This window comes from Janthinobacterium sp. TB1-E2, assembly GCF_036885605.1.
GTDB lineage: Bacteria > Pseudomonadota > Gammaproteobacteria > Burkholderiales > Burkholderiaceae_D > Janthinobacterium > Janthinobacterium aestuarii.
In genome coordinates this window covers 4,695,239-4,750,362 of sequence record NZ_CP142523.1, presented here as the reverse complement: position 1 = coordinate 4,750,362, position 55,124 = coordinate 4,695,239, and the positions used below count along the sequence as shown (strand labels likewise).

Here is a 55,124-nt window from a genome sequence, read left to right as displayed (position 1 = left end):
GGACCAGGGCGTCAAATGGCATGGGCGACCTTTGTAAATTGAAGGGTGGAAATAAAAGTGTTGCAGTCATTTAAACGCATGCACTGGCGGCCTGCTTGCGTTGGCGCAAGATCGGCCTGCGATCAAGACAATTACTGCGCCAGATCAGGATTCATGGCGCTGTACGCGGCTGTGATGTGGAACTTCTTCTTTGCTGATTAATCTCAATTTGGCAAAAAATTGCCGATCAATAATAGTCTCCACCAAGGCGCCGCCCATCGTTCCCAGCGGTAGCGTCCTCCACGTGAAGGAATGCCCCGATGAAGCCAGCCACGATGTTGCCCCGTATTGCCTGCCTCGCCAGCGCCTTGCTGCTGGCCGCCTGTGCCACGCCAGACCAGCCGGCGCCCCAAAAACCTGCCGCGCCGACCCTGGCGCAAGTGATGAGCGAGGCCGATGCGGCTGCGCGCGCCGGCCAGTACGAACGCGCCATGACCCTGCTTCAGCGCGGCGGGGCCAGCTACCCGGCTGACAAGGCGCCGTGGCTGCAAATGGCGCAGATGAAGTTCGACCGCGGCCAGTACGGCGATGCCATCGGCCATGCGCTCGAAGCGCTGGAGCGCGACCCGGACGACAAGGTGGCCAACAGCATCGTCGCCGTCAGCGGCTTGCGCCTGTCCGGCAAGGCGCTGGCCGACCTGTCGCGGCAAAACAATCTGAATGGCTCGCTGCGTTCGGAAGCGCAGGACCTGGCCAAGCTGCTGCGCGCGAGCATCGGCGAAGACGTGCTGGTGCCGCCGGCCAAACGTCCGCTGGCGGCCGGCAAGCGCGCAGCCACATCCGGCTCCGGCTCGGCGGCGGCGAAGGGCGCGGCGGCGCCAGGCAGCACGGCCGACCCGTTCAGCGGCCTGAAATAAGCGAGCACCCCCACCATCCCCTTGCAAAGGAAGCGACATGCCCAAGTCCGATAGCGTGCAAAAACGCCTGCAGAAGATCCGCGCGCCGCGCGTGCAAATGACCTACGACGTCGAGATTGGCGACGCGATTGAAAACAAGGAGCTGCCCTTCGTGGTCGGCGTGCTCGGTGACTTTGGCGGCAATCCGGACAGCGAGAAAAAACGCCTGAAGGACCGCAAGTTCGTTTCCATCGACCGCGACAACTTCGATGAAGTGCTGGCCGGCGTGGAGCCGGTGGCCCGTTTCGCCGTGCCGAACCGCCTCAGCGACGCGGGCGGCACGTTCGCCGTCGACCTGCATTTCCGCTCGATGGATGACTTTCGCCCTGAATCGGTGGTGCGCCAGGTCGACCCCTTGCGCAAGCTGCTCGAAGCGCGCACCAAGCTGGCCGACCTGCGCAACAAGCTGGCTGGCAACGACAAGCTGGAAGATTTGCTGACGGAAGTGCTGAACAACACGGACAGCCTGGCCGCCCTGAAACCGCAGTTCCCAGCGCAGGAGGATTGAGATGAGTGCCCAGGCAGAAGCCCTTGCAGTATCGGCCGCCAATGCGCCGGCCGCCACCGACTTGCTGGACCAGATCGTCGAGCAAAGCCGCGTCGCCAAGTCCGGCGCCGAACATGCGCGCGCGCGTGACCTGATCTCCGAGCTGGTGGCGCAGGTGCTCGATGGCACGGTGCTGATGTCCAGCAGCCTGTCGGCGACGCTGGACGGGCGCGTGGCGGAGATCGACCGCCTGATCTCGGCCCAGCTCAGCGAAATCATGCACGCGGCGCCGTTCCAGCAGCTCGAGCAAAGCTGGACGGGATTGCGCTACCTGGTCGGCAATTCAGATACGGGCACGCGTTTGCAGATCCGCATGTTCAACGCCACCAAGCGCGAACTGGTGAAGGATTTCCAGGCCGCGCTGGAGTTCGACCAGAGCAGCATGTTCAAGAAGGTGTATGAAGAGGAATTCGGTACCTTCGGCGGTGCGCCATTCGCCGCGCTGCTGGGCGACTTCGCCATTTCGCGCCAGCCGGAAGATATCTATTTTGTCGAGCAGATGTCGCACGTCGCCGCCGCCGCGCATGCGCCGTTCATCGCCTCGGCCGCACCGGAGCTGTTTGGCCTGGAAAGCTACGGCGACCTGGGCAAGCCGCGCGACCTGGCCAAGGTGTTCGACACCATTGAGTACGCGAAATGGAAAGCCTTCCGCGAATCCGAGGATGCGCGTTACGTCGGCCTGACCTTGCCCCGCTTCCTGGGCCGGCTGCCGTTCAATCCCGTCGATGGCACCACGGTCGAAGGTTTTAATTTTGTCGAGGAAGTCGACGGCAGCGACCATCACAAATACCTGTGGTGTAACGCCGCGTATGCGTTCGGCTGCAAGCTGACGAGCGCCTTTGCCGACTACGGCTGGTGCGCCGCCATCCGCGGCGTGGAGGGCGGCGGCCTGGTGGACGACCTGCCGACCCACACCTTCAAGACGGACGAGGGCGACGTGGCCTTGAAATGCCCGGCCGAAGTGGCGATCACCGACCGCCGTGAAAAGGAATTGTCGGACCTGGGCTTCATCTCGCTGGTGCACTGCAAGAACACGGCATATGCGGCGTTTTTCGGCGCACAGTCGGCGCAGAAAAGCCGCAAGTACAACAGCGACGCGGCCAATGCGAACGCGGTGCTGTCGTCGCAGCTGCAGTACATCTTCGCCGTCTCGCGCATCGCCCACTACATGAAAGCCATGATGCGCGACAAGATCGGCAGCTTTGCCGCTGCCTCCAACGTGGAAGATTTTTTGAACCGCTGGCTGATGCAGTACGTGCTGCTCGACGATAACGCCAGCCAGGAACAGAAGGCGCAGTTCCCGCTGCGCGAGGCGTCCGTGCAGGTGCACGAAGTGCCGGGCCGGCCCGGCGTGTACCGCGCCGTGTCGTTCCTGCGGCCGCACTTCCAGCTCGATGAATTATCCGTTTCGCTCCGACTGGTCGCGGAGTTGCCGAAGTCGACCAATTCCTGATTCACCCATCTTTCAACCACAGGAGCACACCATGGCAATCGATGTATATCTGCAGATAGACGGCATCAAGGGCGAGTCCACCGATGACAAGCACAAGGATTGGATCGAGTGCAAGTCGGTCAGCTGGAGCGTCGAACAGCCGAAGTCCGCCACCGCGTCGACGGGCGGCGGCCACACGGCCGAACGCTGCGAGCACAAGGACATCGTCATCTCCAAGCTGGCCGACCTGGCCTCGCCGGTGCTGCTGCAGACCTGCTCGGCCGGCAAGACCATCCCCAAGGCGCGCTTCGAATTCATGCGCGCCGACGGCCAGGGCGAGCGCGTCAAGTACTTTGAAATCGAAATCGAGAATGTGCTGATCGGCGCCGTCACGCCGAACGTGGAAGAGGGGGACATCCTCGGTGAACACGTCGGCTTCAAGTTCTCGAAAGTGAAGTGGAAATACACGCAGCAGAAAGTGACGGGTGGCGCCGGCGGCAATACCTCGGGCGGCTGGGACCTGGCCGCGAACCGCGTGGCTTGATCCATGGTGCGCGGCGCGCGGCGGCCACCTTCGCCCGCGCGCCGCGCCGACATTTCAGGAGAGCGCATGGACAGTTATGTACCTGGCCTGTTCGACCGCCTGATGGGCGACGGCGGCGCGGCGGCGGGCGGCGTGGCGGTGCGCCTGTCGCTGGAACAATTGAAGGATGCGGTGGCGCGCGATCTGGAAGAGCTGCTCAACACGCGCGTGGCCCTGCCGCCCGGCGCGCTCGACGCCTATCCGGAATGCGCGGCCTCCATCGTCAACTATGGCCTGATCGATTTCGCCGGCATGTGCTTGTCCAGCAGCGATGACCGCGCCCGCATCTGCGCCGCGCTGAAGGCCGCCATCGAACGCCACGAACCGCGATTGCGCAATGTGCGCGCCCGCCTGGAACGCGAAGCGGGTGCCATCAACCGGGTCGGCTTCGTCATCAGCGGCACCCTGGCCGTGAAGGCTGGAGGCGAGACGGTCAATTTCGACGCCGTGCTGCAGCCATCGTCGCTGCGCTATTCGATCAACCGCAAGGGAGCCGCTGCATGAGCACTAATTTGAAAACCCTGATCGCCAAACTCAATGACACGGCGCGCACGGCCGCCACCCGCGCCGCCGCCATCTGCGTGGGACTGGGCCAGTATGAAGTCGATATCGAGCATCTGTTCCTGGCGCTGCTGGAACAGGAGCGCAGCGATTTCGTCACCATCGCGCGGCGCAGCGAAATCAGCCTGACGGCGCTGGAAGCGGACCTGCGCCGCGAGATCGGCGGCTTCAGGACGGGCAGCGCGCGCACGCCCGTGTTCTCTCCCCATCTGCCCTTGCTGTTCGAGCATGCCTGGCTGATCGCTTCGCTCGATACGGCGCAGCCAGGCCCCATCCGCAGCCGCCACCTGTTATTGGCGCTGCTGACGGAGCCGGAACTGTCGCAGCTCGCATACCGCGGCTCGAAGCTGTTCGCCCGTTTCAGCGTGGAGCAGCTGAAACACCATCCGGACAAACTGACGGCCGGCTCCGATGAGGAAAGCGCGGCAGTGCCGCGGCTTGCCGACACAGGTGACGATCCTGTTGCGGCCCTGGCCAGCAAAACCCCGGCGCTGGACCAGTTCACCACCGACCTGACACAGTTGGCGCGCGACGGCAAGCTCGATCCCGTGATCGGCCGCGAGGCGGAAATACGCCAGGCCGTCGATATCCTGCTGCGCCGGCGCCAGAACAATCCGATACTCACGGGCGAGGCGGGCGTGGGCAAGACGGCCGTGGTGGAAGGCCTGGCCTTGCGCATCGCTGCAGGCGACGTGCCCGAGGTGCTGCAGGGCGCGCACATCCACGCGCTCGACATGGGCTTGCTGCAGGCCGGCGCCAGCGTGAAGGGTGAATTCGAAAGCCGTTTGAAGAATGTCATCGACGAGGTGACGAAAAGCCCGCACCCGATCATCCTCTTCATCGACGAGGCGCACACGATGATCGGCGCCGGTGGCCAGGCGGGGCAGAACGACGCGGCCAATCTGCTGAAACCGGCGCTGGCGCGCGGCGCCTTGCGCACCATCGCCGCCACCACCTGGAGCGAGTACAAAAAATATTTTGAAAAGGATGCGGCGCTGGCGCGGCGCTTCCAGGTGGTGAAGGTGGAAGAACCGAGCGAGGACATCGCCTGCGCCATGCTACGCGCCATGGCACCGCTGATGGAGCGCCATTTCGGCATCCGCGTGCGCGACGCCGCCATCGTCGAGGCGGTGCGCCTGTCGCACCGCTACATCAGCGGGCGCCAGCTGCCCGACAAGGCCATCAGTGTGCTCGATACGGCCTGCGCCAAGGTGGCGCTGGGCCAGTGCGCCACGCCGGCGCAACTGGAGAACGCGCACCGGCGCCAGGAACGCATCGGCGCGGAAATCGCCGCCTTGAGCCGCGAGGCGGCCGATGGCGAAGTGCCCGATAAAGCCGGTGCCGCGCGCCTGACGCAGCTGCGGCGCGAGCATGAAGAAGGACAGACGCAGATCACGGCGCTGGGGCAGCGCTGGGAGAGTGAAAAGGCGATGGTGGCGCAGATCGGCGACTTGCGCGCGCAGCTGCGCGGCGAGCGGCCGGGCGAGGTCGCCGCGGCGCGCCTGCTGGCGCTGAAGGAAGAACTGGCGGCGCTGCAGGGAGAAGCGCCGCTGTCGCCGCTGGAAGTCGATGCGCAGGTGGTGGCCGGCATCGTCGCCGGCTGGACCGGCATCCCGCTGGGGAAAATGCTCAAGGACGAGATCCGCACGGTGCTGACCCTCGATGGGGCGCTGCGCGAACGGGTGCTGGGGCAGGACCACGTCATCGCGGCGGTGGCGCAGCGCGTGCGCACGGCGCGCGCCAGCCTGGACGACCCGAACAAGCCGCAAGCCGTGTTCCTGTTCACGGGGCCGTCCGGCACGGGCAAGACGGAAACGGCGCTGGCGCTGGCCGACCTGCTGTATGGCGGCGAGCGCAAGCTCATTACCATCAACATGAGCGAATACCAGGAAGCGCACAGCGTGGCCGGCCTGAAAGGCTCGCCGCCCGGCTATGTCGGCTATGGCGAAGGCGGCGTGCTGACGGAAGCCGTGCGGCGCCAGCCCTACAGCGTGGTGCTGCTCGATGAAGCGGAAAAAGCGCACCCCGACGTGCTGGAGCTGTTCTTTCAGGTCTTCGACAAGGGCGTGCTCGATGATGCGGAAGGGCGCGAAGTCGATTTTCGCAACACCATCATCATCGCCACCTCGAACCTGGGGTCGGGCGCCATGATGGCCGCCTGCCTGAACCGGGTCGCGCAGGACTTGCCCACGCCGGCCGCGCTGGAAGAACTGTTGCGCCCGCAACTGGTCGCGCATTTCAAGCCAGCCTTGCTGGGACGGTTGAAGGTGCTGCCGTTCTATCCCCTCAACGACGCGGTGCTGGCCGAGATCATCCACCTGAAGCTGGCGCGCATCGGGCAGCGCATCGCGCGCAACCATCAGGCGCAGTTCAGCCATGACGCGGGTCTGGTCGACGCCGTGCTGGCGCGCTGCACCGAGGTCGATTCGGGCGCGCGCAATGTCGACCAGATCCTCAATGGCAGCCTGCTGCCGGCGATCGCCGAAGCGGTGCTGGCGCGCATGGCCGAAGGCGAGCCGGTCGCGTCGATACGCATCAGCGCGAACAAGCAGGGGCAGTTCAAGTACACGATCCGATAATCCACTTTCCGGAGAGCGCCATGTTCAATCTGGAGCAGTTGCTGCACCCCGTCAGCGCCGTCAGCCCCTGCGGCGGCGACATCACCTTCAGCCAGGAGCTCGATGCCATCGCGCGCGCGCGCCAGCACGATGACCCGAGCCTGGACCAGGGCGAGTGGGTGACGGCGTTGAAGGAGGCGGACTGGCCTTTCGTGGCGACGCGCTGCGAACAGCTGATCGCCACGCACAGCAAGGATTTGCGCGTGGCCGTGTGGCTGGCCGAGGCGCACGCGAAAACGCGCCACTTCCGTGGCCTGGGCGATGGTTACGCGCTGCTGGCCGGCCTGTGCGAGCGTTACTGGGATGGCCTGTACCCGCCGGCGGAAGAGGGCGACCAGGAACAGCGCATCGGCAATGTCTTCTGGCTGCTGTCGCGCACGCCGCAACTAGTGCGAGAGATCCCGCTGACCGACGGCGCCGACGGCCTGTATGCACTGCAAGATTTCGATGTGGCGCGCCAGCGCGCGGCGGCCAGCCTGGCGCAGGGCGCGGCGGATCAGGGCTGGGGCGATACGCGCCACGACGAAGGGGCGACCCTGGCGCAGATGGAGGCGGCGCGGCAAAGGAACACACGCGCCTTTTCCGACGGCTTGCTGGCCGACGCGCAATACTGCATGCAGTCGCTGCTGGCGTTCGAACGCAGCGTCGATGCGCGTTTTGGTGTTGATGGCCCGAGTTTTCGCGCCGCGCGCGAAGCGCTGGAAAATGCCATTCACTTCATCGCGCCGCTGTCGCCTGGCGCGGACTTTGCCGGCACGACGCCCGCCGCCGGCCAGGGCGCCAGCGGGGGCGGGGGCGCCATCGTGCAGCGCCAGCAGGCGCTGGCCCAGCTGCGCCAGGTGGCCGATTTTTTCCGCCGCACGGAGCCGCACAGCCCCGTCGCCTACCTGGCCGAGAAGGCCGCCAGCTGGGGCGAGCTGCCGCTGCACCTGTGGCTGCGCGCCGTCGTGAAGGATTCAAGCACCATGGCGCAGCTCGACGAAATGCTGGGCACGAACAGCGCAAACGGGTGATGGCGTTTTCTCCTTCCATGCTACTCTTCGCGCATGTCCAGAATGCTCATCCTGCCTGCCGCGCTGTGCCTGTTCATCGCTGCCGGCGCGCGGGCCGAGGGGCCGACGCCGCTGGTGATCTATGGCGACGATGATTATCCGCCGTACTCCTACGTTGACAACGGCCAGATGAAAGGCATCTATACGGAGATCGTGCGCGAAGCCGTGCAATCGATGCCGCAGTATGCGGTGCAGCTGCGCCCCGTACCCTGGAAGCGGGGCGTGCTGATGCTGCAGACGGGCGAGGCGTTTGCTCTGTATCCGCCGTATTCATGGCGCAGCGAGCGGCCGTACGTGCGCTATTCCGTGCCGCTGCTGATGGAGCAGCTGGTGGTGCTGTGCAACCAGGAGGTGCTGGCCAAACGCACGCTGCGGCAGTGGCCCGCCGATTACAGCGGCTTGCACATCGGCGTGAACGCGGGTTTCTTGCTGGGCGATGCAAAGCAGACTGCAGCCGTGCAAGCGGCCAATATCGTGTTCGATACGGCCAAGGGCACGCGCACGAATCTGCTCAAGCTGATGCGTGGACGTATCGATTGCTATGTCAGCGACCGCCTGTCGGCGCAGTGGGAATTGCAGCGCATCCGGCGCGAGGAACCGCCGGGCACGCCGATGCAGGCGATTCAGGAAACGGCACAGCTGGCCAGCCAGCAGGGACACCTGGGCTTTACGGAGCGCCGGCCTGCCGCCTACCCGTATCGCGATGACTTTATCGAACAATTCAATGCCGCCATCGTGCGCATGCAAAACAATGGCGCGATCCGCCGCATCGTCGATCGCGCGCTGCAACCCTGACCTTGCCACCCTGATTTCACCCGATGGAGAAAAACATGAAAAAACTGCTGTTCCTGTGTGTGCTTGTGCTGGCCGGCTGCGTGGGCCGGCCCGAGAATATTGTGCCAGTTAGCAACTTCGACACGACCCGCTATCTGGGAAAGTGGTATGAGATCGCGCGCCTCGACCACTCGTTCGAACGGGGCTTGAGCCATGTGACGGCCGACTACAGCCTGCGCCAGGATGGCGGCCTGAAAGTGCTCAACCGCGGCTACAAGGATGCGGACGCTGTCTGGAAGGACGCGGAAGGCAAGGCGTATTTCGTCGACAAGAAAGACGTGGGCTACCTGAAAGTGTCGTTTTTCGGCCCCTTTTATGGTTCCTACATCGTCTTCGACCTCGACCAGCAAAATTACAGCTATTCCATGATCAGCGGCCCCGACAAATCCTACTTCTGGTTGCTGTCGCGCACGCCAACCATGGACCCTGCCTTGCAGCAGCGCCTGATCGAGAAAGCCGGTGGCCTGGGTTTCGATACGTCAAAATTGATCTACGTGAAGCAAAACTGACACTGCTTGCCTGCCGCCCGTTCGTGGCGGCATACCACCTTCTGGTTGTTGCTTTTCTGCATGTTATTTCTTGCAATGCCACTCTGATTCACTCACAATCTGCTCCAAAGTAGTGCGCTGCGGCGCGCTGCCATTCTGGTGGCGTGGATAACGTTGCGCCACCTCTCGTGATTGCCGCACGGCAGATGCCTGCTATATTGATACGTAGCAGTAAATCGGTTTCGTGGCGTCTGTGCATCGTTTTTTCAGATTGGAATCACGCAATGAAGAACCTCAAAATCGGCGTACGTCTTGGTGGCGGTTTTGCCGCCGTCCTCCTGCTGTTGACGACCTTGACCGTGGTGGGCATCGTGCAGATGCAAAGCGCCAGCAAGGAGACCGATGCGCTCGTCAACGTCAAGGTGCGCAACGAGCGCCTGATCGGTGAATGGACCAAGGTCATCGAGGTGAACGCGGCGCGCACGGCGGCCGCCTGGAAAGTCAGCGATCCTGAACACCAGAAGCAATTTGAAAAGGAAATGGCGGTCTCGTCCGCACGCGCCACGGAAATCCAGAACGATATCGGCAAGAGCCAGCTGAACGCCGAAGAGCAAGCGCTGTACCAGGAAGTGCTGAGCACGCGCAAGGCCTACACGGAAGTGCGCAAGAATGTGTTCAAGGCCAAGAATGCGGGCGATCTTGAACTGGGCAAGCGCCTGTACGAAGGCGACATGGGCGTCAAGCGCGACATCTACCTGGCGTCGCTGAAGAAGCTGGAACTGCTGGAAGCCAAGCTGCTCGATGAATCAGCCGCGCAAATCCGTTCGCGCTATGAAAGCGGCCGTCTGCTGCTGATCTCGCTGGGCGTGGTCGCCATCTTGCTCGGCATCGCGTGCGCGTACTGGATTACACGCTCGATCACGCGCCCCATCACGCGTGCCGTCGAGGTGGCGGAAGCCGTGTCCGCTGGTGACCTGACCAGTCATATCGTCGTGGAAAGCCGCGATGAAACGGGGCAATTGATGCACGCGCTGAAAAACATGAACGACAAGCTGGTGAGCATCGTCGGCCAGGTGCGCGCCGGCACCGAATCGATCAGCACGGCGTCGAGCGAAATTGCCGCCGGCAACCTGGACTTGTCGTCGCGCACGGAAGAGCAGGCCAGTTCGCTGGAAGAAACGGCGTCTTCCATGGAAGAGCTGACCTCCACCGTGAAACTCAACGCCGACAATGCGCGCAGCGCCAACCAGCTGGCCATCGACGCCTCGCAGATCGCCAGCAAGGGCGGGGTGGTGGTATCGGAAGTGGTCAGCACCATGGGCTCGATCAACGATTCCTCGCGCAAGATCGTCGATATCATCAGCGTCATCGACGCCATCGCCTTCCAGACGAATATCCTGGCCTTGAACGCGGCCGTGGAGGCGGCCCGGGCCGGCGAGCAGGGCCGTGGTTTTGCCGTCGTCGCTTCCGAGGTGCGCAACCTGGCGCAACGCTCGAGCGCGGCGGCCAAGGAAATCAAGGGCTTGATCGACGATTCCGTGCAAAAGGTCGAAGCAGGTTCGCAACTGGTGGACAAGGCGGGCCGCACCATGGACGAGATCGTGCAAAGCATCAGTCATGTGACGCAGATCATGAACCAGATCACCGACGCCAGCGATGAACAGCGCACCGGCATCGAACAAGTCAACCAGGCCATCGGCCAGATGGACCAGGTCACGCAGCAAAACGCCGCCCTCGTGGAAGAAGCAGCTGCGGCGGCCGAATCCATGCAGGAACAGGCGGCCAAGCTGGCCGACGTGGTGGGCCTGTTCAAGCTCGATGCAACGCAGCACTATGTGTCGGCCAGTGCTAGTCCGTCCGTGACGGCATCCGCACCAGCTGCCATGCGACCTGCGGCGCGACCTGTCACCAGGCCCACCATCCAGCCCGCAAGGCACCACGCGCCGGCGCCAGCCATGGCGGCACCCGCGCCGGGCAAGGCGGCGCAAGCAGACGCCGTGCGTGCACGCGCGCCGAAGGCACCGGTGGCATCCGGCGTCGACGAGTGGGAAGAGTTTTAAGCGCAAACTCCCCTTGGCATGGCGCTGGCGCTACAATCGCGGCTTGAAGACAGCCGCGAACGCGCTCCGCCATGACCACCCGCCGTACCTCCAGCCATCCGTCCAGTAATACCGTCGGCCATACCGCCAGCCGACCCGCTGCATCCTCCTGTCTGGTGGAACCCGCCAAACGTGCGCGCTGCCCGGCTTGCCTGCGCGCCGTGTCCAGCTGCATCTGCCGCTGGATCGCCCCCGTTTCCCACGCGGTGGAAGTGCTGATCCTGCAGCATCCGCTGGAAGTCCACAATGCCAAGGGCAGCGCCCGCTTGCTGCACCTGAGCCTGCCCAACAGCCGCATGCTGACGGGCGAACAGTTTGCCCCCGATGTTCTCGCCGGGCTGCTGGCCGGCAAGCACAATGTGCTGCTGTACCCGGATACGCCAGGCGACCGCTCGCTGGGCATCGCGCCGCCGCCAGTGCTCGACCCCGCCATCTTGCTCGATCCCAGCCAATTGCGGCTGGTGGTGCTGGACGCCACCTGGCGTAAGAGCCGCAAGATGCTATATATGAATCCCCCGTTGCAACAGCTGCCGCGCCTGCCACTGCGCGATACGCCCGCTTCCCATTACCTGATCCGCAAGGCGCACGCGCCAGATCAGTTATCGAGCCTGGAAGCGACGTGCTATGCCTTGATGCAGTTGGAGCAGGACGCGGCCCGCTTCGTTCCCCTGATCACGGCATTTGACGGTTTTGTCGCGCAGCAGTTGAGTTATGTCATGCCGCAGGGTGAAAAAGCTTGAAATAGCACCATGGCAGCCCTTGATATTGGCCGGACAGCGGCATAGTATACTGTACGTATATACAGTTGATGGGGCCGTTCATGAAAGCAATCATTCCAGAGCACGATGACAGTTTCGCCGGGCAAGCCATGCTGCCGCCGCAATCGCTGAAAGCTCACAAGGGCCGTGGGGCCGTCTCGAACCTGCAAGGGCGCTACGAGGTGCATGCGCGCGCCGGTTTCGACGATGGCTGGAGCGTGGGCGGCCTGGATGAGGCGGCCGGGGAAGAGGGGGCGCCGGGCTGGAAGACGCAGGTCAGCGATGAGCAGGCGCGCACCATCCTCACGCGCAACGCTTCGCCCGATTTGCCGTTCAATGTCTCGCTGAACCCGTACCGCGGTTGCGAACACGGCTGCATTTATTGCTTTGCCCGTCCCACGCACAGCTATCTGGGCCTGTCGCCGGGCCTGGACTTCGAAAGCCGCATCTACGCCAAGGTGAACGCTCCTGAACTCTTGCGGCGCGAACTGGCCAGGCCGTCGTATGTGCCTGAACCGATCGCCCTCGGCGTCAATACCGATGCGTATCAGCCGTGCGAACGCGAACGGCAGCTGACGCGGCGCGTGCTGGAAGTGCTGCAGGAGTGCGACCATCCCGTGGCGCTGATCACGAAATCGTCGCTGATCGAGCGCGATATCGACATTCTGGCACCCATGGCGGCCAGGCATCTGGCGGCCGTGGCCGTGACTGTCACCACGCTCGACCCGGCCATCGCGCGCACCCTGGAACCGCGCGCGGCTGCTCCGGCGCGGCGGCTGCGCACCATCCGCACGCTGACGGAGGCCGGTATTCCCGTGGGCGTGAGCATCGCGCCCATCATCCCGTTCGTGACGGAGCCGGAAATCGAACAGCTGCTCGAAGCCGTGCGCGACGCGGGCGCCATCCACGCCCATTACGTGGTGCTGCGTCTGCCGTGGGAAGTGAGCCCGCTGTTTCAGCAATGGCTGGAAGCACACTTCCCGGAACGGGCCCAGCGCGTGATGAACCGGGTGCGCGAAATGCGGGGCGGCAAGGATTACGACAGCGCGTTCGGCGCGCGCATGCGGGGCGAAGGCGTGTGGGCCGACCTCATCCGCCAGCGCTTTGAAAAGGCCGTGCACCGGCTGGGGCTGCATGGCAAGGGCGGCCGCTTCAAGCAGCTCGATTGCACGCAGTTCCGGCGCCCGCTGGTGGTGCCGCCGTTGGGCGCGAAAGTGAAAAATGGCAATGCGGGACAGCTGGATTTGTTTTAAGAAGTTAAGCCAAGTTAAGCCGTCGTTACCGCTGCTGGAGCGGAGGCGCTGCGGCGCTATCGTGTAGGGCTAACGTGTAGCATTATCCTGCAGCGTTATCCTGTGCAGGTGCGTGCATCTGCGCCAGATGTTGCTCGATGGCAAAGACATGCGGATCGCTCTTGCCCAGCTCGCGCAAGGCGCTGGCCAAGTGCAGCAGGTATTCGCTGTTCGGACCGCTGGGGCCGATTGATCGGGCGATCTGGCGCGCGATGTCCAGTTCCGGGGCGGCGCCCAGGAAGGCGGCGTTTTCCTCGTTGGCGATGTACACGAGGCCTTCGACCTTGCTGCCGTCCTCGAAGGTGATGTCGGTGGCCAGGCGCAGGTAGCCGTTCTTTTCGCGGTGGTCGAGGTGGGCGAAGACTTCGGGCGTGATCAGATAGGCCATGCCGTCGCACACGGCGCCCGCCTGCGGCACGATGGTGGCGACCCTGCCCGGCGCCATCGGCGTGCCGCGGTGGTCGTGCGAACCTTGCCAGAAGCGCCGCGTCCAGCCGGCGATGCTGGCGGGGCGGCGTTCGATGTAGGGGAAGTCGGCCTTGTAGATCAGCGACCCATAGCCGAACAGCCAGACCTGTGCATGGCCGTCGAATTTGTTCATGCGCTGGTTGATGGCGATGGTGGCGGCGTCGATGGCGGACAGGTCGTTCTGGGCAGGCTGGGTCATGGCGTAGGCGGCAAGGGGCGATGCGCCATTATAAAGCGGCGCCAGCCGGGCCGCCTGCGGGCAGGGCGTCGCGTGCCGCGCCGCTGCCCGCTCCCACGTTCCATTCGTGCGTCTCGACAAAGCGGAACAGGAAGGCCATGAAGCTTTCGGCCGCCGGCGACAGCGAACGGCCCGTCTTCGTGTAGACGAAAAAGCGCCGCGTCAGTTCCGGCTCGTGCAGGGCGCGCATGTGCAATTGATATAGTTTCACCATCGGTTCCGCGTACGGCAGGCAGACCGTGATGCCCAGGTTGGCGCTGACCATGGCCAATGCCGTCGTCATGAAGGTCACTTCGTTATAGGGATTGAGCGACAGCTCGCGAAACGCGCCGTGCATGTCGCGCAGCAGGCGTTCCGTGAACTGGCCCTGCAGCGAGATGAACGGGTAGTCGCCCACGTCGGCCCAGGTGACCCTTTCCTTTTGCTGCAGCGGGTGCTGCTCGGGGAAGACCAGCACGAAGGGCATTTCGAACAGCGCCTGCGCGGCGATTTCCGCCGTCGGGTCGCGCTCGGGGCCGATGCCGAAATCGACTTCGCCGCTGAACACGCGCGCCGAGACATTCTCCACGGGGCAGTCGACAAGGCGCAGCTGCACGTCCGGGTGCGCCTGGCGGTAGGCGGCGATCACTTCCGGCAGCAGGGTGCACGCCATCATCTGCGGCGCGGCGATGCGCACCATGCCCGTTTTCAGGGCCTTGCGCTGGGCGATGCCGGCCATGGCGCCGTCGAGGTCCTCGATCATCTTTTCAAACAGCGGATACAGTTCGCGGCCGATTTCCGACAGCTGCGTCTTGCGCGTGCTGCGCTCGACCACGCGTACGCCCAGCACGCTTTCCAGTTCCTTGATCAAGCCGCTCAAGGCCGATTGCGTGACGTGCAGGTATTCGGCGGCCAGGGTAAAGCTGCCGGTCTTGGCCAGCGCCACGAAGGCGCGCATTTGGCGCAGGCTGGGACTCATAAGATAATCCGATAAATCAATGGTTAAAAATTGTTTGTATGATAGCTGTAACTCGATTCTAATGGTGAAAAGCTGAAAAACAGGCCAGCCAACGCGCCCACGGCGCCATCCATTGGAGACAAGCACATGAAGATCAAGCAAATCCACCACGTCGCCTACCGCTGCATCGACGCGAAGAAAACCGTCGAGTGGTACGTCAAGCATTTGAACATGAATTTCGTCCTCGCCATCGCCGAAGACCTGGTGCCATCGACCAAGGCGCCGGACCCGTACATGCATGTCTTCCTCGATGCGGGCCATGGCAATGTGCTGGCCTTTTTTGAACTGCCGACGCAGCCGCCGATGGACCGCGACCGCAATACCCCGGCCTGGGTGCAGCATCTGGCGCTGGAAGTGGGCAGCATGGAGGAACTGCTGGCCGCCAAGGAGCGCCTGGTCGCCGGCGGCATCGAGGTGCTCGGTCCCGTCAACCACGCCATCTTCCAGTCGATCTATTTCTTCGACCCGAACGGCCACCGCCTGGAGCTGGCGGCTAACGTGGGCACGCCGGAGATGATGGCCAAACTGGACGCCGTCAAATGGGAAATGCTGGAAGAATGGTCGCAGACGCGCCGCGCGCCCAAGCACGCCGCCTGGATGCACGCGCCGGCAGACGCCTGAGCGCACCGGACCGACACTCTCTGACAAATACACCGAACAAGGAACACCATGAAATTCGCAACCCTGAAAAACGGCAGCCGCGACGGCGCCCTGATCCTCGTCAGCCGCGACCTGCGCCAGTACCAGCGCGTGGCCGCCATTGCGCCCACCTTGCAGGCCGCGCTCGACAACTGGGACGCGGTCGCGCCAAAGCTGGAGCAGGCCTACGCCGACCTGAACGCGGGCCAGGCGCCGGACGCGCAGCCGTTTGATGCGGCGCTGTGCCACTCGCCGCTGCCGCGCGCCTACCAGTGGGCCGACGGTTCCGCCTACATCAACCACGTGGAACTGGTGCGCAAGGCGCGCAACGCGGAAGTGCCGGCCTCGTTCTACACGGACCCGCTGATGTACCAGGGCGGCTCGGACAGTTTTATCGGCCCGCGCGACCCGATCTTCGCCCTGTCCGAAGAGTGGGGCATCGACCTGGAAGCGGAAGTGGCGGTGATTACGGGCGACGTCGCCATGGGCGCCAGCGTGGACGACGCGGCAAAAGCGATCCGCCTCGTCATGCTGGTCAACGACGTCTCCTTGCGCAACCTGATCCCGGGCGAACTGGCCAAGGGCTTCGGCTTCTTCCAGTCGAAGGCGGCCAGCGCGTTTTCCCCGGTCGCCGTCACGCCGGACGAACTGGGTGCCGACTGGGCGGACAGCAAGCTGCATTTGCCGCTGCTGGTGGACCTCAACGACAAACCGTTCGGCAAGCCAAATGCGGGCGAAGACATGACCTTCAATTTTGCCCAGTTGGTAGCCCATGCGGCGAAGACGCGCGAACTGGGTGCCGGCAGCATCGTCGGTTCCGGCACCGTGTCGAACAAGCAGGGCAACCTGTTTGGCTCGAGCATCGAGAACGGCGGCGTCGGTTACTGCTGCCTGGCCGAAGTGCGCATGTATGAAACCATCGAGCACGGCGCGCCGAAAACGGCCTACCTGAAGTTCGGCGACACGGTGCGCATCGAGATGCGCGACGCGGCGGGCGCGAGCATCTTCGGCAGCATCGAGCAGACCGTGGCCCTGTACGCCGGCCGCGCCTGAGGGGAGAGCGCCCCATGAAGCTGTACACCTATTTCCGCAGTTCGGCTGCCTACCGCGTGCGCATCGCCTTGAATCTCAAAGGCATCGCCTACGACAGCATTCCCGTGCACTTGCTGCAGGACGGCGGCCAGCAGTTGCTGCCAGCCTACCGCGCCGTCAACCCGTCGGCCCTGGTGCCGGCGCTCGACGACGATGGCGCCATCCTGACGCAGTCGCTGGCGATGCTCGAGTATCTCGACGAGACGCGCCCAGCCGTGCCGCTGCTGCCGGCGGACGCGCTGGGACGCGCCAGGGTGCGCGCGCTGGCGCTGGCCATCGCCTGTGATGCCCATCCGCTGACGAATCTGCGCGTGCTGAAATACCTGAAAAACACTCTGGGGCTGTCGGACGAGGCCAAACAGGAGTGGTACCGGCACTGGATGGCCGAGGGACTGGCGGCCGTGGAGGCGCTGCTGGCGCAGGGCGATCCGGCCGGCACGGGCCTGTTCTGCCATGGCGACAGTCCGACGATGGCTGATTGCTGCCTGGTGCCGCAGGTATTCAATGCGCAGCGCTTCGCCATCGACTTGGCGCCATACCCGCGCGTGGCGCGCATCCACGCGCATTGCGCCGGCTTGCCCGCGTTTGCGGCCGCCCATCCGTCGCAGCAGCCTGACGCCGAATAGGGCATCAGGTCAATAAGGGGAGCGGGTTCAGCTCCACTCAACCCTGTCCCGTCCGCCATGTTTGGCGCGGTACAGGGCCTGGTCGGCGCGGATCAGCAGATCGGTCAAGTGGTCCGCTTCCCGCCTGGCTGGTGCGGTCGGTTGCGGCGTATTGGATGTCACGCCGATGCTGATGGTCAGGCTGACCAGTTGGCCATCATCGCATTCCACGCGCAAGCTGGCCGCCGCCAGGCGCAGGCGCTCGGCCGCTTCCAGCGCCACCGGCAGCGGCGTCTCCGGCATCAGCAGCACGAATTCCTCGCCCCCGAAGCGCGCCGCCGTATCCATGCCCCGCGTGACGCTGCGCAGCACTTGCGCGACGGCAGCGATGGCGCGGTCGCCCGCGTCGTGGCCATGGCCATCATTGATGCGTTTGAAGTGGTCGATATCGATCATCAGCAGCGACAGCGTGTGGCCGAAGCGCTGGGCGCGCTCAAGCTCCTCTGTCAGCCGCAGGGTCATCATGCGGCGGTTCCCCAGGCCGGTCAGCGGGTCGGTCGTGGCTTGCTGCTCCAGCCGGGAGTTGGCCACCAGCAATTCCAGGGTGCGCTGCAAGACCCGTTCCTCGAGCATGTCGCGCTCCGCATGCAGGGCCGCCACGCTGGCGCGGCGGCTGCGCTGGGCCAATAGCAGGGCCGTGATCAGCGCCGCTTGCAGCGCGATCAGCGACAGTCCGGCGATGATCTGCCAGTGATATTGCGCCCATACGCCCTGGGGCCGGTTCAGGATGCGCGCCTCGCCGGGCAGGTTGCGCAAGCCGAAGCGCTGTACCGCGGCATCGTCGAAGATATACGCCTGCATGCCATCCGGGTCGGGTGTTCTGCCCAGCAGGATGCGCGCAATGGTGCGTCCCACTTTCTCTCCGCTGATGACATAGCCGCCCACCACGCCGGGCAGTATCAGCGACTCCACGCTGGTGAAAATGGGCACGGCGCTGCGCGCGGCCAGGTCGCGCGCCATGACGGGCGGCGTGGTGCGCTGCCCCAGTTCGTCGCGGTAGACGGGCAGCAAATAGATGGCGCTGCCCTCGCCCAGCGTGCCGGTGCGGCGCCACAACTCTTCCTGGCTCAGGTGATCCCAGAATTCGACCTTGAGTCTGTCCTGGTAGGGCGTAATGGCGGCGCGGATGGCGGCGATCCACGCCTGGCCGCGTGCGCTGCCGTCGCCGACGACGGCGATATGGCGCAGCCGTGGCGTCACTTGCAGCATGACGGCGATGGCCTTGCCAAAATCGTGGCGCACATCGAGATTGATGCCGTCGGCAGGTACCCAGTCCTGCCGTCCCTGATTCACATAGTAGCGGGGCACGCCGGGAAACAGCGCTGGATGCTGGCTCAGGAACTGGGCCGCCAGGTAGTTTTCCGTGATGATGGCGTCGAACCGCACCATCCTGTACTTGGTTTGCAGATAGGTTTCCAGCCCGGCTATGGCAGGTTGCTCGCCCACGCGCACGGAATCGAGCCGCTCCTCATAGATGCCGGGCGCGAGGCGCCAGTTCTCGTTGGCCAGTTCCGCGCTCATGCCCTTGTGGATCAGCGTTTGCCACTGCGAGGAGGCGTCGCTGCCCAGGGAATACAGTACCAGCACTTGCCTTGGCGCAAAACGCGGTGCGCTGATCTCCGCCAGGTCTTGCGCATGGACGGCGGCGTTGCAGCATAGCCATAGCAGAAAGCTCAGGCAGGGCAAGCGTATCGCGGCGCGCAATCGTGTGAGGTAGGGACAGGGCATGGACAGGGCAGTGTGTTGAGAACTTGCCCAGGCGCAATGAGCGTTAGTGGATGGAAGAATCCGGTAAGCACTATTTCTTGATGTGGCTCAAGTTCCAAGGAAACCAGTCTAGCATTGCCGGCCTCGATTGGCGCAGATGGAGTGCAATTTTTGATACGGTTGTTGCTATATTGGTATTGCTGTGAGATGTGGGGGGTGCGCATTCAACAATGCAGGCGTACCGGTGCGCTACAATTTGCGTTTGCCCAAATATTTCACGCGCCATGACTGCAACAACCGTTCCTGCCAGCATCACCGATGCCCTGTCCCTGGCGCACGCTTCCTGGCGTCCCATCCTGCTACGCGGCTTGGACGCCGTGATGGCGGCCGATCCCGCCTACCTGCCGGCGCTGGCTGCCGACGATTACCTGCCCACGCAGGGCCGGCTGTTCGCCGCCTTTGCCCTGCCGCTGGCGCAGGTGCGCTACGTGCTGGTGGGCGAGGGGCCGTATCCGCGCGCCGACAGTGCCACGGGCGTGTGCTTCATGGATGGCGCCGTCGGCAGTCTGTGGTCGGCCACGGGGCTGTCGAAGCCCGTCAACCGCGCCACGTCCCTGCGCAACTTCATGAAGATGCTGCTGGTGGCCGATGGCCAGCTGCAGGGCGGCGACACGTCCGGCGTAGCCATGGCGCCCGTGGCGGCTGCCGCGCAATTGCCGGGCAGCGGCGTGATCCAGACCTTGCCCGACCTGCAGCGCAAGATGACGGAGCAGGGCTTTTTGCTGCTCAACGCGGCGCTGGTGTTCCGTGCTCATGTGCCGCCTGTGCAGGATGCGCGCGGCTGGTTGCCTTTCCTGCAGGTGGTGCTCGAAGCGCTGGCGCGGCAGGGCGGGGCGGCCTTGCCGCAACTGGTGTTGTGGGGCAAGATTGCCGAGCTCATCAAACGCCTGCCGGTGGCGGCATCGTTGCCGCAGGTGACGGCGGAACATCCGTATAATCTGTCCTTTATCGGCAATCGTGACATGCAGGCCTTGTTTGGCCCGATGCAACTATTGCGTGCTTGAGATTGAATTGACGCCATCTGGCGGAAGTGCGGGGAATATGCAAATCAGTAACGTGGAAGAATTGAAGGCGTGGATCGCGGCAGGCGGCGTGCCCGACTATCTGTATTTCTGGGGCCACACGCCGGCGCAGCCGCAGGTGCCCGACAAAAGCTGCTTCAGCCAGTGGTTCCCGTCGCCCTTCAGTCTGGCCGGCGTCACGTATGCGACGGCCGAGCACTACATGATGGCGCAAAAGGCAGCCCTGTTTGGCGACACGGCCGTGCAGGCGCGCATCGTGGCGGCCGCGCGGCCGTCGGAAGTGAAGAAGCTGGGGCGCGAAGTGGCGAACTTTGACGCCAAGGTGTGGGAAGCGGCACGTGCCGGCATCGTCTTCGATGGTAACTTTGCCAAGTTCTCGCAAAAGGCCGCGCTGCGCAAGTTTCTGCTGGGCACGGGCGAGCGCGTGATCGTCGAAGCCAGTCCCGTCGACCGCATCTGGGGCGTGGGCCTGGCGTCGGACAATCCGCGCATCGATGATCCCGCCAGCTGGGACGGCTTGAACTTGCTCGGTTTCGAGTTGATGAAAGTGCGCAGCGCTTTACGTGCTTGAGCGGTACTGTTGTTTTCCTGATGCCGCCGCGCCCGGCGCGGCCGGCCATGCCCCTGCCAGCCCTGTGGTCATCGAGGGGCGCTCTGACAAACCCCGCCGAATTTGTTATACTTGACTAAATCATTCAACTACTCAGGGTTTGAGAAGTTGAAAAGCCGCAATATTTTAAACTAGTTGAACCGAGGATGTATGCGTCTGACTACAAAAGGCCGTTTTGCCGTGACTGCGATGATCGATCTTGCCCTGCGCCAGGGTAAAGGTCCGGTCACCTTGTCCGGTATCAGCCAGCGCCAGTCGATTTCCCTGTCCTACCTGGAACAGCTGTTCGGCAAGCTGCGCCGCCATGAGATCGTCGAATCGATCCGCGGTCCCGGCGGCGGCTACAGCCTGGCGCGCCGTGCGGACAAGGTGACGGTGGCCGACATCATCATCGCCGTCGACGAACCGCTGGACGCCACGCAGTGCGGCGGCAAGGAACATTGCCACGGCGCCGACGCGGCCACGGGTGCGCGCTGCATGACACATGAATTGTGGTCCACACTCAATGAAAAAATGGTCGATTATCTGGATTCTGTGTCCTTGCAGGACCTGGTCGACCAGCAGAGACAAAAGATTGCCGAACAAAGCGTGATGGTGATGCATCGTAACCACGCCGCCATCGGTTGAATATTACAAAATACTAAGTTGCTGATTGCAGGAGTTATTGATGAACGCCCCAGAAAAAAACGTAGGCCAAGTGCACTTTGAAACCGCACCGCATTTCCCGATCTACATGGATTACTCGGCCACTACGCCGATCGATCCACGCGTCGCCGACAAGATGATTCCCTACCTGCGCGAGCAGTTCGGCAATCCGGCATCGCGCAGCCACATGTATGGCTGGACGGCGGAAAAAGCCGTGGAAGAGGCACGCGGCCACGTGGCGGCCCTGGTGAACGCCGATCCGCGCGAAATCATCTGGACATCCGGTGCGACGGAAAGCAACAACCTGGCCATCAAGGGCGCGGCACAGTTCTACAAGACCAAGGGCAAGCACATTATCACCGTCAAGACCGAGCACAAATCGGTACTCGACACGGTGCGCGAACTGGAACGCATCGGCTTTGAAGCGACCTACCTGGAACCGCAGGACAACGGCCTGATCACCGTCGAGCAGCTGGCCGCGGCCGTGCGCCCGGACACCATCCTTGTGTCGGTCATGCTGGTAAACAACGAAATCGGCGTGATCCAGCCGATCGACGAGATCGGCGTGTTCTGCCGCTCGAAAGGCATCATCTTCCATTGCGACGCCGCGCAAGCGACGGGCAAGGTCGTCATCGACCTGCAAAAGACCAAGGTTGACCTGATGACCTTCACGGCGCACAAGACCTACGGCCCGAAAGGCGTGGGCGCCCTGTACGTGTGCCGCAAGCCGCGCGTGCGCCTGGAAGCGCAGATGCACGGTGGCGGCCATGAGCGCGGCCTGCGCTCGGGTACTCTGCCGACGCACCAGATCGTCGGCATGGGCGAAGCGTTCCGCATCGCCAAGGAAGAAATGGACAGCGAAATCGGCCGCATCAAGGCCTTGCGCGACCGCCTGGCCAAGGGCTTGCAGGAGATCGAAGAAGTCTACATCAACGGCGACATGGATCACCGCGTGCCGCACAACCTGAACGTGAGCTTCAACTACGTCGAAGGCGAGTCGCTGATCATGGCGATCAAGGATATCGCCGTGTCGTCCGGTTCGGCCTGCACCTCGGCCAGCCTGGAACCATCGTACGTGCTGCGCGCCCTGGGCCGCAGCGACGAACTGGCGCACAGCTCGATCCGCTTCACCATCGGCCGCTTCTCGACCGAGGAAGACATCGACTTCGCCGTGAACCTGTTGAAATCGAAAGTACACAAGCTGCGCGAACTGTCGCCGCTGTGGGACATGTTCAAGGACGGAATCGATATCAATTCGATTCAATGGGCAGCCCACTAACCAACACCGTGGCCCCTGTTGACGGGGCCGGCAAGAATATTAAAGGAGCATCAAAATGGCTTACTCGGACAAAGTACTCGATCACTACGAAAACCCGCGCAACGTGGGCGCTTTCGACAAGGGTGATGAAACCATCGGCACCGGCATGGTAGGCGCGCCTGCTTGCGGCGACGTGATGAAACTGCAGATCAAGGTCGGCGCCGATGGCCTGATCGAAGATGCGAAATTCAAGACCTACGGCTGCGGTTCGGCCATCGCGTCGAGCTCGCTGGTAACGGAATGGGTCAAGGGCAAGACCCTGGACCAGGCACTGGCCATCAAGAACACGCAGATCGCCGAAGAACTGGCCCTGCCGCCAGTGAAGATCCACTGCTCCATCCTGGCGGAAGACGCCATCAAGGCGGCCGTACTGGATTATCAAACCCGTCACCCGGCAGCAGCTTAAACGTTGGTAGCCCGCCCCAGCCGCAAGGCCGGGGCAGTTACGGAGAAATACATGATCACACTGACCGAAAAAGCGGCGAAACACATCAACCGTTATATCGAACGGCGCGGCAAGGGCATGGGTTTGCGCTTTGGCGTGCGGACCACGGGCTGCTCGGGCCTGGCTTACAAGCTCGAATATGTCGATGAAGCGGCGGCCGAAGACAGCGTCTTCGAATCGCACGGCGTGAAAGTCTTCGTCGACCCGAAAAGCTTGCCTTACATCGACGGCACGGAACTCGATTTCGCGCGCGAAGGCTTGAACGAAGGTTTCAAGTTCCACAATCCGAACGAAAAAGACGCCTGCGGCTGCGGCGAGTCCTTCAGGATTTAAACAGCTGGCAAGACCCCGGTCGGTGCGCTGTACCCATCGATTGCGGTACAGCGACCACTGACCATTATGCAAAACCACTTCGAATTATTCCAGTTGCCGGCGCAGTTCACGCTCGACATGAGCGCGCTCGACGCGGCCTACCGCGACGTGCAGGGCAAGGTCCACCCCGACCGCTTCATCAACGCCAGCAGCGCTGAAAAGCGCGTGGCGATGCAATGGGCCACGCGCGCCAATGAAGCCTACCAAACCCTGAAAAGCCCGCAAAAACGCGCGCAATACTTGTGCGAACTCAATGGCGTCGATTTGCAGACGGAATCGAACACGGCCATGCCCGTCAGTTTCCTGATGCAGCAGATGGAGTGGCGCGAAGAACTGGGCGATGCGCGCGCCGGCAAGGATGCCGACGCGCTCGACGCCCTGGACCGCCAGCTGCGCGGCGAACGCAAGGCTTTGCTGGCCCAGGTGGCGGCCCAGCTCGACGCGGCCGACTATGTGAATGCCGCGCAAAGCGTGCGCGCCCTGATGTTCCTCGATAAATTCGGCGAGGAAGTCCGTTTTGCCTATGAGGCGATTGAAGTCTGATCTCCGGATAGCTTGACCGGCGTGCCAAGCGCCAGTCTGGCGCGCGTCTTATAATGCGCGACAGGCATCAACCGCATCACGCAAAAAATTAATCGAGGCACGAATACAATGGCACTTCTGCAAATTTCCGAACCAGGCATGTCGACCGCGCCGCACCAGCACCGCCTGGCCGTCGGCATCGATCTGGGCACCACCAATTCCCTGGTCGCCACCGTCCGCAACAGCATTCCCGAGGTGCTCAACGACGAGGAAGGGCACTCCCTGCTGCCGTCCGTCGTGCGCTACCTGCCGAATGGCCACGCGAACATCGGCTACAAGGCCCTGTCCGCGCAAACGACCGACCCGAAGAACACCATCGTGTCCGTGAAACGCTTTATGGGCCGCGGCCTGGCCGACATCGCCTACGCGGAAAACCTGCCCTACGATTTCCAGGACACGCCTGGCATGGTGCAGCTGAAAACCGTGGCCGGTGTGAAAAGCCCCGTCGAAGTGTCGGCGCAAATCCTCGCCACCTTGCGCCAGCGTGCGGAAGATTCGCTGGGCGACGACCTGGTCGGCGCCGTGATCACCGTGCCCGCCTATTTTGACGACGCGCAGCGCCAGGCAACGAAAGATGCGGCGCAGCTGGCCGGCATCAACGTGCTGCGCCTGTTGAGCGAGCCGACGGCCGCCGCCATCGCGTACGGCCTCGATAATGCGTCCGAAGGCGTGTACGCCGTGTATGACCTCGGCGGCGGCACCTTCGACATCTCGATCCTGAAACTGAGCAAGGGCGTGTTTGAAGTGCTGTCCACGGGCGGCGATTCGGCCCTGGGCGGCGACGATTTCGACCGCCGCCTATTCTGCTGGATCAGCGAGCAGGCCAAGCTGGCACCGCTGTCGGACGAAGACACGGCCATCCTGATGGTAAAAGCGCGCGAGATCAAGGAATTGCTGTCGACCAAGCCGGAAACGACGATCGACGCCAAGCTGAACTCGGGCGAAGAAATCCACCTGCGCGTTACGGCTGCCGACTTTGCCGCCATGACGCAGCACCTGGTGGCCAAGACCATGAACGCCATCAAGAAAGCCTTGCGCGATGCGAACGTGGACGCGGACGACGTCGACGGCGTGGTGATGGTGGGCGGCGCTACGCGCATGCCGCACGTGCAGCGCGCCGTCAGTGAATTCTTCCACACGACGCCGCACGCGAACATCGATCCCGATAAAGTGGTGGCGCTGGGCGCCGCCATTCAGGCCAACTTGTTGGCTGGCAACCGCGCCGCCGGCGACGACTGGCTGCTGCTGGACGTGATCCCGCTCTCCCTGGGCATCGAAACCATGGGCGGCCTGGTGGAAAAAATCATCCCGCGCAATTCGACGATCCCGTGCGCCCGTGCGCAGGAATTCACGACATTCAAGGACGGCCAGACGGCCCTGGCCGTGCACGTGCTGCAGGGTGAGCGCGAACTGGTTAGCGACTGCCGCTCGCTGGCGCGTTTTGAATTGCGCGGCATTCCGCCGATGGTGGCGGGCGCCGCGCGCATCCGCATCACCTACCAGGTCGATGCGGACGGCTTGCTGTCCGTCTCGGCGCGCGAGCTGCGCTCGGGCGTGGAAGCATCGATCAGCGTCAAGCCGGCCTACGGCCTGGGCGACGACGACATCGCCCGCATGCTGCAGGACTCGTACACGTCGGCCGACGTCGACATGGTGGCGCGCGCGCTGCGCGAAGAGCAGGTGGAAGCGGAACGCATCCTGCTGGCCACGCAGTCGGCGCTCGATGAAGACGGCGGCTTGCTCGATGACGCCGAGCGCGTTACCGTCGACGGCTTGATGAACAAGGTGCGCGACGCCATCGTGCAATCGCAAAGCGGCGCCATCGACCATCAGGCCTTGAAGCTGGCGATCGAGCTGCTCGCCGACGGCACCGAGGATTTCGCCTCGCGCCGCATGGACCGCAGCGTGCGCACTGCCTTGACGGGTAAATCCCTGGACCAGGTCGTACAAGACTAATTGAACAGCGCGCCGCCGAAGCTGCGGCCGCGCTCCGAATGACAGACTGAAAGAAGAAACCATGCCACAAATCGTTATCCTGCCGCACGCCAAGCTTTGCCCGGACGGCGCCGTCATCGAAGCACCTGCCGGCAAGTCCATCTGCGACATCCTGCTGGAAAACGACATCGACATCGAGCACGCCTGCGAAAAATCGTGCGCCTGCACCACTTGCCACGTGCTGGTCCGCGAAGGCATCGAATCGCTGAACGAAGCGACGGAACTGGAAGAGGACATGCTGGACAAGGCCTGGGGCCTGGAAGCCGTGTCGCGCCTGTCGTGCCAGTCCATCGTGGCCGAGGCCGATCTCGTCGTTGAAATCCCGAAATACACGATCAACCAGGTCAGCGAAGGCAGCCACTAACATGAAATGGTCCGACATCACCGCGATCGCCGAAGCGCTGTTCGACACGCATCCGGACATCGATCCCCTGACCGTGCGTTTCACCGACCTGCATAACTGGGTGGTGGAACTGGACGGCTTCGACGATGACCACACGCGCGGCGGCGAAAAAGTGCTCGAAGCGATACAGATGGCGTGGATCGATGAAGCGCGCTAAGGGCGCGGCAGCCGCCGCCACCGCAGTCGCTGCGCCGAAAGACATCATCACGGCCGCCAGCAATATGCCCGAGATCAAGGATGGCCAGTCGGTCGCCTTGCTGCAGGAATTGCACATCCTGACGCGCGACGGCAAGATGAACCAGGACAGCCGCCGCAAGCTCAAGCAGGTGTACCACCTGACGCAGTTCATCGAGCCGCTGCTGCGCGAAGTGCAGCTCGACCATCCCGGCGTCTCGCTGGTGGACCACGGCGCTGGCAAGTCCTACCTGGGCTTCATCCTGTACGACCTGTTCTTCAAGAACGGCAACGACGGTTCGCACATCTACGGCATCGAGACGCGCGAAGAGCTGGTGCAGCGCTCGCAGGAGCTGGCCAAGAAATTCAAGTTCCCCGGCATGTCGTTCCTGCCGCTGTCCGTGGCCGAATCGACGGAGTCGAACTTGCTGCCGCAGCAGATCGACATCGTCACGGCATTGCACGCGTGCAACACGGCCACCGATGATGCGATTCACTTTGCCTTGAAAAAGAAGGCGAAATTCATGGTGCTGGTGCCATGCTGCCAGGCGGAAGTGGCTTCCGTGCTGAAGAAGAACAAGGGCAAGAGCCTGGGCAAGAGCGTCTTGACGGAACTGTGGCGCCATCCGCTGCACACGCGCGAGTTCGGCAGCCAGATCACCAACGTGCTGCGCTGTCTGCAGCTGGAAGCGCACGGTTACCAGGTCAGCGTGACGGAACTGGTGGGCTGGGAGCATTCGATGAAGAATGAACTGATCATCGCCAGCTACAAGAATCTGCCGCGCCAGCGCCCGACGGAACGCCTGCAGGAAGTGCTGCAGACTCTGGGCCTGGAAGAGATGGGCCACCGTTTCTTTGCCGAGGAATTGGCCAAGGCGACGGCCTGATTGTTGGATTACGCGTTCCGCTAATCCAACCTGCCATATCCGCCATCGCCGCGCCGGTCGGGTAGGTCGGATTAGCGCAGCGTAATCCGACAATCACCGGACAATCAGCAACAACGGCAACAAGAGGGGAGGAGCCGGTCGGTTACAATACCGGCTTTCTCCTCCCTTGCTTTTTGCGCCTCCCCATGACCACACCAATCGAAATGCCCACCGTCCGCCTGGCCAAGCGTCTGTCTGAAGACGTGCCCTGTTCGCGCCGCGAGGCCGAGCTGTATATCGAGGGCGGCTGGGTAACGGTCGATGGCGTGCTGGTGGAAGAATCGGGCGCGCGCGTGGCCGACAATCAAACGGTGGTGCTGCTGCCGAACGCGACCCTGGATGAAATGCCGCCCGTGACGATCCTGCTGCACAAGCCGGCCGGCATCAATGGCGGCGTGGGCAGCGAAGGCAAGCCGGCCCTGAGCTGTTTGCGTCCCGAAGAGATTTTCACGCCGGACAATGTGGCGCCCAGCTCCGTCACGCGCTTCCTCAAGCGCCACCTGATCGGTCTGACCATCACCAATCCGCTCGACACCATGGCGTCCGGCCTGCTGGTGTTCACGCAGGATTTCCGCGTCGCCCGCAAGCTGGTCGACGAAGCGAAAACGGTGGAGCAGGAATTCATCGTGGAAGTGTCGGGCGCCATCGCCGAGAATGGCCTGGCGCTGCTCAATCACGGCTTGCCCTTCAATGGCAAGCCTTTGCCGCCGATCAAGGTCAGCTGGCAGAATGAAACGCGCTTGCGTTTCGCCCTGAAAAACGTGCAGCCGGGCCAGATCGCCCATATGTGCAAGATGGTGGGGCTGGAAGTCGTCGGCATGAAGCGCTTGCGCATCGGCCGCATCCCGATGGGCGCCATGCCTGTGGGGCAATGGCGCTATCTGCAAGGCTACGAACGTTTCTAAAGCTGCGGCGCCACGATGGAATGGCTTTCCGCAAAGCTTTTCCATAGCCGTTCGGCGATATTCAAGGCGATGGTATCGGCCTTCTCCTGCAGGGCCGGGTTGCCCATGCTTTCCGTCGTGGCAAAGAACAGGGTCAGCCAGCGGCGGAACATGCAGGGCGTCAAATTTTCCATTTGTGCGTGCTGGGCCAGCGGCTTGCCGTGGTAGCGCATGGTGCCGCGCAGCAAGCCTGACCAGAAATCGACCAATGTTGCTAGGTGGGCATCCCAATCCTTGACCTCGGCGGCAAAGATGGGGCCCAGCATGGCGTCGTCGCGCGCGGCCGCATAAAAGGTGTGGACGAGGTGTTTGACTTCGTCTTCGCTGCAGACTTCCTCGCGGTAGGGAGCGAAGCGTGTGTGGGGGAGGGGGGCGGTATTATTCATGGCATGCCATGATCGCAGAGCCCCCGTGGCGCTTCAATGACCCAGGTCAAGCCGCATAAAAACTCAGGCGGCGACTTTTTTCGACTTCTTCGCGGGAGCCGGCAATTGCAAGATCTGCGTGCCCGCCAGCTTGTCGTGCAGGAATTGACCATTGCCCGTGAACAGGGCCGTGCTGGACCAGGCCAGGATGCCCACGCCGATGGCGCCCAGGGCCGTCCAGTGCTGCAGGTCGAAGGCATACGCCGCCACGAGCGCGGGCAGCAGCCACATCCATGACAGGACGTAGCGGTAGGCGGCCACGCGCAGCGGCACGTGGGCGTGGCCCGGCAGCACGACTTTCAGGCGCCACGTCTTCATGGCCAGGGTTTGTCCTTCGCGGCTCCACTGATGGATGAAATATGCGCCCATGACGAGGAAGGCCAGGCATTGGCGCATGTGTTCCGTCAATGGCGTATGCGCGCCTTGCACGGCCAGTTCAAACAGCAGGAACGGTAAAAAGAGCACGGCCAGGGCCAGCAGCGACTCGTACACCATGGAAATCAGGCGGCGCTTGATTGTGGGATGGGAGGTGATGCTGGCGGCAGGCGTGCTATTTGACATTGGTTGGCAGTGGGGCGGGCGTAGCAGGTGGCGTGACGGGCACGGCGGCGGGTGGCGTGGTGGCGGCAGGATCGCCTGCCGGCAGGGCCGTCGCTGCGGGAGCGGGCGGCTGGACAGGTGCGGCGGCAGGCGCTGCCGGCGTAGCAGGCGCCTTAAGTACGGGCGGCTTGGTCGTCGTCGAGTTGATCGCAGGCACCTTGCCTAGCGGTTTTTTCGGCACGAGTTCCGTCGCCAGCTTTTTCTTTTGATCTTCCGGCAATTGCTGGTATTGCTCCCATTGCGCGGTTTTTTGGCCCGGATCAATCTTCTTCGTGCGGGTATAGTTCTCGCGCACGAGGCGGCGCTGTTCCGGCGTCAGCTTGACCCATTCGCGCATGCGGTCATGTACGCGGATTTGCTCGTCGGCCGTCATCGAGGCAAAACGGCTGGCGATATCGAGCCATTTCTGCTTGCGCAGCGGTTCCAGCTTGTTCCACTCGCCCGCCAGCGGCTGCAGGGCTTCCTGTTGCGCGCGCGACAGCTTGTTCCATAATGGATTCTCGCCAGCCTTCGGCGTGCCGCCCTTGCCGCCCGTGCGGGGTGAGCCGGGCTTGACGGCCGGTGCGGGCGCCACGACGGGCGCGGCTGCTGCAGGAGGGGCGGCGGGCGCGGCATGTTGCTGCGCGCCTACCCAGGCGGCGCCCGCCAAGGCGCAAGCACCCAGGCCGATGCCGCCAGCCAGCCAGCCTTTGCGTACGCTCGTGCGTGCCATTTATTGCTCGCGTTTCGTCAGGTAGGCGTTGAAGCCATGGTCCATGTAGGCGGAGAGCGGCAATTCGTCCGACAGGACGGCGGCGTCGATTTCTGCCAGTTCGGCAATATGTTGTTCCTGCTCAAACTGATAGATGCCCACCAGGCCGCCAACGAGCAGCAGCAGGGGGATGACAACGCTCATGCGGCCCAGCCACGACAGCGGTTCGACGAACAGGCTGCTGGCGATGCCGGCGAAGACGTCCTTGCGCACGGCGACTGCGGCGGGCGCGTCCGCCTTCTTGCGCGACAGGGCCAGCTTGCGTGCCGCCGCCAGGCGATCGGTGGCCGATGCGGGCAGGTCGTCGAGTTTTTCGTTCAGTGCATGGCGCACTTTGTAAGCGAAATTGAGATCGTCGGTGTTCATAATTTAATTCCCTTGGCTTTCAGCGATTCGGCGAGCGTGTGGGTAGCTCTAGAGCAATGTGTTTTCACGCTACCTTCGGAGCAACCCATCGCTTCCGCTGTTTCAGCCACATCCATGTCCTGCCAGTAACGCATGAGGAAGGCTTCGCGTTGACGTGAGGGCAGTTTTTGTACCTCTGCATCAATCAAATCAAGCATTTGCGCGCGTTCGACCTGGTCGGCTGACGATTCGGCGGCACTCGAGCCCTGTTCCGATTCATAAGTATCAAGTATATCAAAATCTTCATGCTCGTCGCCCGAGGGCTTCATGCCGGAAAACAGGCTGACCCAGGTGTTGCGAACTTTTTCTCGGCGGAAATAATCAAGGATGGTGTTCTGCAAGATGCGCTGGAACAGCATCGGCAGCTCGGCGGCTGGCTTGTCGCCGTATTTCTCGGCCAGCTTGATCATGGCGTCCTGCACGATGTCGAGTGCCGATTCTTCCTTGCGGACCGCGTAGGCGGCCTGCTTGAAAGCGCGCCGCTCGACATTTTCTAGAAAGTCGGATAATTCTTTGTCTGTTGCCATGCGGTATTGGGGATCTTAGCGGCTGCGGGGTGCGGTGGGCGAAATGGGGGCGGGTATGCTTTTTGCAACCCCGTGCATGCTAGCAAAAAATGTGCGTTTCCGCAGGGTTTTTGCACGGCGTGCGGGCGAATTGGCCTTTCGGCTGACATTTTCCTTGACCATAATGGTGCAACGCGATAACGTATGGGACGCTTTGAACACCCCAAAGCCCTATGGTCAGGTCGCGACCGGCACACAAGGCCATCCGCGGCAAGACGCGCTTTCATTTGTAGGCAGTTTGTTCTAACCCGCGCCACAAGCGCGAGCGGTTCGTACAGGCGCCACAGAAACTCCGGCCAAACGAGTTGCGTTAAGCGTTGTTTTGTAAGGTATCTATGGGTGCCCAAAGAAATGTCGTGACCGCATGAAAAGGGAAGCAGGAGCACTGTCGCGCACGGCGAACTTCGTCAGGAAAGAACATCCGATCAATCTCCAATGGACCTTGAAAGGAATGTTTCATGAATACCGAAGCAGCAGCAGGACCCATTACCGGCGCAGAAATTGTCGTGCGCTGTCTGGCTGAAGAGGGCGTCGAGCACGTCTTTGGATACCCGGGCGGAGCCGTACTCTACATCTACGACGCCATCTTCCAGCAAAACAAATTCCAGCATATCCTGGTACGCCACGAGCAGGCCGCGATCCACGCCGCCGATGCCTATTCGCGCAGCTCGAACAAAGTCGGTGTCGCCATCGTCACGTCCGGTCCGGGCGTCACGAATGCCGTCACGGGCCTGTCCACCGCGTACATGGACTCGATTCCCATGGTCGTGATCTCCGGCCAGGTGCCGAGCCACGCCATCGGACAGGATGCGTTCCAGGAATGCGACACGGTCGGCATCACGCGCCCCGTCGTCAAGCACAACTTCCTCGTCAAGGACGTCAAGGACCTGGCAGCGACGATCAAGAAAGCCTTCTTCATCGCCCGTACCGGCCGTCCGGGACCCGTGCTGGTCGATATCCCCAAGGATATCAGCATGCACAAATGCCATTTCGACTATCCGAAGGAAGTCGAGATGCGTTCCTATCGTCCCGTCGACAAGGGCCACTCGGGCCAGATCCGCAAGGCCGTGCAGCTGTTGCTGCAAGCCGAACGTCCGATGATCTACACGGGCGGCGGCGTGATTCTCGCGCATGCGGCTCCTGAGCTGAACAAGCTGGTCGACCGCCTGGGTTTCCCGTGCACCAACACCTTGATGGGCTTGGGCGGCTACCGCGCCTCGAGCGAGCAGTATGTCGGCATGCCCGGCATGCACGGCACCTATGAAGCGAACATGGCGATGCAGAACTGCGACGTCCTGATCGCCATCGGCGCCCGTTTCGATGACCGCGTGATCGGCAACCCGAAACATTTCGCCTCGCATCCGCGCAAGATCATCCACGTGGACATCGATCCATCGTCGATTTCCAAGCGCGTCAAGGTCGATATCCCCATCGTCGGCAACGTCAAGGACGTGCTGATCGAGTTCCTCGCGCAACTGGACGCGGCCGAAGCCAAGCCGAACGTCAATGCCTTGAGCAACTGGTGGAAGCAGATCGCCGAATGGCGTGGCCGCGAATGCCTGAAATATCCGACCTCCGACCTGGTGATCAAGCCGCAATCGGTGGTGGAAAAGGTGTTCCAGATCACCAAGGGCGACGCCTTCATCACGTCCGACGTGGGCCAGCACCAGATGTGGGCGGCGCAATACTATGGCTTCGACAAGCCGCGCCGCTGGATCAATTCCGGTGGCCTGGGCACCATGGGTGTCGGCTTGCCGTACGCCATGGGCGTGCAGATGGCCAATCCGGACGCCACCGTTGCCTGCATCACGGGTGAAGGTTCGATCCAGATGTGCATCCAGGAGCTCGCCACGTGCAAGCAGTATCACCTGACGCCGAAGATCATCATGCTCAACAACCGCTTCCTCGGCATGGTGCGCCAGTGGCAGGAAATCGATTACGGTTCGCGCTATTCCGAGTCGTACATGGATTCGCTGCCCGATTTCGAAAAGCTGGCGGAAGCGTACGGCCACGTGGGCATGAAAATTGAAAAACCGGGCGACGTCGACGGCGCCCTGAAAGAGGCGTTTGGCATGAAAGACAGGCTGGTATTCATGAACTTCATTACCGACCAGTCCGAAAACGTGTGGCCAATGGTGAAAGCCGGCAAGGGCCTGTCCGAAATGATGCTCGGTTCGGAGGATCTCTAATCATGCGCCATATTATTTCTGTCTTGCTGGAAAACGAAGCGGGCGCCCTGTCGCGCGTGGTAGGCCTGTTCTCGGCACGCGGCTACAACATCGAAACATTGACGGTGGCGCCGACGGAAGACTCGACCCTGTCGCGCATGACCATCGTCACCAGCGGTTCGGACGACATCATCGAGCAGATCACCAAGCACTTGAACCGCCTCATCGAGGTGGTCAAGGTGGTGGACCTGACCGAAGGCCAGCATATTGAACGCGAGTTGATGCTGATCAAGGTTCGGGCCGTGGGCAAGGAGCGCGAGGAAATGAAGCGCACCGCCGATATCTTCCGTGGCCGCATCATCGATGTCACCGAAAAGACGTACACGATCGAACTGACCGGCAACAAGGTCAAGCTCGACGCGTTCATCGATTCGATCGACCGTGCCGCCATCCTGGAAACCGTCCGTACGGGCGGTTCCGGCATCGGCCGCGGCGAACGCATCCTCAAAGTATAAAAAGACTAGTAGTACTAAGCGGCCCTGGCGCCGCATTTAAAACAACAACGCATCATCAAATATATAGGAAATACCATGAAAGTTTTTTACGACAAAGACGCTGACCTCTCCTTGATCAAAGGCAAAAACGTTGCCATCATCGGCTACGGTTCGCAAGGCCATGCACACGCGCAAAACCTGAACGATTCGGGCGTCAACGTCACCGTCGGCCTGCGCAAGGGCGGCGCTTCGTGGACCAAGGTCGAGCAAGCGGGCCTGAAAGTAGCGGAAGTCAATGACGCCGTGAAAGCGGCCGACGTCATCATGATCTTGCTGCCAGATGAAAACATCGCCCAGGTCTACAACGAAAACATCGCTCCGTTCGCCAAGCAAGGCGCCGTGCTGGCCTTCGCCCACGGCTTCAACGTGCATTACGGCCAAGTCGTGCCACGCGCCGACCTGGACGTGATCATGGTCGCGCCGAAAGCGCCAGGCCACACCGTGCGCGCCACCTACACCCAGGGCGGCGGCGTACCGCATCTGATCGCCGTGTACCAGGACAAATCGGGCATCGCCCGCGATATCGCCCTGTCGTACGCATCGGCCAACGGCGGCGGCCGTGCCGGCATCATCGAAACGAACTTCCGTGAAGAAACCGAAACGGACTTGTTCGGCGAACAAGCCGTGCTGTGCGGCGGCGCCGTGGAACTGATCAAGGCCGGCTTCGAAACCCTGACGGAAGCGGGCTACGCTCCTGAAATGGCGTACTTCGAGTGCTTGCACGAATTGAAACTGATCGTCGACCTGATCTATGAAGGCGGCATCGCCAACATGAACTACTCGATCTCGAACAACGCCGAATACGGCGAATACGTGACCGGTCCTAAGGTCGTGACGTCGGCCACCAAGGATGCGATGCGTCAATGCCTGAAAGACATTCAAACGGGCGAATACGCGAAGAGCTTCATCCTGGAAAACAAGGCAGGCGCACCGACCCTGATCTCGCGCCGCCGTTTGACGTCCGAGCACCAGATCGAAGAAGTGGGTGCGAAACTGCGCGCCATGATGCCTTGGATCGCCAAGAACAAGATGGTTGACCAGTCGAAAAACTAAGTAATCCTCAGGAAATTATTGTGAAATTATGACGAACAGAACCGGATGCTATGCAAGGCGCCCGCTGCGACGCAGTGCGAGCACTGCTAGCAGCGGGCAACGCCGCAGAGCGCCGGTTATGGAAGTCAGAAATCACAATAATTTATTGGGGGTTACTTAGGCAGTTGTAGTGCATCACAAGAAGCCGGCGCAAGCCGGCTTTTTTTATGCGCATCGTTTGGCAGGCAACATCCGTTACAATCAGGCCCATTCAATCTTACCGTCAGCATCATGCTTGTTTTTTCTAAAGTTTTTGTCGGGAATCTTCATGTGGTCAAGCGCCCCGTCTCGCTTGCCATCAGTTGCTGGTTTCTGGTCATCGGTTCTCTGTCATCGCTGGTGTCGGCTTACCTCGGCCGCAACGATCCCGCCATGCAGGCGTGGATGGCGCACAGCGCGATTCCCGCCGAGGCGCAATACGCGATCTTGCTCGCTAGCCTGGGCATTACTCTGGTGGCCGCGCTGGCCATGCTGCAAAGGCAGCGTGGTGCGCGCACTGTGTATCTGGTGTGGGGCGTGATCGACATTGCGCTCAGCCTGGCGACCGTGCCGCTCAAGATGAATGTCCTGCCTGGCGCGCTGACGTTCGCCGTCATCTGCGCCTTCCTGTACAGTCCGAAATCGAATGCCTGGTTTTCGCCACGCAAGGCGGCCAATGATGCCTGCATGACGCCAGCTTGAGCGCGGTTGTTTTGGCGCGCACGTTTTTCGCCCGCCTCCTGTCTTTTTATATTCCTATATAATTCCGCCCTTCCTTTGCAGTTCCCTGTGGGCTGCATCTGTTTCGGTATCTGCCGACCGCAACGCGCATCACCGCTTTTGTAGCACGCCAGGCGCCAATTGATCAGCCGCTTGGCAACCTGAAGGACCCCTATGACCGACCGCACTACCGCAACAGTACCCATGCCGGGCACTGCCGAATCTTCCATTTCCGAACGGCTTCCCGTCTTGGCCTTGCTGGCCCTGGCCATGACGGCGTTTCTCGCCCTCCTGTCGGAAACCTTGCCCGCCGGCTTGCTGCCGCAGATTGCCCGCGACCTCGGTATTTCCGAAGTCATGACGGGCCAGCTGGTCACCGTCTACGCCATCGGTTCCATCCTGACGGCCATTCCCCTGACAGCGCTGACGAGCGGCTGGCGCCGGCGCAATGTCTTGCTGCTGGCCATCATCGGCTTTTTGATCTTCAATACGGCGACGGCGCTGTCGCCCAACTATATGGTCGCCCTGGTCTCGCGCTTCGTCACGGGCATGGCCGCCGGGCTGGCCTGGGGCTTGATGGCCGGCTACGCGCGCCGCATGGTGTCCGTCGAACAGCAGGGCAGGGCGATGGCCATTGCCATGATCGGCACGCCGCTGGCCCTGTCCCTGGGCGTGCCGCTGGGCACCCTGATGGGCGGCGTGCTGGGCTGGCGCAGCATCTTCGGCATCATGTCGGGGCTGGCTGTGGTGCTGGTCGCGTGGGTGCTGCTGGCCGTGCCCGATTATCCTGGGCAAAAGAATGGCGAGCGCCTGTCGATCCGCCAGGTATTCATGACGCCGGGCGTGCGGCCGATTCTGGCGGTGATCGTCGCCTGGATGCTGGCGCATAACATTCTGTATACCTACATCGCGCCGTTCCTGGCGCCGTCCGGCTTGCGTCCCCGCGTCGATCTGGTGCTGCTTGTGTATGGCGTGGGTTCCTTGGCCGGCATCTGGCTGGTCAGCCAGCTGATCGACCGCTGGCTGCGTCCGCTCGTGCTGGGCTGCATCGCCGCCTTGGCTCTCGTGATGGTGGCGCTGGGCCTGGCGATGGACTCCCCCATCGTCATCTATGTCAGCATGGCCATCTGGGGCGTCACCTTTGGCGGCGCCGGCACCTTGCTGCAGACGGCATCGGCGGACGCGGCCGGCGACGGCATGGATGTGGCGCAAGCCATGGTGGCGACCATCTGGAACGTGGCCATCGCGGGCGGCGGCCTGGCGGGCGGCTTGCTGCTCGACGGCTATGGTGCGGCTTCGTTCCCGTGGGCCATGCTGGCCTTGCTGATGGTGGCATTGACCATTGCCTGGCGCGCGCACCGTCACAGTTTCAAGCCGGGCCGGCGCAGCGGCGGCGCGGTGGTCGGCCACTGATAAGTCATTAATAACATTGTTTTTTTCAATGGCAGTGTATTGAAATGTGAGCAGATGTGACTGGCAAGCGCATTTTGTGACGATTTGTTAATTTGCGCCACGGGAATGAATGAGGCGTTAGAATCTACACAGTTTGACAAGTTTCTCAAGCGAAAGGGGTGCCAAAAGCGCCCCGTTCGCTGGCTGTCAGCCACATTAACTACCTAGGAGTACCCCCATGACCGTGATGAAATCCGTCCTTGTTGCCGCCGCAGCCACCGTTGCCCTGAGCGCGCAAGCGCAATCCCTGCCGACTTCCGGCACTCTGGTGGTCGTCCCCGCGTTTGGCGAAGTCAAGCATGTCAATGACCAGGTGGTCGCTACCCTGGCCGTCGAAGAACAGGACAAGGATAAAGCCGCGGCCGCGTCGCGTGTCAATCAGAAGATGAACAAGGGTATCGCCATCGTCAAGCAGGCCGACCCGTCGGCGGCACTGAAATCGTATGGCTACTACACCTATCCCGTGTATCCGGAAGAGCGCCCATTGCCGGCTGGCGCCGTCGCCAAGCCGCGTTTGCCAACGGCATGGCGTGTTGGCCAGTACCTGGAAGTGACGACGGCCAATCTGGCGTCGCTGCCAAAGACCGTGTCGGCGGCGCAAGGCGTGCTGACCCTGAATGGCTTGAATTTCGGTCTGAAGCCGGAAACCATCCGTTTGCTGGACGACCAGCGCATCGCCGCCACCTATAAAAACCTGAATGAGCGCGTGGCCGCCATCGCCAAGGCCATGGGCCGCAACGTTTCCGACGCCGTGCTCGATACGGTGGACTTCGAAGGTTCGGGCAATTACGTCACGGAAAACCGCTCTGCCGCCGCACCGATGATGATGCGCAGCGCCAAAATGAGCGAAGACAGTGCCGTCGCCGAACCGAGCTTCGAGCCGGGCGAAACGACGCTCGATATGCGCGTCGTCGGCAAGGTCAAGTTCAAGTAAGCGCGTTAGCGCGGAAACATTTTCGCGTTAGACTGTTTTAAAAATCATGGGGCTGTTGGCCCCATGGTCGTTTTTGCCCCCATATTTTCCAGGAGAACCCCATGACCGTCATGAAATCACTGCTGGCTGCCGCCGCCGCTACCGTTGCCCTGAGCGCACAAGCCCAGACCTTGCCCACCTCCGGCACTCTCGTCGTGGTGCCCGCCAACGGCGAAGTGGTGCATGCGAACGATCAGGTGACCGTTACCCTGGCCGTCGAAGAGCAGGACAAGGACAAGGCCGCCGCCGCCTCGCGCGTGAACCAGAAGATGAACCAGGGCGCGGCCATCGTCAAGAAAGCCGATCCGCAAGCCGTGCTGAAAACCCAGGGCTATTACACGTATGCCGTGTATCCTGAAACGGCGCCATTGCCGCCTGGTGTCGCCGCCAAACCCAGAGTGCCGACCGGCTGGCGAGTAGGCCAGTATCTGCAGGTAACGACGACCAACCTGGCCGCCTTGCCGAAAACCGTGTCGGCTGCGCAAGGCGTGCTGACCCTGAACCGCCTGAACTTCGGCCTGGCGCCCGCCACCATCCGCAAGCTCGACGACCAGCGCATTGCCGCCGCCTACAAGAACCTCAACGAGCGCGTGGCCGCCATCGCCGGCGCCATGGGCCGCAATGTCAGTGACGCCGTGGTCGATACCATCGATTTCGAAGGTTCGGGCAACTACGCGCAGCGCGCCAACGTGGCCGGCGCGCGCGCCATGAGTGCCGATGCCATGGGCTATGGCGGCAACCAGGTGGCCGAACCGAGCTTCGAGCCGGGCGAAACGACCCTGAACATGGGTCTGGTGGCCAAGGTCAAGTTCAAATAAGGCTTGAACAGGGATCAATATTGCCAGCTTGACGCCGCCGCGCTTTTCTTTGGCGGTGGCTCCTCTATAATGACAACACCGGCGGGTGCATGCCGTGACAGTCATGCGCCTGCCATCTGGCACCGATTCCCCCGCAGTACACAAGATATGGAACAACATGGCAAACTTCCCCCGTCGTAGAGGCAAGAACGGCACTCCCGCAGTATCCAAAGCGTCCCGCTTCAGCAAATTCGCGCGCCAGCCGGTGAGCGATGGCACTGGCAAGAAAACCTTGCGCCGCCGCGGCATCTATCTGTTGCCGAATGCCTTCACGACGGCAGCCCTGTTTTGCGGCTTTTACGCCATCGTCATGGCCATGAACCAGAAATTCGAGCACGCGGCCTGGGCCATCTTCATCGCCATGATCCTCGACGGCCTCGATGGCCGCATCGCCCGCCTGACAAATACGCAGAGCGAATTCGGCGCCCAGTACGACAGCCTGTCGGACATGGTGTCGTTTGGCGCCGCGCCGGCGCTGGTGATCTACGAATGGTCGCTGCGCGGCATGGGCAAACTGGGCTGGCTGGCCGCCTTCGTGTATTGCGCCGGTGCCGCCTTGCGCCTGGCCCGTTTCAACACGAATATCGCCGTGGTCGACAAACGCTTCTTCCAGGGCTTGCCCAGCCCGGCGGCGGCGGCCATGGTGGCCGGCTTCATCCTGCTGATGAACGACCTGGAATTTGCCGGCAACCAGCTGGCCTGGGTATCGTGGACGATCGCCCTGTTTTCCGGCCTGACCATGGTCACCAACGTGCCGTTCTACAGTTTCAAGGATGTGAATTTCCGCAAGTCCGTGCCTTTTATCGTGGTATTCCTGCTGGCATTGTTCTTCGCGCTCATTTCCATCGATCCGCCGAAGGTGCTGTTCCCGATTTTCGTCGTGTATGGCCTGTCCGGCTACGCCGTGTTTTTCTGGCGCATGGCGAAGGGCAAGCCCGTCAGCATCATCCAGACCGACCCCGAGCATTAATGCGGCGAGTCGGTAGCGTCGCCAGTCTTCAGCCAGCCAGGAGCAGCCATGACCACCAGCAACCGACTCATCATTTTTGACACCACCTTGCGCGACGGCGAGCAATCGCCGGGCGCCTCCATGACGCGCGAGGAAAAGCTGCGCATCGCCAAGCAGCTCGAGCGCATGAAGGTCGATGTGATCGAGGCGGGCTTCGCCGCCGCCTCGCAGGGCGACTTCGAGTCGATACGGGCGATTGCCGGCGCCGTGCGCGAGTCCACCATCTGCTCGCTGTCGCGTGCCAACGACCGCGACATCGCCCGCGCCGCCGAGGCGCTGGCGCCAGCCGAGCGCAAGCGCATCCACACCTTTATCGCCACGTCGCCCCTGCACATGCAGATGAAGCTGCGCATGACGCCAGAGCAAGTGCTGACGCAGGCGCAAAATGCCGTGCGCTTTGCGCGCCAGTTCACTGACGACATCGAATTCAGCCCCGAAGACGGCAGCCGCTCCGACGAAGATTTCCTTTGCCGTGTGCTCGAGGGCGTGATCGCCGAGGGCGCCACCACCATCAATTTTCCCGACACGGTCGGCTACGCTGTGCCCGAAATCTTCGGCGCGACCATCAAGCGCTTGCGCGAACGCATACCGAACTCCGACAAGGCCATCTGGTCCGTCCATTGCCATAACGACCTGGGCCTGGCTGTGGCCAACTCGCTGGCCGGCGTCATGATAGGCGGCGCGCGGCAGATCGAGTGCACGGTCAATGGTCTTGGCGAGCGGGCCGGCAATACGGCGCTGGAAGAAGTGGTGATGGCGCTGCGCACGCGCGCCGCCTATTACAACCTGACGGTGGGCATCGATACGACGCAGATCGTGGCGGCGTCCAAAATGGTGTCGCAGATCACGGGCTTTGCCGTGCAGCCGAACAAGGCCGTCGTCGGCGCGAACGCTTTTGCGCACGCGTCCGGCATCCACCAGGACGGCATCTTGAAAGCGCGCGAGACGTATGAAATCATGCGCGCCGAAGACGTGGGCTGGACGGCCAACAAGATCGTGCTCGGCAAACTGTCGGGGCGCAATGCCTTCAAGCAGCGGCTGCAGGAGCTGGGCATTTCTCTGGAATCGGAAGCGGAAGTCAACGCGGCCTTCCTGCGCTTCAAGGAACTGGCCGACAGGAAATCCGAGATTTTCGACGAAGACATCATGGCCCTCGTCAGCGAGGAGCAGCAGGCGCAGGAGAGTGAGCACTACCGTTTTGTTGCGCTGACGCAGCAGTCGACGACGGGCGCCGTGCCCCATGCGCGCGTGGAGTTTCTCGTCGGCGGTGAGCAGCGCAGCTGCGAAGGGCAGGGCGATGGCCCCGTCGACGCGACCGTCAACGCCATCGAAAGCGCGGCCGCCAGCGGCGCCGAGCTGGTCCTGTTCTCCGTCAATGCCATCAGCACGGGCACGCAGTCGCAGGGTGAAGTCACGATGCGCCTGTCGCGCGACGGGCGCATCGTCAACGGCGTGGGCGCCGATCCGGACATCATCGTCGCGTCGGCCAAGGCGTATTTGTCGGCCTTAAACAAACTGCATGCGAAAGACGAGCGCATCGACCCGCAACCGTGAGGGGGCGCTAACTACCAGAAAAACCGCCGCTCTTCCTTGGCTGGATCGGGCCCGTTCATCATCATGCGCACGATGCCGTCGTGGTCGAAGTGCACGTGCATCATGGAATCCCACACGCCCGATTCCTTGTAGCGGTAGGACCAGACGTGCAGTTTCGGCAGCGACAGATACGAGGTTTCCGTCGGGCGGCCCAAGGTGTGCAGCACGTCTTGCTGAGTCGACACGCCCACCTTGATGCGGGCAAAGCCTGGCGTGTCGAGCACTTGCTCGTAGGAAATCAACCTGTCGTCGGGGCCGAAACGGGCCATATACGTGTACTGGCCGTACGGTCCCGTCGCGTATTCGAGTTCGGGACCCGTGGGTAGCTGGTAGATATTCGTTGGCCGGCCCAGGCGCGCTTCCACGGCGGCGCGCGGCTCGCCCGGCTGGGGCGGCGGGACGTTCCAGCTGGCGCAGCCGGCCAGCGCGGCAAACAGCAGCGGTGTTGCTGATTTGAGCAGTTTTTTCATGTTTGACCTCCTGAAATGCAGGAAAACCCTATCATGCACCGAGAAAAGCGCGCACGGCAGGATACAGGCGGGCATTTTTCCGATATACTTGCGCGTCTGGTTGGAAGCATAGGCCAGTATTTTAATAATCGTAGTTCACGGTGGATAGGGTTCAGACTCTGTGCACCGCATGTGAAAGGTTTATCATGACAGTAGAAAACATCAACAAAGCCGCTATCATCGCGGACAACGCACGTGGTCAAAACGACACCGGCTCCCCTGAAGTGCAAGTTGCACTGCTGACAGCTCGCATCAACGAACTGAACGGCCACTTCAAAGCCCACTCGAAAGATCACCACTCCCGCCGCGGCCTGATCATGATGGTCAACCGTCGTAAGAGCCTGTTGTCCTACCTGAAGGCTAAAGACGCTACCCGTTATCGCGACCTGATCGCTAAACTTGGTCTGCGCAAGTAATTTTTGCCGTACAAGGTTTATACAGAAATGCCTGCGCCAGTTCGCTGACGCGGGCATTTTGTCATTTGAATTCCGGATTTATGTCGAGAAGTACAGTATTCTCTACCGATATCATGTTTTAAAAGTAAAGTAGTAAAGGCGGCAACGAAGTTTTCGCCGCCTGTGGTGAGGTGAACGACAGCCCCTGAAAATCTGTCGGCAATTAGAAAAGGGATACCCCATGTTTAACAAAGTTACGAAAACCTTCCAGTACGGTCAACATCAAGTGACCCTGGAAACCGGCGAAATCGCACGTCAGGCATCCGGCGCAGTGCTGGTGTCGATCGAAGATACCGTCGTTCTGGCAACGGTAGTGGCACGCAAAGATGCCAAACCAGGCCAGGATTTCTTCCCTTTGACGGTTGATTATGTCGAGAAAACCTATGCTGCCGGTAAAATCCCGGGCGGTTTTTTCAAGCGCGAAGGCCGTCCTTCCGAAAAAGAAACACTGACCTCCCGTCTGATCGACCGTCCTATCCGTCCGCTGTTCCCGGAAGGCTACCTGAATGAAGTGCAAGTCATCATTCACGTGTTGTCGGTCAACCCTGAAATCGATCCGGACATCGCCGCCATGATCGGCGCATCGGCTGCCCTGTGCGTATCGGGCGTGCCTTTCAACGGTCCTATCGGCGCCGCGCGCGTCGGTTACGCGAATGGCCAGTACATCCTGAACCCGACCGTCCAGCAACTGAAAACGTCGGAAATGGACCTGGTTGTCGCCGGTACCGAAACGGCCGTGCTGATGGTCGAATCGGAAGCGAAACAGCTGTCCGAAGAAATCATGCTGGGCGCCGTGGTCTTCGGCCACGACCAGATGAAAGTCGTCATCGACGCGATTCACGACCTGGTGCGTGACGGCGGCAAGCCGGAAGTCGAATGGGCGCCTGCGCCGAAAAACGAAGCACTGATCGCCCGCGTCGCGCATTTCGCCAACGCCAAGATCAATGACGCGTATCAAACCAAGGACAAGCAAGAGCGTACGGCCAAGCTGAAAGCGGCGACGTCGGAAGTGATCGCCGACCTGTCGGCTGAAGTGGCTGCCACCGGCGGCGCGGCTATCGACAGCGCTGAAGTGAACAACATCCTGTTCGACATCGAAGCGAAAATCGTGCGTACGCAAATCCTCGACGGCGAGCCACGCATCGACGGCCGCGACACGCGCACCGTGCGTCCGATCTCGATCCGCACCAGCGTGCTGCCACGCACCCACGGTTCGGCCCTGTTCACGCGCGGCGAAACGCAAGCGCTGGTCGTGGCAACTTTGGGCACCGCCCGCGACAGCCAGAAGATCGATGCGCTGATGGGCGAGTTCACCGATTCGTTCATGCTGCATTACAACATGCCTCCGTTCGCCACCGGCGAAACGGGCCGTGTCGGTACGCCTAAGCGCCGCGAAATCGGCCACGGCCGCCTGGCCAAGCGCGCGCTGATCGCCGCCCTGCCAGCAGCTGAAGAGTTCAGCTACTCGGTGCGTCTGGTATCGGAAATCACGGAATCGAACGGTTCCTCGTCGATGGCTTCCGTCTGCGGCGGCTGCCTGGCACTGATGGACGCCGGCGTGCCGATGAAAGAACACGTGGCCGGTATCGCCATGGGCCTGATCAAGGAAGGCGGCAAGTTTGCCGTGCTGTCCGACATCCTGGGCGACGAAGATCACCTGGGCGACATGGACTTCAAGGTAGCCGGTACCCGCAACGGTATCACGGCGCTGCAGATGGACATCAAGATCATGGGCATCACCAAGGAAATCATGCAAGTGGCACTGGCGCAAGCCAAGGAAGGCCGCGAGCACATCCTGGGCGAAATGCAAAAAGCCATGCCGCACGTCAAAACCGAACTGTCCGATTTCGCACCGCGTCTGATCACCATCAAGATCAACCCGGAAAAAATCCGTGACGTGATCGGCAAGGGCGGCGCCGTGATCCGTGCGCTGACCGAAGAGACGGGCACCCAGATCGACATCAGCGACGAAGGCGTGGTCACCATCGCTTCCGTTGACGCTGCTGCCGGCCAGGAAGCCAAGCGCCGCATCGAAGAACTGACCGCTTCCGTCGAAGTGGGCAAGACCTACGAAGGCACCGTGCTGAAACTGCTGGACTTCGGCGCCATCGTCCAAGTCATGCCAGGCAAGGACGGCTTGCTGCACATCTCGCAGATCGCCAACGAGCGCGTCAACGCCGTGGCCGACTACCTGAAAGAAGGCCAGCTGGTTCGCGTCAAGGTTCTGGAAACGGACGACCGCGGCCGTCTGAAACTGTCGATGAAAGCTGCTGAAGGCAACGAAGCGCCAGCCGCTTAATTTCCTTCAGATTCGCCTGACTGCGGCCCCGGCCGCATGATCAACACCGCCAGCGCGCAAGCCCTGGCGGTTTTTTTTGCGCTGCGTTTGCGCTGTATCGAAGGCGGGCGCCAATTTGCGCATTGGCCTTGATGCAGCGCGCATCGGCCGCTGCCGCTCTCTGTAGATTCGGGAGGGGATATTCCCCCTGACCGAGTCTTCCAAGGAGATGCAGCATGCGCACATTCCGCGGACTGGCCGCCGCCTTTCTGCTTGCCGTTTCGCCCGGTACCTGGGCACAGATGGATGACGCACCGACACCGGTGCCGCTGCCCATTCCCATCGCCGCTGCGTCCGCGGCCATGCCGGCGCAAGACCTCGACGCCTTGCGCGCTGTGCATGCGCGCGAAATCAATGACCTCAGTACCTTCAAGACGGTCGGCTTGCAACGCGAAGTCATCGATCCTTACCTCGAGAGTGGGCCAGGGCAGCAATTGCTGCGCGAACTGCATGCCGCCGATCCCGCCGCGCCGGCCGAGACGATTTACGCGCGCGCGGTCGAGCAGCTCGCTTCCGGCAGCGCCTTGCCCGACCTGCAAACCATGTCGGCCGCGCTGGTAAAAATCGTGCCACATGGCCAGAATGTGTCGCCGTACTCGCCGTATTTCACCACCAGCGCGCAATTGCAGCTGGCGTCCAGCCGCTGCGCCACCCTGGCCGACTGTTTCGGCTTGCCCTTGAAGAGCGAGGCGCCGCTGTATGATGTGTATCAGATCATGCCCAAGGGCACCGTCAACGTGTTTGTCAGCCAGGTGGCGCCGACGCAAGAGCTGGGCGGGCTGGTGCGGCGCAAGGGTGGGGCGCAGCAGTATTTATTGCCCAACCGCAGCATGTGGTCGGCCCCCGTGCTGATCGGCACGATCAAGAATTGAGGAGCGATGATGGATCAACAGCGTTTGCAGGCACGTGCCGCCGAGCTGGAACAATGGCTGGCCCGTCTGGCGCCCGCCGACGGGGAAGTGGCCGACCTGCGCAGCGCGCTCGAGCCGCTGCTGGCCCTGGCGGGCAGCGGGGGCTTGAGCGCACCCCTGCCATGGGGCGATATCCCCGGCGGGCGCTACTTTAACGAAGGCAGTTTGCGCTGCTACCCTGAGCTGGAGCAGGCGTTTGCCCGCTTCCGCATCGAGGCGACCGGTGGCGACTCGCCCGCCTTGCGCAAGCTGCGCGGCGAGACATGAACTATATGGTATCAATTGTTGTTTATGGGTAATTGACTGTCAGTATTGCTTGACGACAAAATCTTATTCCCCGACCATGGTGCATCCCTCCCGATTTTCTCTTTTTTTATTGGATGCACCATGTTGTCCTCCCTTAAGGCGCGGCTGATCGCCATCGCCGTTTCCATCGTCGTGCTGGCCATGCTGGCTGTCGCCATTGCCAATTTCTTCACGACGCGTTCCAGCACCCTGGCCGCGCTCGACACGCAGATGCTGCAGTTGTCGCACAGCCATGCGCAAGCCATCGCCGAATGGCTGCGTTCCAAGCAAGCCGTCGTGGGCTCGCTCAAGCAGGGCGCCACGGCGGCCGATCCGCTGCCGGCCCTGAAGGCGGCCGAACAGGCGGGCACCTTCGACATGGCGTACATCGGCTTTGCCGACAAGCACGCCGTCTTTTCGCAGGAGCGCAAGCGCGCCGCCGACTACGATCCCACGGCGCGCCCCTGGTACAAGCTGGCGTCCGAAGTGGGCGGCCCCATCATCACCGCGCCCTACATCGGCGCCAGCACGGGCAAGCTGGTGGTGACGTTTGCCGAGCCGCTGGGCGGCAAGGGCAGCGTGACGGGCGTGATGGCGGCCGACGTGATGATGGATGCGGTAGTGCAAAACGTCGCTTCGATCAAGCCGACGGCGTCCAGCTATGCCTTCCTCGTCGATGGCGGCGGCAAGATCATCGCCCATCCGGATAGCAAACTGACTCTGAAACCGCTGGCCGAGCTGGACCCGGGCCTGAGCGCGCAGGCGCTGGCCGATATCGAAAAGAGCGGCAATGGCGCAGCCATTCGCCTCGGTGACCGTAACGGTATCTTGCATGTAAGTAAAGTGCCGGGAAGCGACTGGCTGCTGGCTACCGTGCTCGACCGTGCAGAAGCGACGCAGGCACTGAGCTCCATGCTGCGCGCGTCGGCCCTGACGGCCTTGCTGGTGCTGGCCCTGGCCGCCACGGTATTGAGCGTACTGGTGGCGCGCGCCTTGCGCCGCCTGGGTCTGGTGCGCGATGCGATGGAAGCGATCGCCACGGGCGACGGCGACCTGACCAGCCGCCTCGACGCGGAAGGCGCGGACGAGCTGGCGCAGATCGCCAAGGCATTCAACTTGTTCGTCGAAAAGATCGCCACCGTGCTGGTGCAGATCCGCAGCATCAGCACCCTGGTGCGCAGCGAGTCGGCCGACATTGCCGCCGGCAATGCGGACCTGTCCTCGCGTACGGAAGCGCAGGCGGGCGCGCTGGAAGAGACGGCCAGCTCGATGGATGAGCTGACGTCGACCGTCAAGCAGAATGCGGAAAACGCGCATGCAGCCAACCAGTTGGCCGTGTCCGCCTCGGAAGTGGCGGCCAAGGGTGGCCGCGTGGTGCAGCAGGTGGTGGGCACCATGGCTGGCATCCAGGAAAGCTCGCGCAAGATCGTCGACATCATCGGCGTGATCGACGGTATCGCCTTCCAGACGAACATCCTGGCGCTGAACGCGGCCGTCGAGGCGGCGCGCGCGGGCGAGCAGGGCAGGGGCTTTGCCGTGGTGGCGTCCGAAGTGCGCAACCTGGCGCAACGCTCCGCCGGTGCGGCGAAGGAAATCAAGGAATTGATCGGCGATTCGGTGGAGAAGGTCGATGCCGGCGGCCGCCTCGTCGATGAGGCGGGTCAGACCATGGATCAGGTGGTGGCCTCGGTGCAGCAATTGACGACCATCATGAGCGAGATCACGGTGGCCAGCCGCGAACAGAGCGCCGGCATCGGCGAGATCAATACGGCCGTCACGCACATGGATACCATGACGCAGCAAAACGCGGCCCTCGTCGAGCAAGCGGCTGCCGCCGCGGAAAGCCTGCAGGAGCAGGCCGTGGACCTGGCGCAAGCCGTCGGCATGTTCCGCCTGGGCGATGCCGGTCCTGCCGCGGCACACGCGCCCGTGACGCGCCTCAAGGCGAAGCCAGCCGCTGCTGCACCGCGCGCGCCGGCCCGCGCGCTGGCGCCGGTCAAACCCGTCAAGGCGGCCAAGTCCGGCGCCGACGAGTGGGAAGAGTTTTAAGAAGACGCTTAGCGATCTGCACGTTCATCCGCGTTTTTGTCAGGCCAGCCTGCCAAAAATGCAGTTCGTCGCAATCGGCGTGTCTGCCGGGGGCGGTATGGCTATAGTGACACCATACCGCAAGCCCACTGCCAGACACCCGAGGAGAACAACATGAACGTCGCTAAAAACATGGAAGTCATTGCCGTTGCCGCCGCCATCGTGCTTGGCGCCAGCTGCTACGCCATCGCCCCGGCCGCTCCGGCCCTGCAAGTGGCCAGTTCCACGGCCACCCTGGCCGCGCCAGCGAACAAGGCTGCCATGCAAGTGGTGGTCGTCAAGGCCAAGCGCCTGAGCGCTGCCGAAAAAGCCCGTTTTGCATAATTGATTGTCAGCCATTTTCGGCGCTGCTACAGTGGTGCTGCGCGAGCAATGCAGGCGCCCCACGCGGGCGCCGCGACACATAAAAACAAGATACCGAGGATGCACTACATGAAAAAGATTCTGCAATTGGCGCTGCTGTTCCTGGCGACATTGGGCCTAGTGCGCGGCGTGGCTGCCGAGACCCGCTTGCTGGAAATGCGCAACGTCGACGCCCGCGTCGTGCGCGTCAAGCTCGATGGCGTGATGGAAGTGCGCATTCGCCAGGGCAACGTGGCTTCGCTGAGCATCACGGCCGACAAGCGCTACATCGCCGATGTCAGCACGGCGCAAAGCGGCGATACCCTGCACATCGAAACGGAGGTGCGCGGCTTCAAGCTCGGCCCCTCGTCGATCCGCGCCGACCTGGTCCTGCCGAACCTGCGCGAGCTGAGCTCGGAAGGATTTGGCAGCACCGACATCACGGGTTTCAAGGGCGAGGAGCTGACCCTGTCACTGGAAGGGGCGGGCAGCATCAAGCTGGTGGGCGACTACCGCAAGCTCAATGCCAGCCTGGGCGGCGTGGGCAGCATGCAGATATGGATAGGCAACAATGAGCGCGCGGAGCTGGACCTGCAGGGTGCGGGTTCCGTGATGCTGGGTGGACGCGGACGTATCCTGAAAGCGAGCCTGGGCGGCCTGGGCAGCCTGAATGCGCAGCAGTTTGAAGTCGATGCCGTCAATCTGGAATTGAGCGGCCTGGGCAATGCCACGGTGAATGCCCATACGAATGCCAAGCTGAACCTGAGCGGACTCGGCTCGGTGGTGGTGTACGGCAAGCCGGCCAACCGCGATGTCAGCGTCGAGGGCCTGGGCAAAGTCAGCTGGAAGTAAACGCATCCTGCCGCAGGCTTTATTGGCAGAACAAGAATAAGTAGTCAGACCACATCCCATTCCGATGAAAAAACTGATCATTACATTACTCATGCTGTTGGTGATACAGCTACCCGCGCGGGCTGGCTTCGTCGAAGGCGCCAGTGCCTACAACAACAAGAATTACGCGCTGGCCTACAAGGAAATCCTGCCACTGGCCAAGACCGGCAACGCCGATGCCCAGCATTTGCTGGGCTTGATGTATTACATGGGCCGCGGCTTGCCGCAGGATTACAAGCAAGCCATGTTCTGGCACCGCAAGGCGGCCGACCAGGGCAAGGCCGACGCCCAGTATGTGGTGGGCGCCATGTATTACACGGGCAACGCCGTGCTGCAGGACCACAAGCAGGCCGTCAGCTGGTTCCGCAAGGCGGCCGAGCAGAACCACGCCGAGGCGCAACAGGTACTGGGCCTGATGTACCGCTACCACATGGGCGGCGTGCAGCAGGACAACGTCATCGCCTACATGCTGTGGAACCTGGCGGCGGCGAACGGCAACGCGAATGCGGCCGACCAGCGCGCCGCCGTGGTGCGCAAGATGACGCATGAGCAAGTCGAGGAAGGACAGGCCCTGTCGGCGAAATGGAAGCCGGGTACGCCGCTGCCGCGCCAGTCGAAGACCGGCGGCGCATAGGGAAGGGGGCTTGCCTGCAAGGGTGAACGGCTTGGCGTACAATCGCCGTTTTCCCTTGAAAGAGTCCCGCCATGCGTGCAGTTGCCATCAGCCAGCCAGGCCCCGCCGACGTTTTGCAGATCGTCGAGTGTCCCGTTCCCGCCTTCAAAGCGGGCGAACTGCTGATCAAGGTGCACGCGGCCGGCATCAACCGTCCCGACGTGCTGCAACGCCTGGGCAAGTATGCGCCGCCAGCCGGTGCGTCCGATTTGCCTGGCCTGGAAGTGGCCGGTGAAGTCGTCGATGGCGATTTCAGCAATACCGCATTCAAGAAGGGCGACCTCGTCTGCGCGCTGGTGCAGGGCGGCGGCTATGCCGAATACTGCGCCGCACCCACCGGCCAGTGCCTGCCCTTGCCGAAGGGATTGACTGCGCTGGAAGGCGCGTCCCTGCCCGAGAACTTCTTTACCGTCTGGAGTAATGTCTTCGACCGCTGCGCGCTGGCCGACGGTGAAACGTTATTGGTGCAGGGCGGTACATCAGGCATTGGCGTGACGGCCATTCAATTGGCGGCCGCGCTGGGCCACCGCGTGTTCGCCACGGCCGGCAGCGACGAGAAGGCGCGCGCCTGCGAAGCGCTGGGCGCCGAACGGGGCATTAACTACCGGACGGAAGATTTCGCCGCCGTCGTCAAGGAGCTGACTGGTGGCAAGGGCGTCGACGTCATCCTCGATATGGTCGGCGGCGACTACCTGCCGCGCGAAATCGATTGCCTGGCCGACGATGGCCGTATCGGCCTGATCGCCGTGCAGGGCGGCACCAGGGCGGAACTGGACCTGGGCGCCTTGCTGCGCCGTCGCCTGACGGTGACGGGTTCCACTTTGCGTCCCCGTTCCGTCGCCTTCAAGGCGGCCATCGCGAATCACCTGCGCACGACCGTCTGGCCGCTGATCGAGGCGGGCAAGATCAAGCCCGTGATCTATAAAACTTTCCCGTTGGAAAAAGCCAACGAGGCGCATGCCTTGATGGAAGCGAGCACGCACGTGGGCAAGATCATGTTGCAAGTTGCTTGAAACGGGGCACTGCCTGTTTGACCGGCATCGGTGCCGGAGTTAGAATGACGGGTTATTAGAATTTAGGCTACTATGCGTCGCAAACTCGTCGTCGGAAATTGGAAAATGAACGGCAGTCGCACCTCGAACGCGGTGTTATTGTCTGAAATAGTTGCTGGCCTGGCTGCCTCTGGCGCCGCCAGCGCCGTCTGTGTGCCTGCGCCGTATCTGGCGCAGTGCCAGGCGCAATTGGCAGGCACGGCTCTCGGCTGGGGTGCGCAGGATGTGTCCGCGCATGCCAGCGGCGCCTACACGGGAGAAATCTCGACCGCCATGCTGCAGGATTTCGGATGCGGCTATGTGGTGATCGGGCATTCCGAGCGCCGCGCCTACCATGGCGAGAGCGATGCGCAGGTGGCGGCCAAGACGGTTGCGGCGCTGGCGGCGGGCATCACGCCTATCGTCTGCATCGGCGAAACCCTGGCGCAGCGCGAAGCGGGCCAGACCGATACGGTCGTGGCGCAGCAGCTGGGCGCCGTGCTGGCGGCGATTTCCGCCGACGACGTGGCGAAACTGGTGCTGGCCTATGAGCCGGTCTGGGCCATCGGCACGGGCAAGACGGCCACGCCGCAAATGGCGCAGGACGTGCATCAGGTGTTGCGCGGCCAGCTGGCGGCAAAGAATGCGGTAGCAGCGGCCGGCGTGCAGATCCTGTACGGCGGCAGCATGAAGCCGGAGAACGCAAAAGAATTGATGGCGATGCCGGATATCGATGGCGGTCTGATCGGTGGGGCAGCATTGAAGGCGGCGGATTTCCTGGCAATTATTCACGCCGCTGATTGAATTAATTTAAACTAAGAATGGAATTGCAATGAACATGATGTTCAATCTGGTAGTGGTAGTACAGGTTATTTCGGCATTGTCGATTATCGCGCTGGTGTTGTTGCAGCACGGTAAGGGCGCCGACATGGGCGCCGCCTTCGGTTCGGGCGCCTCGGGCAGCCTGTTCGGTGCGACGGGTTCGTCGAACTTCATGTCGAAATCGACGGGCGTCGCCGCCGCGATCTTCTTCGGCGCCACCCTGGCCCTGTCGCTGATGGCCAATCAGCGCGCCACGACGGTCGGCGGCGGCGTGATGGATAAAGTCGTCAAGCCAGTGCCGGTCACCGGCGCGGGCGCGATCCCGACGACGGTGCCTGCTGCAGCTCCGGCTGCCAGCGCTCCAGCGGCGGCGGCACCGGTTGCCAGCACCCCGGCAGGCGCGATTCCGAAGTAATTTAGTATTTACTGAGTAGTAACTCGATACCTCATCGAGAGTAATTCTCATTACGGGCAGATTATTGCTCAATGTTTCAGCAGCGCGGCAGGAAAAAATCGTGGCGCGCTGGAAGATGTAAAAATTTATCGTTTTTATCTGTGTTTTGATGCATTTGTGCATTAACTTTAGCGGCAAAGCAGAGTAGAATACGGGCCTTACCGCCGACGTGGTGAAATTGGTAGACACGCTATCTTGAGGGGGTAGTGGCGAAAGCTGTACGAGTTCGAGTCTCGTCGTCGGCACCAGAAATCAGAAGCCAGCAACGGCGCACGAGCCATGGCTCGTACAAAGTTGCTGGCTTTTTTTACGAGGATGTGTCGTTCGATCCTGGTCTTAGCTTTGATTGGGGTCGTGCGTTAGATACGCTGCAAATGATCGCAGCGTCCTCATTTAACCGATCGTTCAATATAAGCTCATCAATCGTGAACCTCGAAAATTACTTCCCCGTCCTGCTGTTCATTATTATCGGCCTTGGTGTCGGTATCGCTCCCCAGCTCCTGGGGCGCCTGTTAGGCCCTAACAAGCCTGACGCAGCAAAACTCTCCCCGTACGAATGTGGTTTTGAAGCATTCGAAGACGCGCGCATGAAATTTGATGTGCGCTACTATCTGGTCGCAATCCTGTTTATTTTGTTCGATCTGGAAACGGCATTCTTTTTCCCATGGGGCGTTGCAATGCGCGACCTGGGCTGGGCCGGTTTCGTCACGATGATGGTGTTCATCGCTGAATTCGTGGTCGGATTTTGGTACATTTGGAAGAAAGGTGCCCTTGACTGGGAATAAGCCATGGCTATTGAAGGCGTATTAAGCGAAGGTTTCATCACCACCTCGGCCGACAAGCTGATCAACTGGGCGCGCACCGGGTCTATGTTCCCGATGACGTTCGGTCTGGCCTGCTGTGCGGTCGAAATGATGCATGTGGGCGCAGCCCGCTACGATATGGACCGTTTCGGCGTCGTGTTTCGTCCGTCGCCGCGTCAGTCCGACGTCATGATCGTTGCAGGCACCCTGTGCAACAAGATGGCGCCGGCCCTGCGCAAGGTCTACGACCAGATGGCAGAGCCACGCTGGGTCATCTCGATGGGTTCCTGCGCCAATGGCGGCGGGTACTACCATTACTCCTATTCCGTGGTGCGCGGTTGCGACCGCATCGTGCCCGTCGACGTGTATGTGCCTGGCTGTCCTCCGACTGCTGAAGCCTTGCTGTACGGCATCATGCAGTTGCAGAACAAGATCAAGCGTACCAGCACGATCGCACGCTAACCGGGCCGCTTCAGATTATGACAACACATTTAGAAGTATTGCAAAACGCCCTCGGCACAGCCCTGGGCGATCGCGTTAGCACGACGGTTGCGCTGGGCGAAGTCACCCTGGTCGTCAAGGCCGAGGACTACCTGGCCGTGATGCAGACCTTGCGCGACGATCCGGCCCTGCATTTCGAGCAGCTGCTCGACCTGTGCGGCGTCGACTACTCGACCTATGGCGACGGTAGCTGGGATGGCCTGCGTTTCGCGGCCGTCTCGCACTTGCTGTCGGTCAAGCACAACTGGCGCGTGCGCGTGCGCGTGTTCGCGCCGGACGACGACATGCCGCTGCTGCCCTCCGTGGTCGGCATCTGGCGCGCCGTCAACTGGTACGAGCGCGAAGCGTTCGACCTGCTGGGCATCCTCTTCGAAGGCCACAACGACTTGCGCCGCCTGCTGACCGACTACGGTTTCATCGGCCATCCGTTCCGCAAGGATTTCCCCGTCTCCGGCTATGTCGAGATGCGTTACGATCCGGAACAAAAGCGCGTGATTTACCAGCCCGTGACGATCGAGCCGCGGGAAAACGTGCCGCGCGTGATCCGCGAAGAACATTACGGGATGAAATAATGGCTGAGATTAAGAACTACACCCTGAACTTTGGGCCACAGCATCCGGCCGCGCACGGTGTGCTGCGCCTGGTGCTGGAGATGGATGGCGAAGTCATCCAGCGCGCCGACCCGCATATCGGCCTGCTGCACCGCGCCACCGAAAAGCTGGCCGAACAGAAAACCTACCTGCAATCCGTGCCGTACATGGACCGTCTCGACTATGTGTCGATGATGTGCAATGAACACGCGTACGTGATGGCCATCGAAAAGATGCTGGGCCTGGAAGTGCCGCTGCGCGCGCAATACATCCGCGTCATGTTCGACGAGATGACGCGTATCCTGAATCACCTGATGTGGCTCGGTACCCACGCGCTGGACGTTGGCGCCATGGGCCCGTTCCTGTATTGCTTCCGCGACCGCGAAGACTTGTTCGACGCCTACGAGGCAGTGTCGGGCGCACGCATGCACGCGGCCTACTACCGTCCGGGCGGCGTGTACCGCGACCTGCCGGACGCGATGCCGCAGCACAAGGCCTCGATCATCCGCAACGCCAAGGCGATCGGCAAGCTGAACGAAAACCGCCAGGGCTCGCTGCTGGACTTCATCGAAGACTTCGCGCGCCGTTTCCCGAACTCGGTGGACGAGTACGAAACCCTGCTGACCGACAACCGTATCTGGAAACAGCGTACCGTCGGCATCGGCGTGGTCTCGCCGGAAGATGCGCTGGCCATGGGCTTCACGGGCGCCATGCTGCGCGGCTCGGGCGTGCAGTGGGACTTGCGCAAGAAACAGCCGTACGAAGTGTACGACCTGATGGATTTCG

61 protein-coding genes and 1 tRNA gene (2 of these 62 running past the window's edge) are annotated in these 55,124 nt (G+C 62.1%); 52 read left to right on the top strand and 10 right to left on the bottom strand.

What is annotated here, in order from left to right:
- Positions 1-22: the 5' portion of a type VI secretion system lipoprotein TssJ gene (tssJ, locus tag OPV09_RS21395; protein WP_338679321.1), read on the bottom strand. It extends 563 nt beyond the left edge of the window; only the first 22 of its 585 coding nucleotides appear in the window; the start codon lies at positions 20-22; its stop codon lies beyond the left edge, outside the window.
- Between the two features lie 277 nt (positions 23-299).
- On the opposite strand from tssJ, the gene OPV09_RS21390 reads away from it, so the two are divergent.
- From OPV09_RS21390 to OPV09_RS21335, 12 genes are all read left to right on the top strand, one after another.
- Positions 300-896: a tetratricopeptide repeat protein gene (locus tag OPV09_RS21390; protein WP_338679320.1), complete on the top strand. Its 597-nt coding sequence runs from the start codon at positions 300-302 to the stop codon at positions 894-896.
- A 37-nt stretch (positions 897-933) separates the two neighbouring features.
- Positions 934-1,443 carry a type VI secretion system contractile sheath small subunit gene (gene tssB / locus OPV09_RS21385; protein WP_034750131.1) on the top strand — a complete coding sequence of 170 codons (510 nt, stop codon included), beginning with the start codon at positions 934-936 and terminating at the stop codon, positions 1,441-1,443.
- 1 nt (position 1,444) lies between these two features.
- A complete protein-coding gene (gene tssC, locus OPV09_RS21380; protein ID WP_072452675.1) occupies positions 1,445-2,935 on the top strand; it encodes a type VI secretion system contractile sheath large subunit in 1,491 nt (496 codons plus the stop codon).
- Positions 2,936-2,966: 31 nt separating this feature from the next.
- A complete protein-coding gene (locus OPV09_RS21375) occupies positions 2,967-3,458 on the top strand; it encodes an Hcp family type VI secretion system effector (RefSeq protein ID WP_034750126.1) in 492 nt (163 codons plus the stop codon).
- 66 nt (positions 3,459-3,524) lie between these two features.
- Positions 3,525-4,001: a type VI secretion system baseplate subunit TssE gene (tssE, locus tag OPV09_RS21370; RefSeq protein ID WP_072452677.1), complete on the top strand. Its 477-nt coding sequence runs from the start codon at positions 3,525-3,527 to the stop codon at positions 3,999-4,001.
- Positions 3,998-6,637, top strand: coding sequence for a type VI secretion system ATPase TssH (gene tssH, locus OPV09_RS21365; protein ID WP_338679319.1), 2,640 nt, complete (start codon positions 3,998-4,000; stop codon positions 6,635-6,637). The genes tssE and tssH overlap by 4 nt, the downstream gene beginning before the upstream one ends.
- A 20-nt stretch (positions 6,638-6,657) precedes the next feature.
- Positions 6,658-7,689 carry a type VI secretion system protein TssA gene (tssA, locus tag OPV09_RS21360; RefSeq protein ID WP_338679318.1) on the top strand — a complete coding sequence of 344 codons (1,032 nt, stop codon included), beginning with the start codon at positions 6,658-6,660 and terminating at the stop codon, positions 7,687-7,689.
- Positions 7,690-7,722: 33 nt separating this feature from the next.
- Positions 7,723-8,523: a substrate-binding periplasmic protein gene (locus OPV09_RS21355; protein WP_083292605.1), complete on the top strand. Its 801-nt coding sequence runs from the start codon at positions 7,723-7,725 to the stop codon at positions 8,521-8,523.
- Positions 8,524-8,558: 35 nt separating this feature from the next.
- Positions 8,559-9,071, top strand: a complete 513-nt coding sequence (locus OPV09_RS21350) for a lipocalin family protein (protein WP_034750114.1) — start codon at positions 8,559-8,561, stop codon at positions 9,069-9,071.
- A 263-nt stretch (positions 9,072-9,334) separates the two neighbouring features.
- A complete protein-coding gene (locus OPV09_RS21345; protein WP_338679317.1) occupies positions 9,335-11,110 on the top strand; it encodes a methyl-accepting chemotaxis protein in 1,776 nt (591 codons plus the stop codon).
- A 71-nt stretch (positions 11,111-11,181) separates the two neighbouring features.
- Entirely contained in the window at positions 11,182-11,889 is a 708-nt protein-coding gene (locus OPV09_RS21340) for a tRNA-uridine aminocarboxypropyltransferase (RefSeq protein ID WP_338679316.1), read from the top strand.
- Positions 11,890-11,969: 80 nt separating this feature from the next.
- Positions 11,970-13,160: a PA0069 family radical SAM protein gene (locus OPV09_RS21335; protein WP_419177875.1), complete on the top strand. Its 1,191-nt coding sequence runs from the start codon at positions 11,970-11,972 to the stop codon at positions 13,158-13,160.
- 82 nt (positions 13,161-13,242) lie between these two features.
- Here the strand turns inward: OPV09_RS21335 and OPV09_RS21330 are convergent, their stop codons facing one another.
- Together OPV09_RS21330 and OPV09_RS21325 are read right to left on the bottom strand one after the other, a co-directional pair.
- Positions 13,243-13,833, bottom strand: coding sequence for a gamma-glutamylcyclotransferase (locus OPV09_RS21330; RefSeq protein ID WP_338682336.1), 591 nt, complete (start codon positions 13,831-13,833; stop codon positions 13,243-13,245).
- Positions 13,834-13,894: 61 nt separating this feature from the next.
- The gene (locus tag OPV09_RS21325; protein WP_034750103.1) at positions 13,895-14,863 is read right to left on the bottom strand and encodes a LysR family transcriptional regulator; all 969 of its coding nucleotides are present in this window, start codon (positions 14,861-14,863) and stop codon (positions 13,895-13,897) included.
- A 126-nt stretch (positions 14,864-14,989) separates the two neighbouring features.
- Between OPV09_RS21325 and OPV09_RS21320 the strand changes: the two genes are divergently transcribed.
- Genes OPV09_RS21320 through maiA form a run of 3 tightly spaced genes read left to right on the top strand, consistent with a single transcriptional unit; the run spans position 14,990 to position 17,259 of the window.
- Positions 14,990-15,523, top strand: a complete 534-nt coding sequence (locus tag OPV09_RS21320) for a VOC family protein (protein WP_034750100.1) — start codon at positions 14,990-14,992, stop codon at positions 15,521-15,523.
- Between the two features lie 48 nt (positions 15,524-15,571).
- Positions 15,572-16,594 carry a fumarylacetoacetate hydrolase family protein gene (locus tag OPV09_RS21315; RefSeq protein WP_338679315.1) on the top strand — a complete coding sequence of 341 codons (1,023 nt, stop codon included), beginning with the start codon at positions 15,572-15,574 and terminating at the stop codon, positions 16,592-16,594.
- 14 nt (positions 16,595-16,608) lie between these two features.
- Positions 16,609-17,259: a maleylacetoacetate isomerase gene (gene maiA, locus OPV09_RS21310; protein WP_034750094.1), complete on the top strand. Its 651-nt coding sequence runs from the start codon at positions 16,609-16,611 to the stop codon at positions 17,257-17,259.
- 27 nt (positions 17,260-17,286) lie between these two features.
- On the opposite strand, the gene OPV09_RS21305 is transcribed toward maiA, so the two are convergent.
- Positions 17,287-19,026, bottom strand: coding sequence for a GGDEF domain-containing protein (locus OPV09_RS21305; protein WP_257620131.1), 1,740 nt, complete (start codon positions 19,024-19,026; stop codon positions 17,287-17,289).
- A gap of 263 nt (positions 19,027-19,289) precedes the next feature.
- Between OPV09_RS21305 and OPV09_RS21300 the strand changes: the two genes are divergently transcribed.
- From OPV09_RS21300 to OPV09_RS21245, 12 genes are all read left to right on the top strand, one after another.
- Entirely contained in the window at positions 19,290-20,069 is a 780-nt protein-coding gene (locus OPV09_RS21300; RefSeq protein ID WP_070302228.1) for a uracil-DNA glycosylase, read from the top strand.
- A 37-nt stretch (positions 20,070-20,106) separates the two neighbouring features.
- Positions 20,107-20,658 (top strand): NADAR family protein, encoded by a 552-nt coding sequence (locus OPV09_RS21295; RefSeq protein WP_034750088.1) that lies wholly within the window; start codon positions 20,107-20,109, stop codon positions 20,656-20,658.
- Positions 20,659-20,847: 189 nt separating this feature from the next.
- The gene (gene iscR, locus OPV09_RS21290) at positions 20,848-21,324 is read left to right on the top strand and encodes a Fe-S cluster assembly transcriptional regulator IscR (protein ID WP_034750086.1); all 477 of its coding nucleotides are present in this window, start codon (positions 20,848-20,850) and stop codon (positions 21,322-21,324) included.
- A gap of 40 nt (positions 21,325-21,364) precedes the next feature.
- The gene (locus tag OPV09_RS21285; protein WP_034750084.1) at positions 21,365-22,621 is read left to right on the top strand and encodes an IscS subfamily cysteine desulfurase; all 1,257 of its coding nucleotides are present in this window, start codon (positions 21,365-21,367) and stop codon (positions 22,619-22,621) included.
- 55 nt (positions 22,622-22,676) lie between these two features.
- Entirely contained in the window at positions 22,677-23,066 is a 390-nt protein-coding gene (gene iscU, locus OPV09_RS21280; protein ID WP_034779562.1) for a Fe-S cluster assembly scaffold IscU, read from the top strand.
- Positions 23,067-23,117: 51 nt separating this feature from the next.
- Positions 23,118-23,438 carry an iron-sulfur cluster assembly protein IscA gene (iscA, locus tag OPV09_RS21275; protein WP_034750079.1) on the top strand — a complete coding sequence of 107 codons (321 nt, stop codon included), beginning with the start codon at positions 23,118-23,120 and terminating at the stop codon, positions 23,436-23,438.
- Between the two features lie 66 nt (positions 23,439-23,504).
- Positions 23,505-24,020: a Fe-S protein assembly co-chaperone HscB gene (gene hscB / locus OPV09_RS21270; protein WP_072452697.1), complete on the top strand. Its 516-nt coding sequence runs from the start codon at positions 23,505-23,507 to the stop codon at positions 24,018-24,020.
- Between the two features lie 108 nt (positions 24,021-24,128).
- Positions 24,129-26,015 carry a Fe-S protein assembly chaperone HscA gene (hscA, locus tag OPV09_RS21265; protein ID WP_319992893.1) on the top strand — a complete coding sequence of 629 codons (1,887 nt, stop codon included), beginning with the start codon at positions 24,129-24,131 and terminating at the stop codon, positions 26,013-26,015.
- 61 nt (positions 26,016-26,076) lie between these two features.
- Positions 26,077-26,418 (top strand): ISC system 2Fe-2S type ferredoxin, encoded by a 342-nt coding sequence (gene fdx / locus OPV09_RS21260; RefSeq protein WP_034750070.1) that lies wholly within the window; start codon positions 26,077-26,079, stop codon positions 26,416-26,418.
- A gap of 1 nt (position 26,419) precedes the next feature.
- Entirely contained in the window at positions 26,420-26,614 is a 195-nt protein-coding gene (iscX, locus tag OPV09_RS21255) for a Fe-S cluster assembly protein IscX (protein ID WP_034750067.1), read from the top strand.
- The gene (locus OPV09_RS21250; protein ID WP_034750064.1) at positions 26,601-27,518 is read left to right on the top strand and encodes a class I SAM-dependent methyltransferase; all 918 of its coding nucleotides are present in this window, start codon (positions 26,601-26,603) and stop codon (positions 27,516-27,518) included. The genes iscX and OPV09_RS21250 overlap by 14 nt, the downstream gene beginning before the upstream one ends.
- Before the next feature lie 185 nt (positions 27,519-27,703).
- On the top strand, positions 27,704-28,462 hold the full coding sequence (locus tag OPV09_RS21245; RefSeq protein ID WP_338679314.1) for an rRNA pseudouridine synthase: 759 nt from the start codon (positions 27,704-27,706) through the stop codon (positions 28,460-28,462).
- Here the strand turns inward: OPV09_RS21245 and OPV09_RS21240 are convergent.
- The 5 genes from OPV09_RS21240 to OPV09_RS21220 form a co-directional block, all read right to left on the bottom strand.
- A complete protein-coding gene (locus tag OPV09_RS21240) occupies positions 28,459-28,887 on the bottom strand; it encodes a group III truncated hemoglobin (RefSeq protein ID WP_338679313.1) in 429 nt (142 codons plus the stop codon). The genes OPV09_RS21245 and OPV09_RS21240 overlap by 4 nt on opposite strands.
- 63 nt (positions 28,888-28,950) lie before the next feature.
- Complete coding sequence (locus OPV09_RS21235) at positions 28,951-29,487, bottom strand: RDD family protein (protein WP_338679312.1); 537 nt, start codon at positions 29,485-29,487, stop codon at positions 28,951-28,953.
- Positions 29,477-30,238: a DUF3106 domain-containing protein gene (locus tag OPV09_RS21230; protein ID WP_338679311.1), complete on the bottom strand. Its 762-nt coding sequence runs from the start codon at positions 30,236-30,238 to the stop codon at positions 29,477-29,479. The genes OPV09_RS21235 and OPV09_RS21230 overlap by 11 nt, the downstream gene beginning before the upstream one ends.
- Positions 30,239-30,643 carry a DUF3619 family protein gene (locus OPV09_RS21225; RefSeq protein WP_046683840.1) on the bottom strand — a complete coding sequence of 135 codons (405 nt, stop codon included), beginning with the start codon at positions 30,641-30,643 and terminating at the stop codon, positions 30,239-30,241.
- Positions 30,640-31,209, bottom strand: coding sequence for an RNA polymerase sigma factor (locus OPV09_RS21220; protein WP_034750048.1), 570 nt, complete (start codon positions 31,207-31,209; stop codon positions 30,640-30,642). The genes OPV09_RS21225 and OPV09_RS21220 overlap by 4 nt, the downstream gene beginning before the upstream one ends.
- Before the next feature lie 497 nt (positions 31,210-31,706).
- On the opposite strand from OPV09_RS21220, the gene OPV09_RS21215 reads away from it, so the two are divergent.
- The 9 genes from OPV09_RS21215 (at position 31,707) to OPV09_RS21175 (ending at position 41,606) form a co-directional block, all read left to right on the top strand.
- Entirely contained in the window at positions 31,707-33,437 is a 1,731-nt protein-coding gene (locus OPV09_RS21215; protein WP_051991041.1) for an acetolactate synthase 3 catalytic subunit, read from the top strand.
- 2 nt (positions 33,438-33,439) lie between these two features.
- Positions 33,440-33,931, top strand: coding sequence for an acetolactate synthase small subunit (gene ilvN / locus OPV09_RS21210; RefSeq protein ID WP_010399754.1), 492 nt, complete (start codon positions 33,440-33,442; stop codon positions 33,929-33,931).
- A 75-nt stretch (positions 33,932-34,006) separates the two neighbouring features.
- Entirely contained in the window at positions 34,007-35,023 is a 1,017-nt protein-coding gene (gene ilvC / locus OPV09_RS21205) for a ketol-acid reductoisomerase (protein WP_034750044.1), read from the top strand.
- 309 nt (positions 35,024-35,332) lie between these two features.
- Entirely contained in the window at positions 35,333-35,743 is a 411-nt protein-coding gene (locus OPV09_RS21200; protein WP_070302213.1) for a hypothetical protein, read from the top strand.
- A gap of 192 nt (positions 35,744-35,935) precedes the next feature.
- Positions 35,936-37,174, top strand: a complete 1,239-nt coding sequence (locus tag OPV09_RS21195) for an MFS transporter (RefSeq protein ID WP_338679310.1) — start codon at positions 35,936-35,938, stop codon at positions 37,172-37,174.
- Between the two features lie 217 nt (positions 37,175-37,391).
- Positions 37,392-38,147, top strand: coding sequence for an SIMPL domain-containing protein (locus tag OPV09_RS21190; RefSeq protein WP_034750034.1), 756 nt, complete (start codon positions 37,392-37,394; stop codon positions 38,145-38,147).
- A 101-nt stretch (positions 38,148-38,248) separates the two neighbouring features.
- The gene (locus OPV09_RS21185) at positions 38,249-39,004 is read left to right on the top strand and encodes an SIMPL domain-containing protein (RefSeq protein ID WP_338679309.1); all 756 of its coding nucleotides are present in this window, start codon (positions 38,249-38,251) and stop codon (positions 39,002-39,004) included.
- A 157-nt stretch (positions 39,005-39,161) separates the two neighbouring features.
- Complete coding sequence (gene pssA / locus OPV09_RS21180; protein ID WP_034750030.1) at positions 39,162-40,013, top strand: CDP-diacylglycerol--serine O-phosphatidyltransferase; 852 nt, start codon at positions 39,162-39,164, stop codon at positions 40,011-40,013.
- Between the two features lie 48 nt (positions 40,014-40,061).
- Positions 40,062-41,606, top strand: a complete 1,545-nt coding sequence (locus OPV09_RS21175; RefSeq protein ID WP_319992883.1) for a 2-isopropylmalate synthase — start codon at positions 40,062-40,064, stop codon at positions 41,604-41,606.
- A gap of 11 nt (positions 41,607-41,617) precedes the next feature.
- On the opposite strand, the gene bamE is transcribed toward OPV09_RS21175, so the two are convergent.
- The gene (gene bamE, locus OPV09_RS21170; protein ID WP_034750022.1) at positions 41,618-42,115 is read right to left on the bottom strand and encodes an outer membrane protein assembly factor BamE domain-containing protein; all 498 of its coding nucleotides are present in this window, start codon (positions 42,113-42,115) and stop codon (positions 41,618-41,620) included.
- A gap of 185 nt (positions 42,116-42,300) precedes the next feature.
- Between bamE and rpsO the strand changes: the two genes are divergently transcribed.
- The 16 genes from rpsO to OPV09_RS21090 form a co-directional block, all read left to right on the top strand.
- Positions 42,301-42,570, top strand: coding sequence for a 30S ribosomal protein S15 (gene rpsO / locus OPV09_RS21165; RefSeq protein WP_010399743.1), 270 nt, complete (start codon positions 42,301-42,303; stop codon positions 42,568-42,570).
- Between the two features lie 220 nt (positions 42,571-42,790).
- Positions 42,791-44,908, top strand: a complete 2,118-nt coding sequence (gene pnp / locus OPV09_RS21160) for a polyribonucleotide nucleotidyltransferase (protein ID WP_338679308.1) — start codon at positions 42,791-42,793, stop codon at positions 44,906-44,908.
- A gap of 215 nt (positions 44,909-45,123) precedes the next feature.
- Positions 45,124-45,819 (top strand): hypothetical protein, encoded by a 696-nt coding sequence (locus OPV09_RS21155; protein WP_338679307.1) that lies wholly within the window; start codon positions 45,124-45,126, stop codon positions 45,817-45,819.
- A 9-nt stretch (positions 45,820-45,828) separates the two neighbouring features.
- On the top strand, positions 45,829-46,125 hold the full coding sequence (locus tag OPV09_RS21150) for a hypothetical protein (protein ID WP_338679306.1): 297 nt from the start codon (positions 45,829-45,831) through the stop codon (positions 46,123-46,125).
- Positions 46,126-46,245: 120 nt separating this feature from the next.
- Positions 46,246-48,192 (top strand): methyl-accepting chemotaxis protein, encoded by a 1,947-nt coding sequence (locus OPV09_RS21145; protein ID WP_338679305.1) that lies wholly within the window; start codon positions 46,246-46,248, stop codon positions 48,190-48,192.
- A gap of 153 nt (positions 48,193-48,345) precedes the next feature.
- A complete protein-coding gene (locus tag OPV09_RS21140) occupies positions 48,346-48,555 on the top strand; it encodes a hypothetical protein (RefSeq protein WP_034750006.1) in 210 nt (69 codons plus the stop codon).
- Positions 48,556-48,663: 108 nt separating this feature from the next.
- Positions 48,664-49,425 carry a GIN domain-containing protein gene (locus OPV09_RS21135; RefSeq protein ID WP_034750004.1) on the top strand — a complete coding sequence of 254 codons (762 nt, stop codon included), beginning with the start codon at positions 48,664-48,666 and terminating at the stop codon, positions 49,423-49,425.
- Positions 49,426-49,489: 64 nt separating this feature from the next.
- On the top strand, positions 49,490-50,098 hold the full coding sequence (locus OPV09_RS21130; RefSeq protein WP_338679304.1) for a tetratricopeptide repeat protein: 609 nt from the start codon (positions 49,490-49,492) through the stop codon (positions 50,096-50,098).
- A 71-nt stretch (positions 50,099-50,169) separates the two neighbouring features.
- Positions 50,170-51,150 (top strand): NAD(P)H-quinone oxidoreductase, encoded by a 981-nt coding sequence (locus tag OPV09_RS21125; RefSeq protein WP_338679303.1) that lies wholly within the window; start codon positions 50,170-50,172, stop codon positions 51,148-51,150.
- A 72-nt stretch (positions 51,151-51,222) separates the two neighbouring features.
- Entirely contained in the window at positions 51,223-51,972 is a 750-nt protein-coding gene (gene tpiA / locus OPV09_RS21120) for a triose-phosphate isomerase (RefSeq protein ID WP_072452727.1), read from the top strand.
- Between the two features lie 28 nt (positions 51,973-52,000).
- Positions 52,001-52,405, top strand: coding sequence for a preprotein translocase subunit SecG (gene secG / locus OPV09_RS21115; protein ID WP_034749996.1), 405 nt, complete (start codon positions 52,001-52,003; stop codon positions 52,403-52,405).
- 202 nt (positions 52,406-52,607) lie between these two features.
- Positions 52,608-52,692: transfer RNA gene (locus OPV09_RS21110), tRNA-Leu, on the top strand.
- 177 nt (positions 52,693-52,869) lie between these two features.
- Positions 52,870-53,229: an NADH-quinone oxidoreductase subunit A gene (locus OPV09_RS21105; protein WP_010399734.1), complete on the top strand. Its 360-nt coding sequence runs from the start codon at positions 52,870-52,872 to the stop codon at positions 53,227-53,229.
- 3 nt (positions 53,230-53,232) lie between these two features.
- Entirely contained in the window at positions 53,233-53,709 is a 477-nt protein-coding gene (locus tag OPV09_RS21100; protein ID WP_010399733.1) for a NuoB/complex I 20 kDa subunit family protein, read from the top strand.
- A gap of 17 nt (positions 53,710-53,726) precedes the next feature.
- Entirely contained in the window at positions 53,727-54,320 is a 594-nt protein-coding gene (locus tag OPV09_RS21095; RefSeq protein ID WP_072452729.1) for an NADH-quinone oxidoreductase subunit C, read from the top strand.
- On the top strand, positions 54,320-55,124 hold the 5' portion of the coding sequence (locus OPV09_RS21090; protein WP_034749992.1) for an NADH-quinone oxidoreductase subunit D. It continues 449 nt past the right edge of the window; only the first 805 of its 1,254 coding nucleotides appear in the window; the start codon lies at positions 54,320-54,322; its stop codon lies beyond the right edge, outside the window. The genes OPV09_RS21095 and OPV09_RS21090 overlap by 1 nt, the downstream gene beginning before the upstream one ends.

Excerpts from the sequence above, each read along its gene's own strand:
- OPV09_RS21390 (WP_338679320.1), top strand. The coding sequence starts at position 300 with ATGAAGCCAGCCACGATGTTGCCCCGTATTGCCTGCCTCGCCAGCGCC.
- tssB (WP_034750131.1), top strand. The coding sequence starts at position 934 with ATGCCCAAGTCCGATAGCGTGCAAAAACGCCTGCAGAAGATCCGCGCG.
- tssC (WP_072452675.1), top strand. The coding sequence starts at position 1,445 with ATGAGTGCCCAGGCAGAAGCCCTTGCAGTATCGGCCGCCAATGCGCCG.
- OPV09_RS21375 (WP_034750126.1), top strand. The coding sequence starts at position 2,967 with ATGGCAATCGATGTATATCTGCAGATAGACGGCATCAAGGGCGAGTCC.
- tssE (WP_072452677.1), top strand. The coding sequence starts at position 3,525 with ATGGACAGTTATGTACCTGGCCTGTTCGACCGCCTGATGGGCGACGGC.
- tssH (WP_338679319.1), top strand. The coding sequence starts at position 3,998 with ATGAGCACTAATTTGAAAACCCTGATCGCCAAACTCAATGACACGGCG.
- tssA (WP_338679318.1), top strand. The coding sequence starts at position 6,658 with ATGTTCAATCTGGAGCAGTTGCTGCACCCCGTCAGCGCCGTCAGCCCC.
- OPV09_RS21355 (WP_083292605.1), top strand. The coding sequence starts at position 7,723 with ATGTCCAGAATGCTCATCCTGCCTGCCGCGCTGTGCCTGTTCATCGCT.
- OPV09_RS21350 (WP_034750114.1), top strand. The coding sequence starts at position 8,559 with ATGAAAAAACTGCTGTTCCTGTGTGTGCTTGTGCTGGCCGGCTGCGTG.
- OPV09_RS21345 (WP_338679317.1), top strand. The coding sequence starts at position 9,335 with ATGAAGAACCTCAAAATCGGCGTACGTCTTGGTGGCGGTTTTGCCGCC.
- OPV09_RS21340 (WP_338679316.1), top strand. The coding sequence starts at position 11,182 with ATGACCACCCGCCGTACCTCCAGCCATCCGTCCAGTAATACCGTCGGC.
- OPV09_RS21335 (WP_419177875.1), top strand. The coding sequence starts at position 11,970 with ATGAAAGCAATCATTCCAGAGCACGATGACAGTTTCGCCGGGCAAGCC.
- OPV09_RS21325 (WP_034750103.1), bottom strand. The coding sequence starts at position 14,863 with ATGAGTCCCAGCCTGCGCCAAATGCGCGCCTTCGTGGCGCTGGCCAAG.
- OPV09_RS21320 (WP_034750100.1), top strand. The coding sequence starts at position 14,990 with ATGAAGATCAAGCAAATCCACCACGTCGCCTACCGCTGCATCGACGCG.
- OPV09_RS21315 (WP_338679315.1), top strand. The coding sequence starts at position 15,572 with ATGAAATTCGCAACCCTGAAAAACGGCAGCCGCGACGGCGCCCTGATC.
- maiA (WP_034750094.1), top strand. The coding sequence starts at position 16,609 with ATGAAGCTGTACACCTATTTCCGCAGTTCGGCTGCCTACCGCGTGCGC.
- OPV09_RS21305 (WP_257620131.1), bottom strand. The coding sequence starts at position 19,026 with ATGCCCTGTCCCTACCTCACACGATTGCGCGCCGCGATACGCTTGCCC.
- OPV09_RS21300 (WP_070302228.1), top strand. The coding sequence starts at position 19,290 with ATGACTGCAACAACCGTTCCTGCCAGCATCACCGATGCCCTGTCCCTG.
- OPV09_RS21295 (WP_034750088.1), top strand. The coding sequence starts at position 20,107 with ATGCAAATCAGTAACGTGGAAGAATTGAAGGCGTGGATCGCGGCAGGC.
- iscR (WP_034750086.1), top strand. The coding sequence starts at position 20,848 with ATGCGTCTGACTACAAAAGGCCGTTTTGCCGTGACTGCGATGATCGAT.
- OPV09_RS21285 (WP_034750084.1), top strand. The coding sequence starts at position 21,365 with ATGAACGCCCCAGAAAAAAACGTAGGCCAAGTGCACTTTGAAACCGCA.
- iscU (WP_034779562.1), top strand. The coding sequence starts at position 22,677 with ATGGCTTACTCGGACAAAGTACTCGATCACTACGAAAACCCGCGCAAC.
- iscA (WP_034750079.1), top strand. The coding sequence starts at position 23,118 with ATGATCACACTGACCGAAAAAGCGGCGAAACACATCAACCGTTATATC.
- hscB (WP_072452697.1), top strand. The coding sequence starts at position 23,505 with ATGCAAAACCACTTCGAATTATTCCAGTTGCCGGCGCAGTTCACGCTC.
- hscA (WP_319992893.1), top strand. The coding sequence starts at position 24,129 with ATGGCACTTCTGCAAATTTCCGAACCAGGCATGTCGACCGCGCCGCAC.
- fdx (WP_034750070.1), top strand. The coding sequence starts at position 26,077 with ATGCCACAAATCGTTATCCTGCCGCACGCCAAGCTTTGCCCGGACGGC.
- iscX (WP_034750067.1), top strand. The coding sequence starts at position 26,420 with ATGAAATGGTCCGACATCACCGCGATCGCCGAAGCGCTGTTCGACACG.
- OPV09_RS21250 (WP_034750064.1), top strand. The coding sequence starts at position 26,601 with ATGAAGCGCGCTAAGGGCGCGGCAGCCGCCGCCACCGCAGTCGCTGCG.
- OPV09_RS21245 (WP_338679314.1), top strand. The coding sequence starts at position 27,704 with ATGACCACACCAATCGAAATGCCCACCGTCCGCCTGGCCAAGCGTCTG.
- OPV09_RS21240 (WP_338679313.1), bottom strand. The coding sequence starts at position 28,887 with ATGAATAATACCGCCCCCCTCCCCCACACACGCTTCGCTCCCTACCGC.
- OPV09_RS21235 (WP_338679312.1), bottom strand. The coding sequence starts at position 29,487 with ATGTCAAATAGCACGCCTGCCGCCAGCATCACCTCCCATCCCACAATC.
- OPV09_RS21230 (WP_338679311.1), bottom strand. The coding sequence starts at position 30,238 with ATGGCACGCACGAGCGTACGCAAAGGCTGGCTGGCTGGCGGCATCGGC.
- OPV09_RS21225 (WP_046683840.1), bottom strand. The coding sequence starts at position 30,643 with ATGAACACCGACGATCTCAATTTCGCTTACAAAGTGCGCCATGCACTG.
- OPV09_RS21220 (WP_034750048.1), bottom strand. The coding sequence starts at position 31,209 with ATGGCAACAGACAAAGAATTATCCGACTTTCTAGAAAATGTCGAGCGG.
- OPV09_RS21215 (WP_051991041.1), top strand. The coding sequence starts at position 31,707 with ATGAATACCGAAGCAGCAGCAGGACCCATTACCGGCGCAGAAATTGTC.
- ilvN (WP_010399754.1), top strand. The coding sequence starts at position 33,440 with ATGCGCCATATTATTTCTGTCTTGCTGGAAAACGAAGCGGGCGCCCTG.
- ilvC (WP_034750044.1), top strand. The coding sequence starts at position 34,007 with ATGAAAGTTTTTTACGACAAAGACGCTGACCTCTCCTTGATCAAAGGC.
- OPV09_RS21195 (WP_338679310.1), top strand. The coding sequence starts at position 35,936 with ATGACCGACCGCACTACCGCAACAGTACCCATGCCGGGCACTGCCGAA.
- OPV09_RS21190 (WP_034750034.1), top strand. The coding sequence starts at position 37,392 with ATGACCGTGATGAAATCCGTCCTTGTTGCCGCCGCAGCCACCGTTGCC.
- OPV09_RS21185 (WP_338679309.1), top strand. The coding sequence starts at position 38,249 with ATGACCGTCATGAAATCACTGCTGGCTGCCGCCGCCGCTACCGTTGCC.
- pssA (WP_034750030.1), top strand. The coding sequence starts at position 39,162 with ATGGCAAACTTCCCCCGTCGTAGAGGCAAGAACGGCACTCCCGCAGTA.
- OPV09_RS21175 (WP_319992883.1), top strand. The coding sequence starts at position 40,062 with ATGACCACCAGCAACCGACTCATCATTTTTGACACCACCTTGCGCGAC.
- bamE (WP_034750022.1), bottom strand. The coding sequence starts at position 42,115 with ATGAAAAAACTGCTCAAATCAGCAACACCGCTGCTGTTTGCCGCGCTG.
- rpsO (WP_010399743.1), top strand. The coding sequence starts at position 42,301 with ATGACAGTAGAAAACATCAACAAAGCCGCTATCATCGCGGACAACGCA.
- pnp (WP_338679308.1), top strand. The coding sequence starts at position 42,791 with ATGTTTAACAAAGTTACGAAAACCTTCCAGTACGGTCAACATCAAGTG.
- OPV09_RS21155 (WP_338679307.1), top strand. The coding sequence starts at position 45,124 with ATGCGCACATTCCGCGGACTGGCCGCCGCCTTTCTGCTTGCCGTTTCG.
- OPV09_RS21150 (WP_338679306.1), top strand. The coding sequence starts at position 45,829 with ATGGATCAACAGCGTTTGCAGGCACGTGCCGCCGAGCTGGAACAATGG.
- OPV09_RS21145 (WP_338679305.1), top strand. The coding sequence starts at position 46,246 with ATGTTGTCCTCCCTTAAGGCGCGGCTGATCGCCATCGCCGTTTCCATC.
- OPV09_RS21140 (WP_034750006.1), top strand. The coding sequence starts at position 48,346 with ATGAACGTCGCTAAAAACATGGAAGTCATTGCCGTTGCCGCCGCCATC.
- OPV09_RS21135 (WP_034750004.1), top strand. The coding sequence starts at position 48,664 with ATGAAAAAGATTCTGCAATTGGCGCTGCTGTTCCTGGCGACATTGGGC.
- OPV09_RS21130 (WP_338679304.1), top strand. The coding sequence starts at position 49,490 with ATGAAAAAACTGATCATTACATTACTCATGCTGTTGGTGATACAGCTA.
- OPV09_RS21125 (WP_338679303.1), top strand. The coding sequence starts at position 50,170 with ATGCGTGCAGTTGCCATCAGCCAGCCAGGCCCCGCCGACGTTTTGCAG.
- tpiA (WP_072452727.1), top strand. The coding sequence starts at position 51,223 with ATGCGTCGCAAACTCGTCGTCGGAAATTGGAAAATGAACGGCAGTCGC.
- secG (WP_034749996.1), top strand. The coding sequence starts at position 52,001 with ATGAACATGATGTTCAATCTGGTAGTGGTAGTACAGGTTATTTCGGCA.
- OPV09_RS21100 (WP_010399733.1), top strand. The coding sequence starts at position 53,233 with ATGGCTATTGAAGGCGTATTAAGCGAAGGTTTCATCACCACCTCGGCC.
- OPV09_RS21095 (WP_072452729.1), top strand. The coding sequence starts at position 53,727 with ATGACAACACATTTAGAAGTATTGCAAAACGCCCTCGGCACAGCCCTG.